The 54934-nt window shown below is 67.8% G+C and carries 62 protein-coding genes, 3 tRNA genes and 6 pseudogenes (2 of these 71 cut by a window edge); 60 read left to right on the top strand and 11 right to left on the bottom strand.

The annotated features are described in order from the left end of the window. Nucleotides 1-963: the 5' portion of an agmatinase gene (gene speB, locus ACZZ98_RS03880; RefSeq protein ID WP_463515011.1), read on the bottom strand. It extends 63 nt beyond the left edge of the window; only the first 963 of its 1026 coding nucleotides appear in the window; it begins with the start codon at nt 961-963; the stop codon falls past the left edge of the window. Between the two features lie 78 nt (nt 964-1041). Next, nucleotides 1042-1263: a hypothetical protein gene (locus ACZZ98_RS03875; RefSeq protein WP_463515010.1), complete on the bottom strand. Its 222-nt coding sequence runs from the start codon at nt 1261-1263 to the stop codon at nt 1042-1044. A gap of 119 nt (nt 1264-1382) precedes the next feature. On the opposite strand from ACZZ98_RS03875, the gene ACZZ98_RS03870 reads away from it, so the two are divergent. The 6 genes and pseudogenes from ACZZ98_RS03870 (at nt 1383) to ACZZ98_RS03845 (ending at nt 5810) form a co-directional block, all read left to right on the top strand. Further along, entirely contained in the window at nt 1383-2144 is a 762-nt protein-coding gene (locus ACZZ98_RS03870; RefSeq protein ID WP_463515009.1) for an SDR family NAD(P)-dependent oxidoreductase, read from the top strand. After that, nucleotides 2116-2952, top strand: a complete 837-nt coding sequence (locus ACZZ98_RS03865) for a serine hydrolase (RefSeq protein WP_463515008.1) — start codon at nt 2116-2118, stop codon at nt 2950-2952. The genes ACZZ98_RS03870 and ACZZ98_RS03865 overlap by 29 nt, the downstream gene beginning before the upstream one ends. A gap of 30 nt (nt 2953-2982) precedes the next feature. Next, on the top strand, nt 2983-3666 hold the full coding sequence (locus ACZZ98_RS03860; protein WP_463515007.1) for a class I SAM-dependent methyltransferase: 684 nt from the start codon (nt 2983-2985) through the stop codon (nt 3664-3666). Between the two features lie 9 nt (nt 3667-3675). Then, nucleotides 3676-4431, top strand: coding sequence for a helical backbone metal receptor (locus ACZZ98_RS03855; RefSeq protein WP_463515006.1), 756 nt, complete (start codon nt 3676-3678; stop codon nt 4429-4431). 398 nt (nt 4432-4829) lie between these two features. Next, nucleotides 4830-4925: pseudogene (locus tag ACZZ98_RS03850) on the top strand (DUF2510 domain-containing protein); the annotation flags it as partial. A 399-nt stretch (nt 4926-5324) separates the two neighbouring features. Continuing rightward, nucleotides 5325-5810, top strand: coding sequence for a hypothetical protein (locus tag ACZZ98_RS03845; RefSeq protein ID WP_463517821.1), 486 nt, complete (start codon nt 5325-5327; stop codon nt 5808-5810). A gap of 43 nt (nt 5811-5853) precedes the next feature. Here the strand turns inward: ACZZ98_RS03845 and ACZZ98_RS03840 are convergent, their stop codons facing one another. After that, nucleotides 5854-6432, bottom strand: a complete 579-nt coding sequence (locus ACZZ98_RS03840) for an ASCH domain-containing protein (RefSeq protein ID WP_463515005.1) — start codon at nt 6430-6432, stop codon at nt 5854-5856. 110 nt (nt 6433-6542) lie between these two features. Here ACZZ98_RS03840 and ACZZ98_RS03835 point away from each other — a divergent pair, with 110 nt between their 5' ends. The 8 genes and pseudogenes from ACZZ98_RS03835 (at nt 6543) to ACZZ98_RS03800 (ending at nt 10654) form a co-directional block, all read left to right on the top strand. Then, nucleotides 6543-7586 carry a zinc-dependent alcohol dehydrogenase family protein gene (locus ACZZ98_RS03835; RefSeq protein WP_463515004.1) on the top strand — a complete coding sequence of 348 codons (1044 nt, stop codon included), beginning with the start codon at nt 6543-6545 and terminating at the stop codon, nt 7584-7586. 120 nt (nt 7587-7706) lie between these two features. After that, nucleotides 7707-7779 (top strand) — tRNA-Thr (locus ACZZ98_RS03830). Between the two features lie 44 nt (nt 7780-7823). Beyond that, a tRNA-Met gene (locus tag ACZZ98_RS03825) sits at nt 7824-7897 on the top strand. A gap of 136 nt (nt 7898-8033) precedes the next feature. After that, complete coding sequence (gene rpmG, locus ACZZ98_RS03820) at nt 8034-8201, top strand: 50S ribosomal protein L33 (RefSeq protein WP_009776014.1); 168 nt, start codon at nt 8034-8036, stop codon at nt 8199-8201. An 82-nt stretch (nt 8202-8283) separates the two neighbouring features. Beyond that, a complete protein-coding gene (locus ACZZ98_RS03815) occupies nt 8284-8745 on the top strand; it encodes an FAS1-like dehydratase domain-containing protein (RefSeq protein WP_463515003.1) in 462 nt (153 codons plus the stop codon). Further along, on the top strand, nt 8742-9164 hold the full coding sequence (locus tag ACZZ98_RS03810) for a MaoC/PaaZ C-terminal domain-containing protein (RefSeq protein WP_463515002.1): 423 nt from the start codon (nt 8742-8744) through the stop codon (nt 9162-9164). Before ACZZ98_RS03815 ends, ACZZ98_RS03810 begins: the two co-directional genes overlap by 4 nt. Then, a pseudogene (locus ACZZ98_RS03805) lies at nt 9164-10234 on the top strand (UDP-N-acetylmuramate dehydrogenase); the annotation flags it as partial. The gene ACZZ98_RS03810 and the pseudogene ACZZ98_RS03805, both read left to right, overlap by 1 nt. A 15-nt stretch (nt 10235-10249) precedes the next feature. Beyond that, nucleotides 10250-10654, top strand: coding sequence for a secondary thiamine-phosphate synthase enzyme YjbQ (locus ACZZ98_RS03800; protein WP_463517714.1), 405 nt, complete (start codon nt 10250-10252; stop codon nt 10652-10654). On the opposite strand, the gene ACZZ98_RS03795 is transcribed toward ACZZ98_RS03800, so the two are convergent. Continuing rightward, nucleotides 10602-11315, bottom strand: coding sequence for an FMN-dependent NADH-azoreductase (locus ACZZ98_RS03795; protein ID WP_463515001.1), 714 nt, complete (start codon nt 11313-11315; stop codon nt 10602-10604). The two genes, ACZZ98_RS03800 and ACZZ98_RS03795, sit on opposite strands and share 53 nt — an antisense overlap. Nucleotides 11316-11449: 134 nt before the next feature. Here ACZZ98_RS03795 and ACZZ98_RS03790 point away from each other — a divergent pair, with 134 nt between their 5' ends. Then, a complete protein-coding gene (locus ACZZ98_RS03790; protein WP_463515000.1) occupies nt 11450-11947 on the top strand; it encodes a MarR family winged helix-turn-helix transcriptional regulator in 498 nt (165 codons plus the stop codon). 21 nt (nt 11948-11968) lie between these two features. On the opposite strand, the gene ACZZ98_RS03785 is transcribed toward ACZZ98_RS03790, so the two are convergent. Genes ACZZ98_RS03785 through ACZZ98_RS03760 form a run of 6 tightly spaced genes read right to left on the bottom strand, consistent with a single transcriptional unit; the run spans nt 11969 to nt 16437 of the window. Then, nucleotides 11969-12472, bottom strand: coding sequence for a metallophosphoesterase family protein (locus tag ACZZ98_RS03785; RefSeq protein ID WP_463517713.1), 504 nt, complete (start codon nt 12470-12472; stop codon nt 11969-11971). Between the two features lie 31 nt (nt 12473-12503). Further along, nucleotides 12504-12752, bottom strand: coding sequence for a biopolymer transporter Tol (locus tag ACZZ98_RS03780; RefSeq protein WP_463514999.1), 249 nt, complete (start codon nt 12750-12752; stop codon nt 12504-12506). Nucleotides 12753-12809: 57 nt separating this feature from the next. After that, nucleotides 12810-13520: a hypothetical protein gene (locus ACZZ98_RS03775; RefSeq protein ID WP_463514998.1), complete on the bottom strand. Its 711-nt coding sequence runs from the start codon at nt 13518-13520 to the stop codon at nt 12810-12812. Between the two features lie 49 nt (nt 13521-13569). Next, entirely contained in the window at nt 13570-14610 is a 1041-nt protein-coding gene (locus tag ACZZ98_RS03770) for an adenosine deaminase (RefSeq protein WP_463514997.1), read from the bottom strand. Then, nucleotides 14607-15137, bottom strand: a complete 531-nt coding sequence (locus tag ACZZ98_RS03765; protein ID WP_463514996.1) for a DUF5709 domain-containing protein — start codon at nt 15135-15137, stop codon at nt 14607-14609. Before ACZZ98_RS03765 ends, ACZZ98_RS03770 begins: the two co-directional genes overlap by 4 nt. A gap of 4 nt (nt 15138-15141) precedes the next feature. Beyond that, on the bottom strand, nt 15142-16437 hold the full coding sequence (locus ACZZ98_RS03760; RefSeq protein WP_463514995.1) for an aspartate aminotransferase type Ic: 1296 nt from the start codon (nt 16435-16437) through the stop codon (nt 15142-15144). 122 nt (nt 16438-16559) lie between these two features. On the opposite strand from ACZZ98_RS03760, the gene ACZZ98_RS03755 reads away from it, so the two are divergent. From ACZZ98_RS03755 to ACZZ98_RS03545, 43 genes and pseudogenes are all read left to right on the top strand, one after another. Further along, the gene (locus ACZZ98_RS03755) at nt 16560-17450 is read left to right on the top strand and encodes a hypothetical protein (RefSeq protein WP_463514994.1); all 891 of its coding nucleotides are present in this window, start codon (nt 16560-16562) and stop codon (nt 17448-17450) included. A 151-nt stretch (nt 17451-17601) separates the two neighbouring features. Next, nucleotides 17602-17674 (top strand) — tRNA-Trp (locus ACZZ98_RS03750). 31 nt (nt 17675-17705) lie between these two features. Further along, complete coding sequence (gene secE / locus ACZZ98_RS03745) at nt 17706-17978, top strand: preprotein translocase subunit SecE (RefSeq protein WP_463514993.1); 273 nt, start codon at nt 17706-17708, stop codon at nt 17976-17978. Nucleotides 17979-18050: 72 nt separating this feature from the next. Next, complete coding sequence (gene nusG / locus ACZZ98_RS03740; protein WP_463514992.1) at nt 18051-19004, top strand: transcription termination/antitermination protein NusG; 954 nt, start codon at nt 18051-18053, stop codon at nt 19002-19004. A gap of 71 nt (nt 19005-19075) precedes the next feature. Then, nucleotides 19076-19510, top strand: coding sequence for a 50S ribosomal protein L11 (gene rplK, locus ACZZ98_RS03735; RefSeq protein WP_463514991.1), 435 nt, complete (start codon nt 19076-19078; stop codon nt 19508-19510). A 142-nt stretch (nt 19511-19652) separates the two neighbouring features. After that, nucleotides 19653-20375, top strand: coding sequence for a 50S ribosomal protein L1 (gene rplA / locus ACZZ98_RS03730; RefSeq protein ID WP_463514990.1), 723 nt, complete (start codon nt 19653-19655; stop codon nt 20373-20375). Nucleotides 20376-20488: 113 nt separating this feature from the next. Continuing rightward, on the top strand, nt 20489-21304 hold the full coding sequence (locus ACZZ98_RS03725) for an SCO4651 family lipoprotein (RefSeq protein WP_463514989.1): 816 nt from the start codon (nt 20489-20491) through the stop codon (nt 21302-21304). A 194-nt stretch (nt 21305-21498) separates the two neighbouring features. After that, on the top strand, nt 21499-22293 hold the full coding sequence (locus ACZZ98_RS03720) for a hypothetical protein (protein WP_463514988.1): 795 nt from the start codon (nt 21499-21501) through the stop codon (nt 22291-22293). Nucleotides 22294-22668: 375 nt separating this feature from the next. After that, nucleotides 22669-23310, top strand: coding sequence for a 50S ribosomal protein L10 (gene rplJ / locus ACZZ98_RS03715; protein ID WP_463514987.1), 642 nt, complete (start codon nt 22669-22671; stop codon nt 23308-23310). A gap of 77 nt (nt 23311-23387) precedes the next feature. Next, nucleotides 23388-23775: pseudogene (gene rplL, locus ACZZ98_RS03710) on the top strand (50S ribosomal protein L7/L12). A 434-nt stretch (nt 23776-24209) separates the two neighbouring features. Further along, nucleotides 24210-27698, top strand: a complete 3489-nt coding sequence (gene rpoB / locus ACZZ98_RS03705; protein ID WP_463514986.1) for a DNA-directed RNA polymerase subunit beta — start codon at nt 24210-24212, stop codon at nt 27696-27698. Nucleotides 27699-27810: 112 nt separating this feature from the next. After that, nucleotides 27811-31701, top strand: a complete 3891-nt coding sequence (locus ACZZ98_RS03700; RefSeq protein WP_463514985.1) for a DNA-directed RNA polymerase subunit beta' — start codon at nt 27811-27813, stop codon at nt 31699-31701. 138 nt (nt 31702-31839) lie between these two features. Next, on the top strand, nt 31840-32373 hold the full coding sequence (locus ACZZ98_RS03695) for a GNAT family N-acetyltransferase (protein WP_463514984.1): 534 nt from the start codon (nt 31840-31842) through the stop codon (nt 32371-32373). A gap of 196 nt (nt 32374-32569) precedes the next feature. After that, entirely contained in the window at nt 32570-34132 is a 1563-nt protein-coding gene (locus ACZZ98_RS03690; RefSeq protein ID WP_463514983.1) for a choice-of-anchor P family protein, read from the top strand. 131 nt (nt 34133-34263) lie between these two features. Beyond that, on the top strand, nt 34264-34638 hold the full coding sequence (gene rpsL, locus ACZZ98_RS03685; RefSeq protein WP_009775972.1) for a 30S ribosomal protein S12: 375 nt from the start codon (nt 34264-34266) through the stop codon (nt 34636-34638). Further along, entirely contained in the window at nt 34638-35108 is a 471-nt protein-coding gene (gene rpsG / locus ACZZ98_RS03680; RefSeq protein WP_353952854.1) for a 30S ribosomal protein S7, read from the top strand. The genes rpsL and rpsG overlap by 1 nt, the downstream gene beginning before the upstream one ends. A 131-nt stretch (nt 35109-35239) precedes the next feature. Further along, on the top strand, nt 35240-37357 hold the full coding sequence (fusA, locus tag ACZZ98_RS03675; protein WP_463514982.1) for an elongation factor G: 2118 nt from the start codon (nt 35240-35242) through the stop codon (nt 37355-37357). Nucleotides 37358-37518: 161 nt separating this feature from the next. Continuing rightward, nucleotides 37519-38715, top strand: a complete 1197-nt coding sequence (tuf, locus tag ACZZ98_RS03670) for an elongation factor Tu (protein ID WP_380085635.1) — start codon at nt 37519-37521, stop codon at nt 38713-38715. Nucleotides 38716-38855: 140 nt separating this feature from the next. After that, complete coding sequence (locus ACZZ98_RS03665; RefSeq protein WP_463514981.1) at nt 38856-39518, top strand: hypothetical protein; 663 nt, start codon at nt 38856-38858, stop codon at nt 39516-39518. A gap of 93 nt (nt 39519-39611) precedes the next feature. Next, nucleotides 39612-40184, top strand: coding sequence for a hypothetical protein (locus ACZZ98_RS03660; RefSeq protein WP_463514980.1), 573 nt, complete (start codon nt 39612-39614; stop codon nt 40182-40184). A gap of 438 nt (nt 40185-40622) precedes the next feature. Beyond that, nucleotides 40623-40946 carry a 30S ribosomal protein S10 gene (gene rpsJ, locus ACZZ98_RS03655; protein WP_463514979.1) on the top strand — a complete coding sequence of 108 codons (324 nt, stop codon included), beginning with the start codon at nt 40623-40625 and terminating at the stop codon, nt 40944-40946. Beyond that, a complete protein-coding gene (gene rplC / locus ACZZ98_RS03650) occupies nt 40943-41599 on the top strand; it encodes a 50S ribosomal protein L3 (RefSeq protein WP_380085632.1) in 657 nt (218 codons plus the stop codon). Before rpsJ ends, rplC begins: the two co-directional genes overlap by 4 nt. Nucleotides 41600-41604: 5 nt before the next feature. Continuing rightward, nucleotides 41605-42204: pseudogene (gene rplD, locus ACZZ98_RS03645) on the top strand (50S ribosomal protein L4); the annotation flags it as partial. Between the two features lie 272 nt (nt 42205-42476). After that, on the top strand, nt 42477-42785 hold the full coding sequence (gene rplW / locus ACZZ98_RS03640) for a 50S ribosomal protein L23 (RefSeq protein ID WP_380085631.1): 309 nt from the start codon (nt 42477-42479) through the stop codon (nt 42783-42785). Nucleotides 42786-42816: 31 nt separating this feature from the next. Further along, the gene (gene rplB, locus ACZZ98_RS03635; RefSeq protein WP_380085630.1) at nt 42817-43653 is read left to right on the top strand and encodes a 50S ribosomal protein L2; all 837 of its coding nucleotides are present in this window, start codon (nt 42817-42819) and stop codon (nt 43651-43653) included. Nucleotides 43654-43670: 17 nt separating this feature from the next. After that, nucleotides 43671-43952 carry a 30S ribosomal protein S19 gene (gene rpsS, locus ACZZ98_RS03630; protein ID WP_009775961.1) on the top strand — a complete coding sequence of 94 codons (282 nt, stop codon included), beginning with the start codon at nt 43671-43673 and terminating at the stop codon, nt 43950-43952. Further along, nucleotides 43952-44383: a 50S ribosomal protein L22 gene (gene rplV / locus ACZZ98_RS03625; RefSeq protein WP_463514978.1), complete on the top strand. Its 432-nt coding sequence runs from the start codon at nt 43952-43954 to the stop codon at nt 44381-44383. The genes rpsS and rplV overlap by 1 nt, the downstream gene beginning before the upstream one ends. Before the next feature lie 2 nt (nt 44384-44385). Then, entirely contained in the window at nt 44386-45204 is an 819-nt protein-coding gene (rpsC, locus tag ACZZ98_RS03620) for a 30S ribosomal protein S3 (RefSeq protein WP_463514977.1), read from the top strand. Beyond that, nucleotides 45204-45623, top strand: a complete 420-nt coding sequence (gene rplP / locus ACZZ98_RS03615) for a 50S ribosomal protein L16 (RefSeq protein ID WP_009775958.1) — start codon at nt 45204-45206, stop codon at nt 45621-45623. Before rpsC ends, rplP begins: the two co-directional genes overlap by 1 nt. Next, complete coding sequence (gene rpmC / locus ACZZ98_RS03610; RefSeq protein WP_380085627.1) at nt 45623-45871, top strand: 50S ribosomal protein L29; 249 nt, start codon at nt 45623-45625, stop codon at nt 45869-45871. The genes rplP and rpmC overlap by 1 nt, the downstream gene beginning before the upstream one ends. Continuing rightward, the gene (rpsQ, locus tag ACZZ98_RS03605; protein ID WP_463514976.1) at nt 45868-46161 is read left to right on the top strand and encodes a 30S ribosomal protein S17; all 294 of its coding nucleotides are present in this window, start codon (nt 45868-45870) and stop codon (nt 46159-46161) included. Before rpmC ends, rpsQ begins: the two co-directional genes overlap by 4 nt. 91 nt (nt 46162-46252) lie before the next feature. Further along, nucleotides 46253-46621, top strand: coding sequence for a 50S ribosomal protein L14 (rplN, locus tag ACZZ98_RS03600; protein ID WP_056140755.1), 369 nt, complete (start codon nt 46253-46255; stop codon nt 46619-46621). A gap of 2 nt (nt 46622-46623) precedes the next feature. Continuing rightward, on the top strand, nt 46624-46971 hold the full coding sequence (gene rplX, locus ACZZ98_RS03595; protein ID WP_380085625.1) for a 50S ribosomal protein L24: 348 nt from the start codon (nt 46624-46626) through the stop codon (nt 46969-46971). Between the two features lie 8 nt (nt 46972-46979). After that, nucleotides 46980-47552 carry a 50S ribosomal protein L5 gene (rplE, locus tag ACZZ98_RS03590; protein ID WP_463514975.1) on the top strand — a complete coding sequence of 191 codons (573 nt, stop codon included), beginning with the start codon at nt 46980-46982 and terminating at the stop codon, nt 47550-47552. Between the two features lies 1 nt (nt 47553). After that, the gene (locus tag ACZZ98_RS03585) at nt 47554-47739 is read left to right on the top strand and encodes a type Z 30S ribosomal protein S14 (RefSeq protein WP_009775952.1); all 186 of its coding nucleotides are present in this window, start codon (nt 47554-47556) and stop codon (nt 47737-47739) included. Nucleotides 47740-47881: 142 nt separating this feature from the next. Further along, entirely contained in the window at nt 47882-48280 is a 399-nt protein-coding gene (gene rpsH, locus ACZZ98_RS03580; RefSeq protein ID WP_009775951.1) for a 30S ribosomal protein S8, read from the top strand. Between the two features lie 11 nt (nt 48281-48291). Continuing rightward, nucleotides 48292-48828, top strand: coding sequence for a 50S ribosomal protein L6 (rplF, locus tag ACZZ98_RS03575; RefSeq protein WP_463514974.1), 537 nt, complete (start codon nt 48292-48294; stop codon nt 48826-48828). Nucleotides 48829-48831: 3 nt separating this feature from the next. After that, the gene (rplR, locus tag ACZZ98_RS03570) at nt 48832-49206 is read left to right on the top strand and encodes a 50S ribosomal protein L18 (protein WP_463514973.1); all 375 of its coding nucleotides are present in this window, start codon (nt 48832-48834) and stop codon (nt 49204-49206) included. 43 nt (nt 49207-49249) lie between these two features. Further along, nucleotides 49250-49919, top strand: a pseudogene (gene rpsE, locus ACZZ98_RS03565) (30S ribosomal protein S5). Continuing rightward, nucleotides 49919-50101: a 50S ribosomal protein L30 gene (gene rpmD / locus ACZZ98_RS03560; RefSeq protein WP_009775947.1), complete on the top strand. Its 183-nt coding sequence runs from the start codon at nt 49919-49921 to the stop codon at nt 50099-50101. The pseudogene rpsE and the gene rpmD overlap by 1 nt, the downstream one beginning before the upstream one ends. Nucleotides 50102-50103: 2 nt before the next feature. Then, nucleotides 50104-50602: pseudogene (rplO, locus tag ACZZ98_RS03555) on the top strand (50S ribosomal protein L15). A 180-nt stretch (nt 50603-50782) separates the two neighbouring features. Further along, nucleotides 50783-52099: a preprotein translocase subunit SecY gene (gene secY, locus ACZZ98_RS03550; RefSeq protein ID WP_463514972.1), complete on the top strand. Its 1317-nt coding sequence runs from the start codon at nt 50783-50785 to the stop codon at nt 52097-52099. Beyond that, nucleotides 52100-52660 (top strand): adenylate kinase, encoded by a 561-nt coding sequence (locus ACZZ98_RS03545; RefSeq protein ID WP_463514971.1) that lies wholly within the window; start codon nt 52100-52102, stop codon nt 52658-52660. 115 nt (nt 52661-52775) lie between these two features. Here the strand turns inward: ACZZ98_RS03545 and ACZZ98_RS03540 are convergent, their stop codons facing one another. Further along, nucleotides 52776-53261 (bottom strand): DinB family protein, encoded by a 486-nt coding sequence (locus ACZZ98_RS03540; protein WP_463514970.1) that lies wholly within the window; start codon nt 53259-53261, stop codon nt 52776-52778. A 96-nt stretch (nt 53262-53357) separates the two neighbouring features. On the opposite strand from ACZZ98_RS03540, the gene map reads away from it, so the two are divergent. Then, nucleotides 53358-54836, top strand: a complete 1479-nt coding sequence (gene map, locus ACZZ98_RS03535) for a type I methionyl aminopeptidase (RefSeq protein ID WP_463514969.1) — start codon at nt 53358-53360, stop codon at nt 54834-54836. A gap of 54 nt (nt 54837-54890) precedes the next feature. After that, nucleotides 54891-54934: the 5' portion of an LLM class flavin-dependent oxidoreductase gene (locus ACZZ98_RS03530; RefSeq protein WP_463514968.1), read on the top strand. It continues 979 nt past the right edge of the window; 44 of the gene's 1023 nt are visible here — the first part of the coding sequence; the start codon lies at nt 54891-54893; its stop codon lies off the right edge, out of view.

Genomic DNA, 54934 nt, shown 5'->3' with positions numbered 1-54934 from the left:
CTCGTTGCGACGCTTGCGCGCGATTGCCGACAGCGCCTCGAGCACGACCCTGTTGGCCAAGGCAGCGGTGATGTCGGAGTGGTCGTAGGGCGGGCTGACCTCCACCACGTCGATTCCGACAACTGGGAGCTCGATGCAGATCCGACGCACCGAGTCGAGCAGCTCTCGGGCGGTGAGACCACCGGGCTCCGGCGTGCCGGTCCCCGGTGCGTGGCCCGGATCGCAGACGTCGATGTCGACCGACAAAAAGACGCCGTCGCACTCGTCCATGGCGATCGTGAACGCCTCTGTGAGCACGTCGGTCAGTCCACGATGGACGATCTCGGTCATCTCAAAGGACCGCATCCCTCGCTCCGCCATCCAGTCGAGCGTCTCTGGACCTGGCCAGTAGCCGCGCAGGCCCACCTGCAGGAACCTGTCACCTCGCAGAGCGCCAGACTCGATCAGCCGACGCATCGGTTGACCGTGTCCCCAGAGTGAGCCGAACTCGATGTCACCGGTGTCCGCGTGGGCGTCGAAGTGGATCATCGAGACCCGCCCGTGCCCCAGCACGTTGGCCACCCCCTTGGCGTCAGGAAACGCGATCGAGTGGTCCCCGCCCAGGACGACGGGGATCGCGCCGGCGCGGGTCACCTTCTCGACAGCCGCCTCCAGCACCCCCAGTGCCTTCTCTATGTCCCCCGGTGGCATCTCGACGTCGCCAGCGTCAACGACCCTCAGGTCCTGGAGCCCGTCGGTCCGCAACGCCAGTGACGGTCGAGACCCGTCATGAGGGAGATAGTCGGTCATCCTGATCGCCTGAGGGCCGAAGCGCGTGCCGGGCCTGTGCGAGGTGCCGCCGTCGAACGGTGCGCCCACGATCACCACGTCTGCGTCGGAGTACGTCGACTCGTCGTCCAGGTCACAAGGAGGGACGCCGAGGAAGGTGATGTCAGGGCCGTACTGCGCGCCGTATCGGGTCATGGCGCTCATGATGCTCGCCCAATCATGCACTTGACCAGCAACACACCTCAGGGCCGAGGCGCGGCCCTGGTTCGAGGCCTAGAGCTTGGTCATCTTGCGGAACGGCGTCTCGATCCGCAGGGTGCTGCCACCGAAGTCGACCGTGGCTCCGCCCGCATCGATGTTCAACACACGACCCAGACCGTGCGCGTCGTGGCAGACGCGGTCGCCTGCTGCGAACTCTTCGATCGCCACCTCGGCCTGAGGCCGGAAGGGGCTGTTGGCGTGTCGAGGGCGGCTGTACTCGGATCCAGGTGTCATTGCCCCCAGTGTGCTCTCTTTCGGCCCACATCGCGAACTTTTCGCGGGGTGGCGACGTTGCCCAGCCCTGATCGAGCGCCCGTGCGGCAACCCCTGAGCACAGTGACAGGATGACGGCCATGCAGATTCAGCACACCTCCGCCATCGTCACCGGCGGCGCCTCCGGCCTCGGGGCTGCCACAGCAGCTGCCCTCGCCGCGAGCGGCGCCCACGTCTACGCCCTCGACCTCGCCCAGGGCGTCGAGCAGGCGCCCGAGATCGACGGCATCACCTATGTCGCGACCGACGTCACCGACGAGGAGCAGGTCCGCGCCGCCGTGACCCAAGCAAGCGCCGACGCCAGCGCACCCCTACGCGTCGTCGTCAACTGCGCGGGCATCGGCCCGAGCGCGCGCATCCTCGGCAGGAAGGGTGTCCACGACCTCTCGCTCTATCGCAAGGTCATCGAGATCAACCTCATCGGCTCGTTCACCGTCCTCGCGGTCGCCGCCGAGGCCATCGCCCAGACCGAGGCCGACGAGCACGGCCAGCGGGGCGTCGTCATCAACACCGCGAGCATCGCGGCCTACGACGGCCAGGTGGGCCAGGCGGCATACAGCTCGTCCAAGGGCGGCATCGTCGGCCTGACCCTCCCGGCAGCGCGCGACCTCGCGCAGTACGGCATCCGCGTCTGCACGATCGCCCCCGGCATCGTCGAGACGCCGATGCTCGCGACGGTGTCCGAGGAGTTCCGCGCCGGTCTCGCGGCAGGAGTGCCGTTTCCCCAGCGCCTCGCGGCGCCGACCGAGTACGCCAAGCTTGCCCTCGCCATCGTCGACAACGACTACCTCAACGGCGAGACGATCCGCCTCGATGGCGCCCTGCGGATGGCGCCGCGCTGACGTGTCCCTGAGCCTCGAGCTGCTGCCAGGGGTCGACTGGTCCGTTGCGATCGTCGACCTCGGCAGCGGTGAGGTGCTCGCCTCGCACGACCCCGACCGGCTCCTATCGACGGCGAGCGTGGGCAAGGTCTTCGTCCTCATGGAACTGGCGGAGCGCCTGCGCGAAGGCCGCCTCAGCCTGGACCAGCCCCTCGATCGCCGTGCCGTCCCCCCGGTCGCGGACTCCGGCCTGTGGCAGCACCTGGCGACCGACCTGCTCCCACTGCGGGACGTGGCCCAGCTCGTCGGGTCAGTGAGCGACAACCTCGCCACCAACGTCCTCATCGACCTGCTCGGCCTCGACGCCATCCGCGCACGGGCAGAGGAGTGGGCACCCCGAGGCTCGGACCTCGTCGACGTGGTGCGCGGGCTCCGTGGCCCCGGCGATCCGCCCCACCTCAGTCTCGGGTGCGCCGCCGACCACGTCGAGATCCTCGCCCGGTTGTGGGCCGAGCGCGACACCCCGGGCTCCACGGGCGAGCGCGTCCTCGGCTGGCTCGCTCCCGGCATGGATCTCTCGATGGTCGCCGCCGCGTGGCACCAGGACCCGCTCTCGCACGCCGAGGAGCCCAGCGGGCCGCGCATCGTCAACAAGACCGGCACCAACCTCGGGGTGCGCGCCGACGTGGGCATCGTCGACAGCGGCGGGCGAGCCACGGCATACGCCGTCCTGGCCAACTGGACCGAGGACCCTCCCGGCACCGGTCGCGACGACGTCATGCGCGCCCTGCGCGGGATCGGCGACGCGCTGCGGGCGGCTCTGGACTGACGCCCCAACCGGCGTGGCAGGGTGGCAGGCATGAGCCGCAGCGACCACGACCATGCCGACTCCCACGCCGTCCCGACCGGCCACGGCCACTTCGACGCCGCGGCCAGCACCTGGGACGCCGACCCCGCCAAGATCGAACGCGCCCACGCCACCGCGGCCCTGCTCCGCGACACCCTGGCCCTCGACGGCACCGAACGCGTCCTCGAGATCGGCGGCGGCACCGGCCAGCTGAGCCTCGCCCTCGCCGACGCCGTCGCAACGGTGCTCGTCACCGACGCCTCACCGGGCATGGTGGACGTGGCCCGCGCCAACATCGAGCAGGCCGGCCTCTCCGACCGCCTCACCACCCAGCGGCTCGACCTCGTCACCGACCCGCCGCCGCAGGGCGGCTTCGACGGGGTGTGGAGTGCCCTTGCGCTGCACCACGTCCGTGAGGTCGACCTCCTGCTCGAACGCGTCAAGGCACTCCTCGCCCCCGGCGGCTGGGTCGCCATCGTGGAGCTCGACGACGACCGGACCGGCGCCTTCCACGCGCACCACGACGACTTCACCGGCCATGACGGCTTCGACCGCGAGGGCTTCGCGGACCGCCTGCGCGCCAGCGGTTTCCACGACGTCACCGTGAGCGACGCCGGTTCGGTCGAGAAGGAGCTCGGCGGTGACGACCAGGGTCGCGGCACCTTCACGACGTTCCTCGCCGTCGGCCGCGCCTGAGAGCTGACGATGAGCCGGACGCTGCGCGACGACCTCGGCCACGCCGTCGACCTGCCGGACGGTCCCGTATGCCGTGTGGTCTCGCTCGTCCCGTCCCTCACCGAGGCGGTGGCCGCCACGGCGCCCGACACGCTCGTTGGAGCAACGGACTGGTGCACCCACCCGGGCGACCTCGACGTGACGCGGGTGCGAGGGACCAAGAACCCCGACCGTGCCGCCATCGCCGACCTGCGGCCAGACCTCGTCATCGCCAACAAGGAGGAGAACCGGGAGCTCGACGTGACGCGCCTGCGCGAGTCGGGAATCGCGGTGTGGGTCACCGACATCGAGACCGTCCCGCAGGCGCTCGCGTCCATGCGACGACTACTCGTCGAGGCCTGCGCGTGGCCGGAGCCGACCTGGCTCGCCGCGGCCGACAGCCTCTGGTCAGGCGACGTCCCCACGCCGCACGCCCGGGTCATCGTGCCCATCTGGCGGGACCCGTGGATGGTCGTCGGACACCCGACGTTCACGGCCGACCTGCTCGCCCGACTGGGGCTGGAGGTCGTCACGGCCGGCGTCGAGGGCCGCTACCCCCACGTCGACCTCGAGCAGCTCGACGCAGCGGGTGCCGACCTCGTCCTGTTGCCCGACGAGCCCTACGTCTTCACCGAGACTGACGGGCCAAGAGCCTTCTCGCGCACGGCAACTCGCCTAGTCAACGGTCGCCTCATCACGTGGTACGGCCCGTCCCTCATCGAGGCCCGCGGACTGGTCGAGGCCTGACCCAGCGGGTCAGCCAGCGTCCTCGAGGATAGTGACCACCTTGGTCTGCCCCGGTCCGCGCGTGTTGCAGGGCGGTGACGCCCCCCCGGTTGGCGAGCCGGGCCACGCTGCCACGCCCGTGGGTTGGTCACGGGCCGACAGCGGGAGGCGGGATGGACGCCGCACCGGACTGGCCGGCATACGACGTCGTGCCGAAGGTCTTGGTGGTGGAGCGATCGTCGAGAGCGCGCTGGGAGAAGGACCGAACGTGTCGGTCGCACCGCCCACGGGCGGCGGATCATTCGCACCTGACGGCGGAGCTTTGGGGACCGAACTGGCAGAGCGGGCGAAAGTCAATTCTTCAGGCGGACACCTCCGGATAGCACTACTCTCAGGTCACCGAACGAGGGGGGACAACGATGTCCGAAACGCCTGCAGGTTGGTATCCGACGCCCGATGGGCGTCAGAGGTACTGGGACGGCATTCAGTGGACCGAGCACACAGCTGATCGGCAGGGGGTGCAGCCAGTCACTCAAAGTCCACCAGCGGCGGAAACTTTGAGCACGGAAGGCTTGGCTGCAGGGCCGTCGACCAAACCGTCAGACCGTCCGGTGTACCGCAAGAAGCGATTCCTCATCCCAGTGGCGCTTGTGGGCGTGGCAGTCGTCGGTTCAGCCTTGTCTGGCGGAGAGGACGCACCAAGGACTGCTGGTGCGACTCCTTCCACTTCCACCTCGACACGTATGTCGGCGACCGGGCCGGCTTCTCCAACTGCAGCGCCGCCTGCACCGACCACCGCGCCACCGACGCCGACTCCTACCACGGCGGCACCGGAGCCGGCCCCTCCGAACGCATACGACGAAACGTTCGGGTCCTTCAAACCCATCAGTAAGCGCGGACGCGGGGACGCAGTCGTGGCCCTACCAGCCAACGTCGCGGCGGCCGCTGTGGTGATGACCCACAAGGGCTCGTCCAACTTCTCTGTGTCGGCCCTTGATGCCGCCAACCAGTCAACAGGGGATCTGCTGGCAAATGAGATCGGCTCGTACGCTGGGACCGCGGCCTACGGGCTGTCCAGTTTTGGAGACGAACCGGCGAAGCTCAAGGTCAGTGCCGATGGTTCGTGGACCATCTTGATCAAGCCGATCTCGGCTCTCAAGGAGCTCTCCCCGACCATGAGCGGCAAGGGGCCAGCGGTCTTTCTCTACAACGGAGACCCCGGCGACTGGGCCATCACGCATAAGGGCGACAGCAATTTCTCGGTCAATCAGGTAGGCGGGGACTTCCCCAACCTCGCGGTGAACGAGATCGGGACCTATACCGGCACCGTCCCATTGGACGGTGGTCCCTCAGTGGTCTCAATCGGCGCCGACGGCACTTGGAGCTTCAAGCGCAGGTGATTCTGCGGGACCTTGCCTGTCGTGTCCGACACCGAGGCCATCTTCAGTCGGAGTAGAGGACGCGGAAGCGCTCGCACACCACCGGCATGTTCTTGGCGAAGGCCTGGCCGTGGCTGGCGTGGTCGGTGAAGAAGCGCTCGTGCACGGTGCGCCAGTGGGCGAGGGACAGGTCTCCCTCACCCTCGAGGCGGGCATGCTCCTCATCGACCTCATCGAAGGGCACGACGGTGACCTCGCTGGTCTCGATGAGCGCGCGGGGTCGGCCCGAGCCGTCGAGGACGATGCTGAGGGCGCCCTGCTCGGGCAACGGCTCGTCCTCGGCCTCGTAGTCCCACACCGCACTGGCGGTCGCCGTCTTCACGCCGTCGAGCACGAGGCCGAGCAGCTCGTCGGCCTGCTCAGCCGTGGCGCCGAAGGACCACGTCGGTGGCGGGACCGAGTCCAGGGGAGTCGGCCCAAAGTAGGTCGGCACCTCGTTGAGGTGGGCGTGCAGCCGGGCGAGGTCCCAGAAGGTGCGCACCTGCTCCTCGGCAGCCTCCTCGGCCGCGTCGGGCACCACGCCGGGCACCACCTCGGCCAGGTCGGTCGACTCGTCTGGGCGCGGCGGCTGCTCGTCGGTCATGGCCTCAGCGTGCCACGCCCGAGCAGGTTCGTCCGAGGCGGGCGCCGCCGGGTCGCGGTCGTCATCGAGACTGGGGTGATGCACGAGAGAAGCGCACAGAGGACCGCACCGTGAGGGCCGTGGTCTACGACGCCTACGGGCAGGCGCCCACCCTGGCCGAGGTGCCCGAGCCCACCTGCCCGAGTGACGGCGTCGTCATCGCGGTGCGGGCGACCGGGGTGTGCCGCTCGGACTGGCACGCATGGAGGGGCCACGACCCCGTCGCGCTGCCCCACACACCCGGCCACGAGCTGGCCGGCACGGTCGCCGAGGTCGGTGCCGAGGTCAGGCACTGGCAGGTCGGCCACCGCGTCACCGTGCCGTTCGTCTGCGGCTGCGGCGTGTGCGAGCTCTGCCGGACGGGTGACGCGCAGGTCTGCCCCGACCAGACGCAGCCGGGCTTCACCGGACCCGGGTCCTTCGCCGACCGGGTCGCGATCAACGCTGCCGACCTCAACCTCGTCGCCCTGCCGGACTCCATCGACTTCGTCACCGCAGCCTCGCTCGGCTGCCGCTTCGCCACCGCGTTCCGGGCGATCACGGCGCACGGTCGCCTCCGCGCGGGCGACTGGCTGGCGGTCCACGGCTGCGGTGGCGTGGGGCTGTCGGCCGTGATGATCGGGGCGGCCCTCGGTGCCCGCGTCGTCGCGGTCGACATCTCCGCAGCCGCTCTCGACCGGGCCAGTGAGCTCGGTGCCCAGCACGTCGTCGACGCGAGCCGGGGCGCTGACACCGCCGCCATGGTTCGCGAGATCACCCACGGAGGGGCCCACGTCTCGATCGACGCCCTCGGCACACCGGCGACCGCCGCCGCCTCGGTGAGCTGCCTGCGCCGACGGGCCCGGCACGTGCAGGTCGGCCTGCTGCTCGGCCCGGCCTCCACGCCGCCCCTGCCCATGGACCGCGTCATCGCCCACGAGCTCGAGATCTACGGGTCGCACGGCATGGCGGCGCACGAGTACCCCGCGATGCTGGCCCTCGTCGAGGACGGCACGCTCCGCCCGGACCGCCTCGTCGGCGACGTCATCTCGCTGGACGAGGCCGGAGCGGCCCTGATGGCGATGGACCACCCGGCGACATCGCCCGGCATGACCGTCATCAGCCTCCCCGGCTGAGCCGAACCCAGCCCGAACCCAGCCCGGATCAGGGGTCCGGGGGCCGGATTTCACCCGTGCGCAGGTGTCCGTGTAGCATTCCCGACGCACTCAGCCCGGGTCTGACTCGGTGCCTGAAAGGCCCCCTTAGCTCAGTCGGTAGAGCGTTTCCATGGTAAGGAAAAGGTCGTCGGTTCGATTCCGACAGGGGGCTCTGGTCAGGGCCGTCACCATCACGTGACGGCCTCCGACCCCCAAGGCGGGGTAGCGCAGCTGGTTAGAGCGCACGACTCATAATCGTGAGGTCGCGGGATCGAGCCCCGCTCCCGCTACTCAGCGCGATTTCTGGGAATACCTGAACTCGCGTAGTCTGTTGTGCTGGTCGTCGCGCGAAAACCCCTCGTGAACGAGCGCGACACAGAGTTTGCATCACACCACGATCAACTTTTTCGAGAGCAGGTTGCCCCGATGGCCAAGGCCACTGACGTCCGCCCCAAGATCACGCTGGCGTGCACGGAGTGCAAGGAGCGCAACTACATCACCAAGAAGAACCGTCGGAACGACCCCGACCGGCTCGAGCTGGCGAAGTTCTGCCCCCGCTGCAAGAAGCACACCGAGCACCGCGAGACGCGCTGACCCCAGCGCCTCGTCCGACGAAGCCGCCCCACCTCACGGTGCCGGGCGGCTTCGTCGTTCCTCAGTCTCTAGAGTGGGGCGCATGAGCGAGAGTCCGACCGTCAATGTCGCCTTCGAGGGGCGCACCTATCCTCCGAGCGGCCCGTATGCCGTGAGCGCAGACCAGATTGCTGCCTTCGCCGATGCGGTGGGCTCGGACGACCCCATGCACCGTGACGCCGAGGTGGCCCGCGCGGCCGGCTACGCCGACGTCATCGCCTCCCCGACGTTGGCGGTGGCCATCGCGCAGCACTGCGACCGCGTCTACATCGTCGACCCGGAGGCCGGCATCGACTACAACCGCGTGGTCCACGGTGAGCAGCGTCTGGTCCACCACCGCCCGATCACGGCCGGCGACGAGCTTCTCGGTGAGACCACCGTGGACTCCATCCGGATGGCTGGTGGCCACGCCATGATCACGACCCGCACCGAGCTCAGCGCAGCGGGCGAGCCCGTGTGCACGTCGACGTCGACGATCGTCGTCCGAGGAGGCGAGGACACGTGAGCGTCCGCACCGCAGCAGAGACCGAGCCCGGCGACGTCTTCGGCCCCGTGACCGTGCCCGTCGGGCGCGACACCCTGGTCGCCTACGCCCGCGCCTCGGGTGACGGCAACCCCATCCACCAGGACGAGGACTTCGCGAAGTCCGTCGGGCTGCCCGACGTCATCGCCCACGGCATGTGGACGCTCGGCGCGGCCGGCTCGGTCGTGTCCGCGTGGGCCGGGGGAGCGGGGCGGGTCGTCGAGTTCGGGTCGCGCTTCATCAAGCCGGTCGTCGTGCCGGCCGCCGGGACCGAGGTCCTCATCGACGGCACGGTCAAGGCCGTCGACCCCGACACTCGTCGCGCGACCATCGACGTGACCGTCACCTCCGGTGGTGCCAAGGTCCTCGGTCGGTGCACGGCCGTCGTCCAGCTCGACTGATGCAGGAGTCCCACGACGCCCCGCTGTCCGAGCACACGACGATGCGTGTGGGTGGCCCGGCCCAGCGGCTCGTCGTCGCGGAGACGATCGACGAGGTCGTCGACGCCGTCCGCGAGGTCGACGACGCGCAGGAGCCCCTGCTCGTCCTCGGTGGTGGCTCCAACCTCGTCGTCTCCGACTCCGGGTTCGCCGGCACGGTCGTCAAGGTGGCGACGTCCGGGATCGAGGTGGAGTCCGACGACTCCTGTGGTGGCGCGATGGTCCGCGTCGCCGCCGGCGAGGTCTGGGACGACGTCGTCACGCAAGCGGTCGCGCAGGGGTGGTCCGGGATCGAGGCGCTGAGCGGCATACCCGGTTCCTCCGGTGCCACGCCGGTGCAGAACGTGGGCGCCTACGGCCAGGAGGTCTCGCAGACGATCGCGCGGGTGCGGGTCTGGGACCGCGGCACCCAGGAGGTGCGGACCATGAGCGCCTCCCAGTGCCACTTCACCTACCGGCACTCCCTCTTCAAGTCGAGCTCAAACTTCGTCGTGCTCGACGTGACCTTCCAGCTCAGGGTGGCCGACCTGTCGCAGCCGATCGCCTATGCCGACCTCGCCGCCGGGCTCGGTGTCGACGTCGGCACGCGCGTGCCGCTCGCCGACGCGCGGGAGGCGGTGCTCGAGCAGCGGCGCCGACGCGGCATGGTCCTCGACGCGGCCGACCACGACACCTGGAGCTGCGGCTCGTTCTTCACCAACCCGATCCTGTCTCCGGACCGCTTCGAGGCCCTCGAGTCCCGGGTGCGACGCGAGCTCGGTGCCGACGGCCCGACGCCACCGCGGTTCCCGGACGACAGTGGCGCCGTGAAGACGAGCGCCGCCTGGCTGATCGACAAGGCAGGCTTCGGCAAGGGCTTCGGTATGCCGGGTCCCGCCGCACTGTCGACGAAGCACACCCTTGCAGTCACCAACCGCGGGTCCGCGACGGCCGCCGACGTCGCAGCGCTGGCCCGGCAGGTCCGCGACGGCGTGCACGACCGGTTCGGTGTCACCTTGGTCAACGAGCCGGTGCTCGTCGGCCACGAGCTTCTGAGAGAGGCACGGATGAAGACGTCGACCCTGCAGGTGCGCACCGGAGGCGAGGACGTGGTCCTCGACCTCACCCAGCGGTGTGCGGACTTCGTGCGCGAGTGCGGTGACGGCCTGCTGCACGTCTTCGTGCCGCATGCCACCGCCGGCATCGCGATCATCGAGACCGGGGCAGGTTCGGACGACGACCTGCTCGCAGCGCTCGCCGACCTGCTGCCGGCCGACGACCGGTGGCGTCATCGGCACGGCAGCCCGGGCCACGGGCGGTCACACGTCATGCCGGGCCTGGTCCCGCCCTACGCGAGCGTCCCCGTCGAGGCCGGACGCCTCGCCCTGGGCACGTGGCAGAGCATCTGCCTGGTCGACCTCAACGTCGACAACCACGACCGCAGTGTCCGACTCGACTTCCTCGCCGGCTAGCTACGCGGCGCTGCGGAAGCTTGAGGGTGACCGAGCGGCCGCCGGCACGGGCCGCGTCGTGCGACTCGGCCAGCTGCTGGCGCGCCAGGTCTCGCAGCTCGGCCATCTGCGGCGTGACCTCTGCGAGGGTCAGCTCGGTCTCGATGACGTCGAGGTCGAGGCCCCAGACGTCCTCGAGGATGCGCCGGAGGTATGCCGTGGCGTGGTCCCAGCCCTCGCGCGGGGTTCCCTCGCCGTAGCCGCCGCCTCGGGCGACGACGAGGAAGGCCGGCTTGCCCTTGACGCTCTCGCTGCCCGGCGCGAACCGCGGGTCGGTGATCATCGTGTCGATCCAGGTCTTGAGGTGCTGCGAGACGCCGAAGTTGTAGAGCGAGGTCGCGACGACGACGACGTCGGCGGCCACCACCTCGTCCGCGAGCTCGGTCGCGAGGGCCTGGGCGGCCACCTGCTCGGCCGTTCGGTCGGGTTCGGGGACGAAGCCCGCGAAGGCGGAGGTCGACCACGCGTCGTTGGGCAGGGGGTGGAGCCCGACGTCACGACGGACCACCGAGGTGCCCGGGTCCTCCGCCTCGGTGATCGAGGCCACGAGCGTGTCGGCGACGGCGCGGCTGACCGAGCCCTCGGTGCGGATGCTGGAGTCCAGTCGGAAGATCGTGGTCATGGTGTGCTCCTGGGTCGTGGGGGGTGAATTCGCAGGGGTCGAGCGCAGTGCTCTTCAGGAACGATAGTCTATAAAAACGATCATCGTGCAAACTGATGATCGTGAAACCTTGCCCTCCCGCTAGACTCGAACGCATGGCCACAGGCATCGATGCTCCGGAGCAGGAGCCACGCGCCGCCGCAGCGGTCGACCTGGGGCAGGCCCTGGGGGCCCTGCTGCGGCGCTATCTCGAGGGCGCGCGCAGTGCGGTCGAGGCCCTGCCCGGCGGCCCGCGAGGGTTCCAGGTCCTCTCCACTGCCGCCGAGGGAGCCTGCGGCAACCAGGCCACGATCGCCCTGAGGCTGGGACTGGACCGCACGGTGATGACCCACCTCGTCGACGACCTCGAGTCGGCGGGGATGGTCAGCCGGGTGCCGGACCCCAACGACCGCCGGGCGCGGCAGGTCATCCTCACCGCGAAGGGCAACCGGACGCTGCGCAGCTCGTCGGAGCGGATCCGGGCGGTCGAGCGCGACGTCCTGGGGGGCCTGTCCGATGACGAGGTCGAGCTGTTCCGGTCGCTGCTCGCCCGCGTCACTGCGGGCGAGCCAACGGACCACTCGGCGTGCTCCGCTCCCGTCCCCGACTGCTGACGCGCGCCGACGACGCCGAGGTCAGCTGGTCCGGGCCGGCAGGGCGTGCAGCTCGAGAGCAGTGATGGCTCCATCGGCCACCGTGCACGTGAGATAGGTGCAGTGCGGCTGGCGGCGCCGGTCGGTGGGCGACCCGGGGTTGAGCAGCCGAAGGCCATCGTGCTCGGTGTCCCACGGGATGTGGCTGTGTCCGAAGACGAGCACGTCGAGATCGGGGTATGCCGCCCGCATCCGTTCCTCGCGCCGCGCCCTGCCGCCCGTCTCGTGGACCACGCCCCACGCCATGCCGCCCAGCTCCACCCTAGCCACCTCGGGGAGACGCCGACGCAGCTCCGGTCCGTCGTTGTTGCCCCACACGCCGACGAGCCGCCGCGCTCTCGCCTCGAGAGCGTCGAGCAGGGCCGGGCTCATCCAGTCTCCGGCGTGCACGACCACGTCGGCCGCGTCCACCGCCGTCCACACCTGCGCCGGGAGGTCGCGGGCACGAGTCGGGACGTGGGTGTCGGCCAGGAGCAGCAGCTGCAGCCCGGAGCCGGCAGGTGCCGGGGCTCTCGGGTCATCCGTCGAGTCGGTCAAGGTCGGTCAACGCCTCCTCCCAGCGGCGCCGCCGCTCGTCACCATCCTGCTCCCACCAGGGGGTTCCCCGCTCGCCGAGCCCGTGCTTGGCGAGGTCCACCCGACGACGTGCCGGAGCAGGGTCCTCACCCGCTCGGGTCGCCGACCGCACGCCGGAGCGACCCCGGCCCAGGTGCGACAACAGTCGCTCCGCGATGTCCGGCGGCAGCGAGGATCCTGCCGTCGCCACCGGCGCCCGTTGACGACGAGCCACCGCTCGGGGTGCTGCTCGGCGCCGGCCTTCGTCTCAGCCACGCGGTTCCTCGGGTTCGGCACGCACGCGTTGGGACGCGGCATACGAAGGCTCGCGCAGTCGCGCCCACAGCAGGTGCGTCCACGTCCCGGCCGGGGGGTGACCGACGGGGTCGTGGCGTCGACTGCAGTCGGTGTCGGTCCAGGTGATGTCGAGTCGGCCACGCTCGTGCCACGGCCGTCCGGGCGCGGAGACGAGGAGCCGATAGGCAGCTGGAGGATCGTCCCGCACCGCCAGGGGGTCGAAGCGCAGGAGAAGCGAACCCGCCGGGGTGCTGAGCGGGAGCAGGGTGGTGAGAGGTCCGTGGTGATGTCGCCGGCGCACCATGAGCACGTGGCGGGTCAGCACGCCGGTGCCGGTCGAGGCGACGAGCACGTCCCCGGATGCGGGACCCTGCAGCCGGACGGCGAGACCCTCGAGGTCAGGCCCCTTGCGCAGCCCGGTGGCGCGCGACCAGCGAACCAGGCACGGGTGCGGCCCGGGTCCGTCGAGCATGACCACCCCACTGGGGGGACCCGGGTCCACCGTCAGAGAGCCGGTACCGCAGAAGCCGACCGGGTGCAGCGCCCGCGTGCCGCGCAGGCGTGCAGCCGCCCCGAAGGCCACTGCGAGCGCCTGACCACCGACCCGGCCGACCAGGTCCGCAAGCCCTGGGAAGGATGGGACGGCGGCAGGCAGCAGGGGGGAGGTCGGGGCTGACTGCATCACCCCAACCTAGGCGCCCATGCCACCCGGGTTGGAAGGGTCGGCCGAGTCAGCTGGACTCCGTGGCGAGCCAGGCGTCGATGTCGGCGAGGGCCACTGCCCTGACGTCCTCAGGTGCCCGCGACGCCCTCAGCGAGCCGCGGGCCAGCTCGGCCAGCTCGGCGTCCGAGAAGTCGAGCAGCCGGGCCACCTCGTACTGCGCGACCAGGCGCGACCCGAAGATCAACGGGTCGTCCGCCCCCAGCGCCACCGTGGCGCCTGCCTCGACGAGCCGGCGCAGCGGCACGTCCTCAAGCTCGTCATAGACGCCGAGCGAGAGGTTGCTGCCGGGGCACACCTCCAGAGCGACGCCCTCGGCCACCACCCGGTCCAGCGTCCGCGGGTCCTCGACCGAACGCACCCCGTGGCCGAGGCGGTCCGGCCTGAGCGACGTGAGCGTTCGGTCCACCGCGTCCGGTCCCAGCAGCTCGCCCGCGTGAGGGACCAGCGCCAGCCCGGCTCGCCGAGCAATGGCGAAGGCAGGAGCAAAGGACTCCGTGTCACCGCGTCGTTCGTCGTTGCTCAGTCCGAAGCCCACGACGGCACCCGGCCCCTCGCCGGCATACCGGGCAGCCAACCGCGCCAGGGTGCGGGACTCGAGCTCGTGGCGCATCCGCGAGGCCGCCACGACCACGCCCACCTGGGTGGCGCCCGCCTCCCGCGACACGGAGGCTGCCTCGTCGAGCACGATCTCCAGGGCAGGGGTGATGCCTCCGACGAACGGTGCGTAGGACGTCGGGTCGACCTGGATCTCGAGCCAGCGTGAGCCCTCGGCGCCGTCGTCGAGCGCAGCCTCGCGCACGATGCGTCGCATGTCGTCCTCGCCGCGCACACAGGCACGCGCGGCGTCATACAGGCTCTGGAATCGGAACCAGCCACGCTCGTCGCGGGTCTCGAACGTCACCGGCCAGTCGCCCCGGAGGGCTGAGGGCAGCCGCAACCCGTGTGCTGCCGACATCTCGCGCACCGTCTCGATGCGCATCGACCCGGTGAAGTGCAGGTGCAGGTGCGCCTTGGGCAGGGTCGCCGTGGAGCGGGCGGGCGCGGTCAATCCTCGACGATGTGCATGGCCGACTCCTCCGCCGACACGGCGTAGTCGGGTCCGGCTCCCGGGCCGCCCTCCACGCCGTCCGCACCGTCCGCGCTCTCCTCCGCCACGAGGGACGCCTCCTCGTCGGGGCCCACCCCTTCGTCGGGGGAGACCAGGGACCCGCCGTCGACCGGCTCACTCGGGTCGCCGAGGAAGTCCTGATCGGCGGGGATCGCGTCAGGGTCGTCGCCACCGACGGCGGCGGGCTCGTCGAGACCTGACTCGTTGTCCGGGGCTCCGTAGGCGGAGTCGGGGTCCGGCACCTCCTGCGCGATGCGCTGGTCGATGGTCTCCTCCTGGGCCTGCTCGGCCCCGGTGGTGCCCCACTCGGTGTTGCGCGGCTGCAGGTCCGGAGGCGACACCGGCAAGTTGTCGCCCTCGCTCGCGTCGAGCAGGTCGGGCTGTCCGCTGCCGGAGTCGACGTCGTCATCGAGGCTCATCGAGCCCAGGTCGGTGTCGAAGTTCTCGGTTCCAGGCTGGTCGCTCATGACCTCAGCCTTTCACGCCGGCAAGCTTTTCGGCGGCGGCGAGGAGGACGCAGGTGGCGACGCCGGCCATCGCCGTCTCGACCTCGGCCAGCACGGGGAATGACGGGGCGAGCCGGATGTTGCGGTCGTTCGGGTCGACGCCACGAGGGAAGGAGGCGCCGGCAGGGGTGAGCGCGATGCCCGCAGCCTTGGCCAGCTCGACGACCCGCGACGCCGTGCCGTCGAGGACGTCGAGGTTGACGAAGTAGCCACCCGAGGGCTTCGACCACGTCGCCACCCCACGGCCAGCGAGGGCCGACTCGAGCGCGGCGTCGACGGCTGCGAACTTCGGCGCGAGGATGTCGCGGTGCCTGGTCATGTGCTCGCGCACCCCGTCGGCCGAGCCGAAGAACTGGATGTGCCGCAGCTGGTTGACCTTGTCGGGCCCGATGGACGCGTACTGCTGGTGCCCGAGGTACCAGTCGATGTTGGCCTGTGAGGCGGCGAGGAACGCGACGCCCGCGCCGGCGAAGGTGATCTTCGAGGTCGAGGCAAACATCAGCGGCCGGTTCGGGTGCCCGGAGCCCGAGGCCAGCGTGATGATGTCGGCGCTCTTGGCCTCGTCCTCGGTGAGGTGGTGGAAGGCGTAGGCGTTGTCCCAGAAGATCCGGAAGTCCGGCGCCGCAGTGTCCATCGAGGCCAGCGCGCTCGCGACCTCCTGCGAGCAGGTGGAGCCCGACGGGTTGGCATAGGTCGGGACGATCCAGATGCCCTTGACCGCGGGGTCCTTGACGAGCTCGCGCACGGCCTCGACGTCGGGTCCGTCGTCGTGCATCGGCACAGTGACCATCTCGATGCCGTAGGACGCCAGCATGGTGAAGTGGCGGTCGTAGCCCGGGACAGGACAGATGAACTTCACGCTCTCCTCCTGCACCCACGGCCGCGGGGAGTCGGGTCCGCCGTGCAGCAGGAGCTGGACGAGGCAGTCGTGCATCATCGTCAGGCTCGAGTTGCCGCCCGCGACGACCTGCTCCGGCTCCACCCACAGGAGGTCGGCGAACATGGCCCGCAGCTGGGGCAGCCCGGACAGGCCGCCGTAGTTGCGCACGTCCGTCCCGCTGCCGTCCTTGTGCCCCTTGGGCAGCGCGAGGAGCTCGTTGCACAAATCGAGCTGCTCGGCCGACGGCTTGCCACGCGTCAGGTCGAGCTTCAGCCCGCGATCTCGGAGTGCGGCGTATGCCGTGCGCTGGCTCTCGAGGAAGTCCTCGAGGTCCGCGGGGGAGAGGGACGACAGGGGGGCGAGGGTGCTCTGCTCGGTCACCGACCCATCGTCCCAGAACCGGACCGCGCAGGGCAGCCCTCCCCATGGCGCGAGACGTGGGTTGTCGCGAGGGTGGAAGCACGGCGGGCCGAATGCGCCCGCCATGACTGGAGGGAACCCCCATGAGACTGCCCACCACCCGACACGGAGCCACCCTCGCGGTGGCCACGCTGGCTTTGACCGGCGCCATCGGGGTCAGCGCCACGACCAGCGCGGCACCCGCCGAGGCCGCAGAGAACTCCATCCGCGTCATCACCCACAACGTCGCCAAGAAGCCCTCGGCGCTGGGTGGTGCGATCCGCAAGGCCAACGCGACGCAGGGTCCGGAGTTCGTCCTGCTGCAGGAGGTGTGCTCGTCGATGGTGAAGCGGCTGCAGGACGACCTCGGCTACACGACCTTCCGACCCCGCCGCACCGCGGCCAAGTGCGGGACGAACGAGTCGGTCGGCGAAGCCACCGTCTGGACCGGCTCAGGTGCGGCGGCCGCTCCGCCGGTGATCCTCAACGCCGAGCCCATCGACGGGCACACCTACGGCTTGGCATGCCTGGACGTCACCCGCAACGGTCGGGACATCCGCGCCTGCTCGACCCATCTCATCGCAGCCAAGGCTTCCCAGAGTCAGCGCAACACCCTGACGGCAGCGATGAAGGCCGCGCTGAGCCCGGTCGTCAGCCAGAAGGACGTCGTCATCGTCGGTGGCGACTTCAACACCCTGCCCAAGACCTATCCGATGGACAACCTCTACGGCGTCGGCAAGGACCACAAGGGTGAGTTCCGCGAGCTGCACCAGATGGCCGGCGCCGGCACGGCCAACCGCGGCGGGAAGCCGACCATCGGTGGGGGGGACGAAGCCAGGAAGTTCGACTACATCTTCGCCTCGGTCAAGGGCTCACGTGCGAGCGGCGGAACCGAGCAGACCTGTTGGAAGGACGGGAATCCGCAGACGCAGGACTGCACCACGTCCAACCATCGGATCCTCTGGGGTCAGGTTCCGCTCAAGCCGGTCGGCTGAGAACGGACCCTTCGTCCCGGCGAGAGGGGCCCCGGTCCGATGCGTTTCGCGTCGGGCCGGGGCGTCCCGTATGCTGTTCCCTCGGTGATCGCACCATGATTCGTCATGCCTGCGGTCGCCTCGGAACCACCGTCCCAGCGGGTGCGTTCCTAGGGCAGTGGCTCAATTGGTAGAGCACCGGTCTCCAAAACCGGCGGTTGGGGGTTCGAGTCCCTCCTGCCCTGCAGGTTCAGATCATCTCGGAGAAGAGGAACTGTGACGGAAGTGGGCGAGTCCCGCGACTCACGACGTGCGAGCAAGAGCTCGGGCGACGGTCGCAACGCCGTGTCACGGCTCTTCGGGTCCCTGGGTCTGTTCATCAGCCAGATCCTCGACGAGCTGCGCAAGGTCGTCCGACCGACGCGCTCCGAGCTGTGGAGCTACACGATCGTCGTCATCGTCTTCGTGACGGTGATGATGGCGCTCGTGTCCGGCATGGACTACGGCTTCGGCAAGCTCGTCGCCCTCGTCTTCGGCGACGGCGGCTGAGCCCCTGGTCGCGTCCGAGAGGCGCGCCCGCACCACTGTGAACTCAACGCTGTACAGGAAGTAGGTCTGCACGTGTCCGACCACACGACGTCTGACGGCGACACTGCCGACGAGACGGCGACTCCCGAGACCCTCGCCGTCGACGAGACCGACAGCGCTGCCCAGCGCGAGTCGCTGACCCTCGGCGACACCGCTCCCGCGTTCCTCGACACGCCCTCCGACGGTCCCGAGGACCGCGAGGCCGGCGAGTCCGCAGAGGACGACGACGAGGCCGCCACGGACACCGAGACCGACGAGAGCGACGACAGCAGCACCGACGACAGCGGCACCGACGAGGACGGCGAGAGCACCCTCGAGGCCGCGACCACCGAGTCCGACGAGGACGGCGACGTCGTCCCGACCGACATCGACCCGGTCAAGGCCTTCAAGGAGGACCTCGCCTCCAAGTTCGGCGACTGGTACGTCATCCACTCCTACGCCGGCTACGAGAACCGCGTGAAGACCAACCTCGAGACCCGGATCCAGTCCCTCAACATGGAGGACTACATCTTCGAGATCGAGGTCCCCATGGAGGAGGTCACCGAGATCAAGAGCGGTCAGCGCAAGCTGGTCCGCCGGGTCCGGATGCCCGGATACGTCCTCGTCCGCATGGACCTCACCGACGAGTCTTGGGGCGCCGTGCGCCACACCCCCGGGGTGACCGGCTTCGTCGGCAACGCGCACCAGCCGGTGCCGCTCAGCCTCGACGAGGTCTACACGATGATCAAGCCGGCCGAGCTCGAGCTGGCTGCGGCTGCCGCCGCCGGTGGGGACGCGTCCGGCTCGGGTGCGGGCTCCGCTGCCAAGACCCCGCTCGTCGACTTCGAGGTCGGCGAGTCGGTGACCGTCATGGACGGTCCGTTCGAGACCTTGCCGGCGACGATCTCCGAGATCAACGCCGAGGGCCAGAAGCTCAAGGTCCTCGTCTCCATCTTCGGCCGGGAGACCCCGGTCGAGCTGTCGTTCAGCCAGGTCTCCAAGCTCTGACCTGAGCGACCGCACTGCAACCGGGTCATCGCCCAAGGCGTGGGCCCACAACCAACAAAAGGACACACAGCATGCCTCCCAAGAGCAAAAAGGTCTCCGGCTACATCAACCTGCAGATCCAGGCTGGTGCGGCGACCCCGGCTCCTCCCGTCGGCCCGGCCCTCGGTCAGCACGGCGTCAACATCATGGAGTTCGTCAAGGCCTACAACGCTGCGACCGAGCACCAGCGGGGCAACATCATCCCCGTCGTCATCACGGTCTTCGAAGACCGCTCGTTCACCTTCATCACCAAGACCCCGCCGGCCTCCGAGCTGATCAAGAAGGCAGCGGGCGTCCAGAAGGGCTCCGGCGAGCCGCACAAGACCAAGGTCGCCAAGCTGACCAAGGACCAGGTGCGCGAGATCGCCGAGCAGAAGATGCCCGACCTCAACGCCAACGACATCGACGCCGCGATGAAGATCATCGCCGGCACCGCGCGTCAGATGGGCATCGAGACCGCCGTCTAGGTCTCGAACACGAACGTTCGGTATGCCGCCCGCTCAGGCGAGCGGGCGGCATACCGAAGAGCTTCACTCACCTGAGTGAAGCGGTGGGAGGGCCAGCGCTGGCCCGCACCACGACTCCAACACCGAAATCTCAGGAGAGAACATGAAGCGCAGCAAGGGCTACCGCGCCACCGCGGAGAAGATCGACACCGACAAGGCCTACGCCCCCAGGGACGCCGTCCGTCTCGCCAAGGCCGGCGCCAAGGCCAAGTACGACGAGACCGTCGAGGTCGCCATGCGCCTCGGCATCGACCCGCGCAAGGCCGACCAGATGGTTCGCGGCACCGTGAACCTGCCCCACGGCACCGGCAAGACCGCCCGCGTCCTCGTCTTCGCCAACGGCGACAAGGCCGAGGCCGCTCGCGCAGCCGGCGCCGACTACGTCGGTTCCGACGACATGCTCGAGAAGGTCGCCGGCGGCTGGCTCGACTTCGACGCGATCGTCGCCACCCCTGACCTCATGGGCAAGGTCGGTCGTCTCGGCAAGGTCCTGGGTCCGCGTGGCCTCATGCCCAACCCGAAGACCGGCACCGTCACGATGGACACGGCCAAGGCCGTGACCGACATCAAGGGCGGCAAGATCGAGTTCCGTGCCGACAAGCACAGCAACCTCCACTTCATCATCGGCAAGGTGTCCTTCGACGAGAGCAAGCTCGTCGAGAACTACGCCGCCGCGCTCGAGGAGATCCTGCGCCTCAAGCCCGCTTCGTCGAAGGGCCGCTACATCAGCAAGGCCACCCTGTCGACGACGATGGGCCCCGGCATCCCGCTGGACTTCACCAAGACCCGCAACCTGCTCGACGAGGATGCTCAGGCCGACGCCTGACCTGCTCGCACCCGAAGCGGCCCTCGTTCTCCGGAACGGGGGCCGCTTCGTCCGTGGGCTGGTTAGTCTGGGTATCGCCGCAAGGCGCGGCCACTTTTGTCGCAGGGGATCCCATGACCGTCACCCGCTCGTTCGGCGCTGCCTTCGCAGCCCTCGCCCTGACCGCGGCCCTCGGCGCCTGCGGATCGGCCACGTCAGGGAGCCCGACCGGCTCCTCGGCGAGCGACCAACCCGTGGCCGAGACGCCGCAGGTCAAGGTGGGGGACACGGTCGACCTCACGGAACCCTTCGCGGCCTCCGTGACCGCCATGAAGGCCAAGAAGACCTTCACCCTCACGGGCGAGGCGGGTGGAGGATCGATGTCCGGTCAGATGCGCCTCGACGGGGCCGACACTGCGATGAAGATCCAGACCAGCATGGACGGTCGCAGCGTGGACATCATCCTCGTCGGCGGCGTGATGTACATGGGCGGCTTCCCCAACCTGCCTGCGGGCAAGACGTTCGTGAAGATCGACCCCGAGGGTGACGACCCCATGAGCAAGATGATGGGCCCGGCGTTGCGGCAGGTCGCCGAGTCGGCCGACCCGACGTCCTCCCTCGCGGGCATCGAGGGACTCAAGGCGAAGGTCATCGAGGTCAAGGACGGCACGACGACCTACGAGGTGACCATGTCCGCCGACCAGCAGCTGTCCATGGCCAGGAAGCGACTCGAGGAGATGGGGATGGGCGACACTCCGATGCCCACGCCTTCCGTGATGAAGCCCCTCACCCTCCGCCAGACCATCGGGGCAGACGACCTGCCGACGAGGATCGAGCTCACCGGCGCCGCCGAGATGACCGTGGACATGACGTACTCGGGGTGGGGCGAGCCGGTGGACGTCGTGGCGCCGCCGGCCGACAAGGTGGCGACCTTCGCAGACGTCATGTGACCGGTCGGCAGAGTAGCGACCCGCGTGGCCGACGCCTGGCCACCGTCGATCTCGGACAACCTGGCTTCACCTCACCGCAGCGCCACGGTGACCCAGACCATGGTCCCGGCTGCCCTCAGAGCTGACTGACCGGCCGCATTCGTCGCTCCCAGACCTCGCGGATAGTCTCGAGGGACTCAACCGGGAGGGAACCCATGAAGATCTCGATGCGCCGCTCCGGCGGTCCTGCCCTCGCGCTCGCGGGCCTGCTCGCGCTCGGCGCGTGCGGCTCGTCCGAGGGCGCCGCCGACACGCCCACCGCCCAGGGCGACAAGGCCCAGGGCGACAAGGCCGACCCGGGCAAGGCAGGCGACACGATCGACGCCGGCGAGCTCGCGGGTCGCATGGTCGCCGCCATGGAGAAGGCCGGCAGCGGCACCATGTCGATGGACACCGGCGGCGAGAAGGCCTCCGGCGACTTCAAGTACGTCGACGGCCAGCTCCAACAGCACACGACCGTCCCGGTCGAGGGCTCCAAGATGGAGATCATCGCCGTGGGGGACTTCGTCTACCTCAAGGGGCTCCCGGACCAGGCCAAGCCCTGGGTCAAGATCGACCCCAAGGCGAGCGACCCGATCAGCCAGATGTTCAAGGGCATCGCCGAGGGTGGCATCAGCGACCCGACCAAGATGGCCGAGAACCTCAAGGGCACCAAGGCCACGCTCAAGTCGAGCGAGGGTGGCAACTCCACCTACGAGTTCAGCGTCGACGCAGCCAAGGCCCTGGGCACCACCGCCCCCACGCCGAGTCCGTCGGCCAGCGCCTCGACCCCACCTCTGACGATGACCTATGTCCTCGACAAGGACGACCGTCCCGTCACCATCTCGACCACGGTGTCGAACCAGTCGATCAAGGTCACCTACGGCGACTGGGGCAAGAAGGTCGAGATCACCGAGCCTCCCGCCGACCAGGTGGGTCCGATCAGCTTCCCGTCCGCTCCCGCGGGCTGACCCACCGCTCCACCCGAGTTCGTCCCGCTCCACCCGAGTTGCCAGCTCGGGTGGAGCGCCCCTTTATCGGGTCACCCGATAATGCGCAGGCGATGGGGATGGTGGGGGCAGGTGTCGGCGTGAGGGCGGGGGAGGGGTGGATTTGGTCGCCGGGCTCTCGCCCGTCTACTGTGTCCCTTGACCAAAGACCGCCGGTTGTCGGGTGCATCCGCACCAGACCGAAGGTTCCGCGAGAGCGGGCAACCAGCGCAGGCGTAAGTTTCAACCACAGGCGACCTCAACCGTCGCGTCTGCTTGAGCCCCGCGTCCTGCGCCGGGGCTCATTTCTCTTTCGTGGACCTTCACCGCTGGTCGTACCGACGGAAGGAGGCCCGAATGTCTCGTGCAGACAAGACCGCGGCGATCGCCGAGCTCGCGGAGAAGTTCCGTAGCTCCAACGCCACTGTCCTCACGGAGTACCGCGGGCTCTCGGTGAAGCAGATCACCGACCTTCGTGGCGCCCTTCGTGGCAACGCGACCTACGCCGTGGTCAAGAACACGCTGACCGAGCTCGCCGCCAAGGAGGCCGGAGTCACGGCCTTCGACGGGCAGCTCGTCGGACCCTCCGCCATCGCCTTCGTCGATGGCGACCCGGTCGAGGCCGCCAAGGGCCTGCGTGACTTCGCCAAGGCAAACCCCCTCCTCGTGATCAAGAGCGGCCTGCTTGACGGCAAGGCGCTCTCGGCCGCGGAGATCACCAAGCTCGCGGACCTCGAGTCCCGCGAGGTGCTCCTCTCCAAGCTGGCCGGCGCCCTCCAGGCATCGCTCAGCCAGGCTGTCTACCTCTTCGCCGCGCCGCTGTCGCAGACCGCTCGGGTCGTCGACGCGCTGCGTGCCAAGGTCGAGACCGAGGGTCCGGCCGTGGCCGCTCCCGAGGCCGAGGCCGAGCCCGAGGTCGCTTCCGAGGAGACCCCCGCCGACGCCGCACCTGCGGCCGAGGCAACCCCAGACGTCGCCACGGGTGGCGACGACGCCTGAGACCCGGCACACGCTGAGGTCCCAGGAAAAACACCACCGCCACTCACGGCATACACCGAAGTAGAAAGGACGCCATCATGGCCAAGCTCAGCACCGACGAGCTCCTTGAGGCTTTCAAGGAAATGACCCTCATCGAGCTTCTCTGAGTTCGTCAAGCAGTTCGAGGACACCTTCAACGTCACCGCCGCCGCGCCCGTCGCGGTTGCCGCAGCCCCCGCCGGTGGTGGCGGCGACGCCGCCGCCGCGGAGGAGCAGGACGAGTTCGACGTCATCCTGACCGCCGCCGGCGACAAGAAGATCGCCGTCATCAAGGAGGTCCGTTCGCTGACCTCCCTCGGTCTCAAGGAGGCCAAGGACCTCGTCGATGGCGCCCCCAAGGCCGTCGTCGAGAAGGTCGACAAGGCCACGGCCGACAAGGCCAAGGAGCAGCTCGAGGCCGCAGGCGCGACCGTCGAAGTCAAGTGACCTGAGCCTCCACCGAGGCTGAAGCACTCCGCGAACGGGCGGGACGGATCCACTGGATCCGTCCCGCCCGTTCCGCATGTCCGGGCCCTTCATTCTCGGGTCATGCGTCAGGTATGCCGCGTGAGGGCTTGACGTGCGCCGCTGCGCCAGTCATCCTTTCCGGGTCACACCGTGTGCTTCTCGCGCACGACGGCTGGCCGGACCCGCGTCCCGCGCTCCTTGCGGGATTGGACAGGGTTGGACTGTTGCGCCCTTTAGGTCTATGCTGTTGCTTTGCCCTGCCCATGACCTCTCTCCGCTCTCGTCGAGCGACCTCCGCCGTGCCCCTGCCGCATCCCGGCTACTGCACGGGGAGTTCGGTTTCCTGATGTGAGCGGACTGGTCCTGGGTCGTGCGACCACCGTAAAAACACATGGCCAGTGGAAGGACCATCCTTGGCTGCCTCGCGCACCGCGTCCAAGATCGTGACCACCGCAATGACGGCTACGGGCCGTCTCTCGTTCGGCAAGATCCGTGAGCCCATGGAGGTCCCCGACCTCCTCGCACTGCAGACCGAGAGCTTCGACTGGCTCCTCGGCAACGAGCGGTGGCAGGAGCGTGTCGCAACGGCGCGCGCTGCCGGCCGCGACGACGTCCCGGAGCGTTCGGGTCTCGAGGACATCTTCGAAGAGATCTCCCCGATCGAGGACTTCAGCGGCTCCATGTCGCTCTCGTTCCGCGACCACCGCTTCGAGGAGCTCAAGTACTCCATCGAGGACTGCAAGGAGCGCGACCAGACCTACTCCGCGCCCCTGTTCGTCACCGCGGAGTTCATGAACAACACCACGGGTGAGATCAAGAGCCAGACCGTCTTCATGGGCGACTTCCCGCTCATGACCGAGCGCGGCACGTTCATCATCAACGGCACCGAGCGGGTCGTCGTCTCGCAGCTCGTCCGCAGCCCGGGCGTCTACTTCGAGCGCACTCCCGACAAGACGTCCGACAAGGACATCTACACCGCCAAGATCATCCCGAGCCGGGGTGCCTGGCTCGAGTTCGAGATCGACAAGCGCGACATGGTCGGCGTCCGCGTCGACCGCAAGCGCAAGCAGTCGGTCACCGTCCTCCTCAAGGCGCTCGGCATGACCGAGGCGCAGATCCGCGAGGAGTTCGCCGGCTACGAGTCGATCGAGCTCACCCTCGACAAGGACAACACCGAGGGCCAGGACGACGCGCTGCTCGACATCTACCGCAAGCTCCGTCCGGGCGAACCGCCCACCCGCGAGGCCGCGCAGAACCTGCTCGACAACCTCTACTTCAACGGCAAGCGCTACGACCTGGCCAAGGTTGGTCGCTACAAGATCAACAAGAAGCTGGGCATCGAGGGCGAGCTCACCGACTCCACCCTGAACGTCAACGACATCGTCGCGACGATCAAGTACATCGTGGCCCTGCACAACGGCGACGAGACCCTGCCGGGCCGTCGCAAGGGCGAGGACGTCGCGATCCGCGTCGAGACCGACGACATCGACCACTTCGGCAACCGTCGTCTGCGCAACGTCGGCGAGCTCATCCAGAACCAGGTCCGCACGGGCCTGTCGCGGATGGAGCGCGTCGTCCGCGAGCGGATGACGACCCAGGACGTCGAGGCGATCACGCCGCAGACCCTGATCAACATCCGCCCCGTGGTGGCCTCGATCAAGGAGTTCTTCGGGACCTCGCAGCTGTCGCAGTTCATGGACCAGAACAACCCGCTCTCCGGGCTGACGCACAAGCGTCGTCTGTCCGCGCTGGGCCCGGGTGGTCTCTCCCGTGACCGCGCCGGCATGGAGGTCCGTGACGTCCACCCGTCGCACTACGGCCGCATGTGCCCGATCGAGACCCCTGAGGGTCCCAACATCGGTCTGATCGGCTCGCTCGCGTCCTATGGCCGCATCAACGCCTTCGGCTTCATCGAGACCCCCTACCGCAAGGTGACCAAGGGTCGCATCACCGACGAGATCCACTACCTGTCGGCTGACGAGGAGGACGAGCACGTCATCGCCCAGGCGAACGCCGCGCTCGACACCACCGGCGAGCGGTTCTCCAGCGAGCGTGTCCTCGTGCGCATCAAGGGTGGCGAGGTCGAGTACATCCCGGCCGACGACGTCGACTACATCGACGTCTCCGCCCGACAGATGGTCTCGGCCGCGACCGCGCTCATCCCGTTCCTCGAGCACGACGACGCCAACCGTGCGCTCATGGGTTCCAACATGCAGCGTCAGGCGGTGCCGCTGGTCAAGGCCGAGGCGCCGCTCGTCGGCACGGGCATGGAGCTGCGCGCCGCGGTCGACTCCGGTGACGTCGTCGTCGCCGAGAAGGCGGGCGTGGTCACTGAAGTTTCTGCGGACCTCGTCACCGTCGCTGCCGATGACGGCACGTCGCGCACCTACCGGATCGACAAGTTCACCCGGTCCAACCAGGGCAACAGCTACAACCAGCGCGTCATCGTCTCCGAGGGTGACCGCGTCGAGCAGGGTGCCCTCATCGCCGACGGTCCTGCGACCGACGGTGGCGAGATGGCTCTGGGCCGCAACCTGCTCGTGGCGTTCATGCCGTGGGAGGGCCACAACTACGAGGACGCGATCATCCTCAGCCAGCGTCTGGTGCAGGACGACGTCCTCTCCTCGATCCACATCGAGGAGCACGAGGTCGACGCCCGCGACACCAAGCTCGGCCCCGAGGAGATCACCCGCGACATCCCCAACGTCTCCGAAGAGGTCCTCGCCGACCTCGACGAGCGCGGGATCATCCGCATCGGTGCCGAGGTCCGCGACGGCGACCTCCTCGTCGGCAAGGTCACGCCCAAGGGTGAGACCGAGCTGACGCCGGAGGAGCGACTGCTCCGTGCGATCTTCGGTGAGAAGGCGCGCGAGGTCCGCGACACGTCCCTCAAGGTGCCTCACGGCGAGACCGGCACGGTCATCGGCGTCAAGGTGTTCGACAAGGACGAGGGCGACGAGCTGCCCCCGGGCGTCAACCAGCTGGTGCGCGTCCACGTTGCCAACAAGCGCAAGATCACCGACGGCGACAAGCTCGCCGGTCGTCACGGCAACAAGGGCGTCATCTCCAAGATCCTCCCCGTCGAGGACATGCCGTTCCTCGAGGACGGCACGCCGGTCGACGTCGTGCTCAACCCGCTCGGTGTCCCCGGTCGCATGAACATCGGCCAGATCCTCGAGCTGCACCTGGGTTGGGCCGCGAGCCGCGGCTGGGAGATCGTGGGCAACCCCGAGTGGGCCAACCTCATCCCGGACGACGCCCGCAGCGCCGAGCCCGGCACCCGTGTCGCCTCGCCCGTCTTCGACGGCGTCCGCGAGAACGAGATCGTCGGTCTGCTCGACAGCACCCGCGAGACCCGTGACGGCGTCCGTCTCATCGACGGCTCCGGCAAGACGCCGCTCTTCGACGGCCGCTCCGGCGAGCCGTACCCGGAGCCGGTGTCGGTGGGCTACATGTACATCCTCAAGCTGCACCACCTCGTGGACGACAAGATCCACGCACGCAGCACGGGTCCGTACTCGATGATCACCCAGCAGCCGCTCGGCGGTAAGGCCCAGTTCGGTGGCCAGCGCTTCGGTGAGATGGAGGTGTGGGCGCTCGAGGCCTACGGCGCGGCCTACGCGCTGCAGGAGCTGCTCACCATCAAGTCGGACGACGTCAACGGTCGCGTGAAGGTCTACGAGGCCATCGTCAAGGGCGACAACATCCCCGAGCCCGGCATCCCCGAGTCCTTCAAGGTGCTCATCAAGGAGATGCAGAGCCTCTGCCTCAACGTCGAGGTCCTGTCCAGCGATGGCCAGGCGATCGAGATGCACGACGCCGAGGAAGACGTCTTCCGTGCGGCCGAGGAGCTCGGGATCGACCTGTCGCGCCGCGAGCCCAGTTCGGTCGAAGAGGTCTGACCGGTATGCCGTGTGCTCCCGTCCGCGTTGAGCGGCCGGTGCGCACACGGCATACCCAGCCTCTCCTGACCAACCCCCAGACTTAAGCAAGAGCAACGAGAGAAGGAACCACGTGCTCGACGTCAACTTCTTCGACGAACTGCGCATTGGCCTCGCCACCGCCGACTCCATCCGTGAGTGGAGCCATGGTGAGGTGAAGAAGCCCGAAACCATCAACTACCGCACCCTCAAGCCCGAGAAGGACGGACTCTTCTGCGAGAAGATCTTCGGCCCGACCCGGGACTGGGAGTGCGCGTGCGGCAAGTACAAGCGGGTCCGCTTCAAGGGCATCATCTGTGAGCGCTGCGGCGTCGAGGTGACCCGTGCGGCCGTCCGTCGTGAGCGGATGGGCCACATCGAGCTCGCCGCCCCCGTCACCCACATCTGGTACTTCAAGGGCGTCCCGTCACGCCTGGGCTACCTCCTCGACCTGGCGCCGAAGGACCTTGAGAAGGTCATCTACTTCGCCGCCTACATGATCACGAGCGTCGACGTGGACCAGCGCCACGCCGACCTGCCCTCGCTCGAGGCGCAGATCGAGGTCGAGAAGAAGGAGCTCGAGAACCGTCGCGACGCCGACGTCGACACGCGCGCCAAGAAGCTCGAGGGCGACATCGCCGCGCTCGAGGCCGAGGGTGCCAAGTCCGACGCCAAGCGCAAGGTCCGCGACTCCGCCGAGCGCGAGATGAACCAGATCCGCAAGCGTGCGGACGCTCAGGTCGAGCGTCTCGCGCAGGTGTGGGACCGGTTCAAGAACCTCAAGGTCCAGGACCTCGAGGGCGACGAGATCCTCTACCGCGAGATGCGTGACCGCTTCGGTCTGTACTTCGAGGGTGGGATGGGCGCCGCGGCGATCCAGAAGCGTCTGGAGTCCTTCGACCTCGAGGCCGAGGCCGAGCTCCTGCGCGAGATCATCGCCACGGGCAAGGGCCAGAAGAAGACCCGCTCGCTCAAGCGCCTCAAGGTCGTCTCGGCCTTCATGACGACGACCAACAAGCCGGCCGGCATGGTCCTCGACGCCGTCCCGGTCATCCCGCCGGACCTGCGCCCGATGGTGCAGCTCGACGGTGGCCGCTTCGCGACGTCGGACCTCAACGACCTCTACCGTCGCGTCATCAACCGCAACAACCGCCTCAAGCGACTGCTCGACCTCGGCGCGCCCGAGATCATCGTCAACAACGAGAAGCGGATGCTCCAGGAGGCCGTCGACAGCCTCTTCGACAACGGTCGTCGTGGCCGCCCGGTCACGGGTCCCGGCAACCGTCCGCTCAAGTCGCTGTCCGACATGCTCAAGGGCAAGCAGGGGCGGTTCCGTCAGAACCTCCTCGGCAAGCGCGTCGACTACTCCGGCCGTTCGGTCATCGTCGTCGGCCCGCAGCTGAAGCTGCACCAGTGTGGTCTGCCCAAGCAGATGGCCCTCGAGCTCTTCAAGCCGTTCGTGATGAAGCGCCTGGTCGACCTCGACCACGCGCAGAACATCAAGTCGGCCAAGCGCATGGTCGAGCGTCACCGTTCCGTCGTGTGGGACGTCCTCGAAGAGGTCATCACCGAGCACCCGGTCCTGCTCAACCGTGCACCCACGCTGCACCGCCTCGGCATCCAGGCCTTCGAGCCCCAGCTGGTCGAGGGCAAGGCCATCCAGATCCACCCGCTCGTCTGCACCGCCTTCAACGCGGACTTCGACGGTGACCAGATGGCCGTGCACGTGCCGCTCTCCGCGGAGGCGCAGGCCGAGGCCCGCATCCTCATGCTGTCGAGCAACAACATCCTCAAGCCGGCCGACGGTCGCCCCGTCACCATGCCGACCCAGGACATGATCATCGGCCTGTTCCACCTGACCTCGCCCATCGAGGGCAGCCAGGGTGAGGGTCGGGTCTTCTCCACCGTCTACGAGGCCCGCATGGCCTTCGACGCCGGTGAGATCCTGCTGGGCACGCCGGTCAAGATCCGTCTGCACCACGTCGTCCCGACGCCGGGCACGGTCCTCCCCGAGGGTGTCGTCCCCGACGACGAGGGCTTCGTGCCCGAGTGGCTGGCGGACACGAGCCTGGGCAACGCGCTCTTCAACGAGACGCTGCCGATGGACTACCCCTACGTCAACGACAAGGTCGACAAGAAGCGTCTCTCGACGATCGTCAACGACCTCGCCGAGCGCTACAGCAAGGTGCAGGTCGCGGCCTCGCTCGACGCGCTCAAGGAGTACGGCTTCCACTGGGCCACCCGGTCCGGCATCACGGTCGCCATCTCCGACGTCGTCACGCCGCCGAAGAAGCTCGAGATCCTCGAGGGCTACGAGGTCAAGGCCACCAAGGTCCAGGTCCAGTACGAGCGCGGTCTCATCACCGACGACGAGCGTCGTCAGGAGCTCATCGAGATCTGGACGCAGGCCACCAACGAGGTCGCCAAGGAGATGGAGGCCAACATCCCGGCCACCAACACCATCTTCCGCATGGTGTCCTCGGGTGCTCGCGGTAACTGGATGCAGCTGCGCCAGATCGCGGGTATGCGTGGGCTGGTGTCCAACCCGAAGGGCGAGATCATCCCTCGTCCGATCCGCGCGAACTTCCGCGAGGGTCTGTCCGTGCTCGAGTTCTTCATCTCCACGCACGGATCGCGCAAGGGTCTGGCCGACACGGCGCTCCGTACGGCCGACTCCGGGTACCTCACGCGACGTCTGGTCGACGTGTCGCAGGACGTCATCATCCGCGAGGACGACTGTGGCACCGACCGTGGCCTGGCCATGCCGATCGCCGCGACCGACGAGCGCACGGGCAACCGCACGGTGCACGACGACGTCGAGACCTCGGTCTACGCCCGCACGCTCGCCGAGGACGTCGTCAAGGACGGCGAGACGCTCGCAGAGGCAGGTATCGACCTCGGTGACCTCGTCATCGGTGCGCTCTTCGCTGCTGGTGTCGACAGTGTCAAGGTCCGCTCGGTCCTGACCTGTGACAGCAAGGTCGGCACGTGTGCGCTCTGCTACGGCCGTTCGCTCGCGACCGGCAAGCTCGTCGACATCGGCGAGGCCGTCGGCATCATCGCGGCCCAGTCGATCGGTGAGCCCGGCACGCAGCTGACGATGCGTACCTTCCACACCGGTGGTGTGGCCGGTGACGACATCACCCAGGGTCTGCCGCGTGTGGTCGAGCTCTTCGAGGCGCGCACCCCCAAGGGTGTCTCGCCGATCGCCGAGGCCAGTGGCCGCGTCACGATCGACGAGACCGACAAGGCCCGTCGGATCCTGCTCACGCCGGACGACGGCTCGGAGGAGCACGCCTACCCGGTGAGCAAGCGCGCGCGCCTGCTCGTCACCGACGGTCAGAGCGTCGAGGTCGGAACCCAGTTCACCGTGGGTTCGATCGACCCGAAGCAGGTGCTGCGCATCCTCGGTCCGCGCAAGGTGCAGATGCACCTCGTCGACGAGGTCCAGCACGTCTACCGCCAGCAGGGCGTGTCGATTCACGACAAGCACATCGAGGTCATCGTCCGGCAGATGCTGCGCCGGATCACGATCATCGAGGCCGGCGACGCGGACCTGCTTCCGGGCATGCTCGCCGAGCGTGGTCGCTTCGAGGACGAGAACCGTCGCGTCGTCGCCGAGGGTGGCACCCCTGCCTCGGGTCGTCCCGAGCTCATGGGTATCACCAAGGCCTCGCTGGCCACCGAGTCGTGGCTGTCCGCGGCCTCGTTCCAGGAGACCACCCGCGTCCTCACCGAGGCCGCCATGGAGGGCAAGTCCGACACCCTCCTCGGCCTCAAGGAGAACGTCATCCTCGGGAAGCTCATCCCGGCCGGGACGGGTCTGCTCCGCTACCGCAACATCAACGTGGAGCCGACCGAAGAGGCGAAGGCCGCGATGTACTCGATGCCGAACTACGACGAGTTCGCCTACCCGGCCTTCGGTCCGGGTTCGGGCGAGGCCGTCCGGCTCGACGACAGCGAGCTCGGTCTCGACCGGCTCTGACAGCAGTCAAACGCAAGGGCGGGTATGCCGTGTGGTCACCACACGGCATACCCGCCCTTCGTCGTTCCCCGAGTCCGCAGGATGCCGCGGGGAGGACGGCCACATCCGCAGACGTGGCGAGGTGAGAGGGTTGAGCCCATGCGCGACGACATGACCATCCGGCGCGAACGCGTCGAGGACCACGCGGGCATCGCCGCGCTCCATGACGACGCGTTCCCGCGGGTCGAGGGAGCCGCTCGCTCCGTGGAGTCGGCACTGATCGACGAGCTCCGAGGTGACGGTGACGCCATCGAGGAGCTGACCTTCGTCGCGGAGCTCGACGGTGAGGTCGTCGGCCATGTCATGTGCTCGGCCGCAACGCTGGGGGAGGGGTCCGCCATCGGTCTCGGCCCCATCGCGGTTGCCCCGGCCCTGCAGCGGCAGGGCATCGGTGCCGCTCTCATGGCCTCGGTGATCGCCTCGGCCGAGCAGCGCGGGGACGCCGCGATCGTGCTGCTCGGGGACCCCGGGTACTACGCACACTTCGGCTTCGTGGCGGCATCCCGACATGGAGTGGACGCCCCCAGACCGTGGGAGGACGGGCACTTCCAGATCAAGACGCTGCGGGCCTGGCGTGCTGAGCAGGCTGGCCCCTTTCGCTTCGCCCCGGCCTTCGAGCGCCTCGACGCCTGACGGGGGCGCCGCGGCACCGCCTTCGTCGCATAGTCACTATGCCTCACGCCCCGCTGGGGCTCAAAAGTGCATTTCTGCAGGTGAGGGGCCCATTTGGGTCTGGTAATGACTAGTCCGCCAGGGCTAGCGTCCAACTGCAGAACGGTGCGTCCCTACGGGGTACCTACCCCGTCGTACCGTCCAGGGGAGTGTGGACATGCGCGTCACTCGAGTTCTCGTTCCAGTCGTGGCGGCACTTGCCGCCGTCGCAGTCGCCGGCCCGCCGGCATCCGCGGTCACATCCGCATCCGCACCCACAGCCGCAGCAGCCGTGGCCAAGACCGGCTACCAGTCAGGTGCGTGGGGCACCTACGTCACGGCAATCGACAAGACCATCCAGTCAGGTCCGACCAGCTCGGCCTCCATCGCCTGCACCTCGACCAACGGACTGACGCGCACCAACACCCTGCCGTCGGTCAACCTGCCCGTCGTCGGTCAGGTCGGTGCCATCACGACCAAGGTCACGACGTCCGCGCCGACGTCGACGTCCGCCAACTCCAAGACGGCAGGCGTCAACCTCCTGGGTGGGGCGGTGGTCGCAGACGCGGTGGATGTCACTGCCACTGCGACGAAGACTTCCGGCCCGCCGACAGGCACCGGCTCGACCACGTTCGTGGGGCTCAAGATCCTGGGCAACTCGATCTCGGCCACGGTTGCGCCCAACACGAAGGTCTCCCTTGACGTCGGGGGTACGCGTGTCGGCACGGTCATCCTCAACTTCCAGTCGAAGACGACCGCGAACGGCGTGTTCACGCAGGCGACCCGAGGCATCGTCATCACCTTGCTCGCGAACAACCCGTACGGACTTCCTGCCTCCACCGCCGTGTACATCGGTGGTGCGAACGCCGGACTGACGACGACCTTCCGGGCAGCGACGAACGGCGGAAGCGGTTGGGGCCTGTCAGCGAACGCGCTGAACGGTACGGCCGTCATCGGCCGGCAGCCGCACATCGGCGTCCTCTGCTACGGCGGAACCCACAGCGGCAGCCTCGCGACGATCACCCGTGACCCCCTGGTCTCCACGGGCACGACCCTCGTGACCACGACGGCGACGAACGGTGCCACGACCACCACGAGCAAGGTGGTCACCTCGGTCGCCGCGCCGAAGATCCTGGGCGGTGTCATCTCCGCCGACGCGATCGTCGCCGAGGCACATGCCGCGTTGCGAGCGGACGGCACGGTCGGTGTCGCCGACAAGTCCCGCTTCGTCAACCTCAAGGTCCTCGGTCTGCCCCTGATCACCTCCAACGTCGCACCCAACACCACGGTCAACGTGGTGGGACTCGGGGCGGTGACCTTCCACAAGGTCACGCGCACCACCAGAGGGATCGAGATCGTCATGCTCGAGATCAAGCTTCTCCGCCAACATCGCCGGTCTGCCCACCGGGACGATCGTTCAGGTGGCGGGAGCCGACGCGAGAGTCATCGCCTGACCCCACCGAGCCACGGCCTCCCAACATCGTGCCGTGAGCAAGAGTGGGCAGTACAGAGCGGCCGCATCCCCTCGGGGGTGCGGCCGCTCGCTGCGGCGCAACGCGGTCTGTGGCCCCCCTGGGCCACCCGGCGCGATTTGGTGGGCTCACGGCATACCGGTATCGTTGGACACCGTGTCTGGCTAGGCCCAGACGTTGGTCAGGAGCAGGGCGCTGAGCGCCCGGAGCACTTGACCGCCCACCTTTCGCCGGGCACCCCACACCACGACCGGGTCACGTCACTGTGATGCGGGCTGGAACGGGGGATGCAGGGGAAAGCACCTGGTGCGACACGCCCGACCACGGGGGTCGAGCACCAGACACCACAAGGAGTTGCGGCAGCCGCCGTGACATTGACCAGACAGACAAAGGATCCAGGTTGCCTACCATCAACCAGCTGGTGCGCAAGGGCCGGCAGGACAAGGTCACGAAGACGACCACTCCTGCCCTCAAGGGCTCTCCGCAGCGCCGCGGCGTGTGCACGCGTGTGTACACCACCACTCCCAAGAAGCCGAACTCCGCGCTCCGCAAGGTCGCGCGCGTCAAGCTGACCTCCGGCATCGAGGTCACCGCCTACATCCCCGGTGAGGGTCACAACCTCCAGGAGCACTCCATCGTGCTCGTCCGTGGTGGCCGTGTGAAGGACCTCCCCGGTGTCCGCTACAAGATCATTCGCGGCTCGCTCGACACCCAGGGTGTCAAGGGCCGCAAGCAGGCTCGCAGCCGTTACGGCGCCAAGAAGGAGAAGAAGTAATGCCCCGTAAAGGCCCCGCTCCGAAGCGCCCGCTGCTCATCGACCCGGTCTACCAGAGCCCGCTCGTGACCCAGCTGGTCAACAAGATCCTCCTCGACGGCAAGAAGTCGATCGCCGAGACGATCGTCTACGGCGCCCTCGAGGGTGCCCGCGAGAAGTCCGGCACCGACCCCGTGCTGCTCCTCAAGCGCGCGCTCGACAACATCAAGCCGACCCTCGAGGTCAAGTCCCGCCGTGTCGGCGGCGCGACCTACCAGGTCCCGATCGAGGTCAAGCCCAACCGCGCCGTGACCCTGTCGCTGCGCTGGCTCGTCGGCTACTCGCGTCAGCGTCGTGAGAAGACGATGACCGAGCGCCTCATGAACGAGATCCTCGACGCCTCCAACGGCCTTGGCGCGGCAGTCAAGCGCCGCGAGGACACGCACAAGATGGCCGAGTCCAACCGGGCCTTCGCGCATTACCGCTGGTGACTTCCCGGTATGCCGTCCGCCCACCGAGGGCGGACGGCATACCGGACCCTGCAGTTCCGTTGGAACTGCCGCAGCACGACCGCACGACACAGCACGCAGAACTTCCGCAACGAGCGAGATGAGATAACCGAGTGGCACTCGACGTCCTGACGGATCTGACCCAGGTCCGCAACATCGGCATCATGGCCCACATCGACGCCGGCAAGACGACGGTGACGGAGCGCATCCTCTTCTACACCGGTGTCAACCACAAGATCGGTGAGACGCACGACGGCGCGTCCACGACCGACTGGATGGAGCAGGAGAAGGAGCGCGGCATCACGATCACGTCTGCCGCCGTGACCTCCTTCTGGGGCAAGAACCAGATCAACATCATCGACACCCCCGGCCACGTCGACTTCACCGTCGAGGTCGAGCGCTCGCTGCGCGTCCTCGACGGCGCGGTCGCGGTGTTCGACGGCAAGGAGGGCGTCGAGCCCCAGTCCGAGACCGTCTGGCGTCAGGCCGACAAGTACAACGTCCCGCGCATCTGCTTCGTCAACAAGATGGACAAGCTCGGCGCCGACTTCTACTTCACCGTCGACACCATCAAGGACCGCCTCGGTGCGGAGCCGCTCGTCATCCAGCTGCCCATCGGCGCGGAGAACGACTTCCTCGGTGTCATCGACCTCGTCGAGATGCGCGCGCTGGTGTGGCCCGGTGACTCCAAGGGTGACGTGACCATGGGCGCCAAGTACGAGGTCCAGGAGATCCCCGCGGACATGCAGGCCAAGGCGGACGAGTACCGCCACCACCTCATCGAGCGCGTCGCCGAGTCCGACGACGTCCTCATGGAGAAGTACCTCGGTGGCGAGGACCTCACGGTGGCCGAGATCAAGGCCGGCATCCGCACGCTCACCGTGCGCTCCGAGCTCTACCCCATCCTCTGCGGCTCGGCCTTCAAGAACCGTGGCGTCCAGCCGATGCTCGACGCGGTCGTCGACTACCTCCCCTCGCCGATCGACGTCCCCCCGATGGTGGGTCACAAGGCCGGCGACGAGGCCGTCGAGATGACCCGCAAGCCCAGCAGGGACGAGCCGTTCTCCGCGCTGGCCTTCAAGGTCGCCACGCACCCGTTCTTCGGCACGCTCACCTTCATCCGGGTCTACTCCGGTCGCATCGCCGCCGGCTCGCCGGTCGTCAACACGACCAAGGGCAAGAAGGAGCGCGTCGGCAAGCTCTTCCAGATGCACGCCAACAAGGAGAACCCGGTCGACGAGGCCCTCGCCGGCCACATCTACGCCGCGATCGGCCTCAAGGACACCACGACGGGTGACACCCTGAGTGACCCCGACCAGCAGATCGTGCTCGAGTCGATGAGCTTCCCCGACCCGGTCATCCAGGTCGCGATCGAGCCCAAGACCAAGAGCGACCAGGAGAAGCTGTCCACGGCCATCCAGAAGCTCTCGGCCGAGGACCCGACCTTCCAGGTCCACCTCGACGAGGACACGGGCCAGACGATCATCGCCGGCATGGGCGAGCTCCACCTCGACATCCTCGTCGACCGGATGAAGCGTGAGTTCAACGTCGAGGCCAACGTCGGCAAGCCGCAGGTCGCCTACCGCGAGACCATCAAGGGCACCGTCGAGAAGCACGACTACACCCACAAGAAGCAGACGGGTGGCTCGGGTCAGTTCGCCAAGATCCAGATCCGCCTCGAGCCCCTGGACACGACCGAGTCCGGTGAGCTCTACGAGTTCGCCAACAAGGTCACCGGCGGTCGCATCCCGCGCGAGTACATCCCCTCGGTCGACGCCGGCATCCAGGACGCCATGCAGTACGGCGTGCTCGCGGGCTACCCGCTCGTCGGGATCAAGGCCTCGCTGCTCGATGGCGCCTACCACGACGTCGACTCCTCGGAGATGGCGTTCAAGATCGCTGGGTCGATGGCGCTCAAGGAGGCCGTCCGCAAGGCCGACCCCGTGATCCTCGAGCCGATGATGGCCGTCGAGGTGCGCACGCCCGAGGAGTACATGGGCGACGTCATCGGCGACATCAACTCGCGCCGTGGCCACATCCAGGCCATGGAGGACATCAGTGGGGCCAAGGTCGTCAAGGGCCTGGTTCCCCTGTCCGAGATGTTCGGTTATGTCGGAGACCTCCGGTCGAAGACGCAGGGCCGAGCGAACTACTCGATGGAGTTCGACTCCTACGCGGAGGTTCCCAAGTCCGTGGCCGAGGAGATCATCGCCAAGACCCGGGGTGAGTGACCGCTAGACTGGTCGCTGGTCCGGATCTGGGCACGACGTCGACACGCCTGGCCGTGTCGACTTGGGTTCCAGTTCAACCACATGCACAACCCCAGAACGACGCCACGTCCTGCACGGCCGTGAAGCGTTTCACCAAAGAAGAGTCCTGAGGAGGACAAAAAGTGGCGAAGGCAAAGTTCGAGCGGACCAAGCCGCACGTCAACATCGGCACCATTGGTCACATTGACCACGGGAAGACGACGCTGACTGCTGCGATCTCCAAGGTCCTGCACGACAAGTATCCGGACCTGAACCCGCAGTTCGCGTTCGACGACATCGACAAGGCACCCGAAGAGAAGCAGCGCGGTATCACCATCTCCATCGCGCACATCGAGTACCAGACCGAGAAGCGTCACTACGCGCACGTTGACTGCCCCGGTCACGCGGACTACGTCAAGAACATGATCACCGGTGCCGCCCAGATGGACGGTGCGATTCTCGTCGTCGCCGCCACTGACGGCCCGATGCCGCAGACCAAGGAGCACATCATCCTGGCCCGCCAGGTTGGTGTCCCCTACATCGTCGTGGCGCTCAACAAGGCCGACATGGTCGACGACGAGGAGATCCTCGAGCTCGTCGAGATGGAGGTTCGTGAGCTGCTCTCCGCCTACGAGTTCCCCGGCGACGACGTCCCCGTGGTCAAGGTCTCGGCGCTCAAGGCGCTCGAGGGCGACGCCGAGTGGGGCCAGACGGTCATGGAGCTCATGGACGCGGTCGACGAGTCGATCCCGGAGCCCGAGCGCGACATCGACAAGCCGTTCCTCATGCCCGTCGAGGACGTCTTCACGATCACCGGTCGTGGCACCGTCGTCACCGGTCGTATCGAGCGTGGCGTCCTGAACGTCAACGAGGACGTCGAGATCGTCGGCATCCACGAGGGTCCCGCGACCAAGACCACGGTCACCGGCATCGAGATGTTCCGCAAGCTCCTCGACGAGGGTCGTGCGGGCGAGAACGTCGGCCTGCTCATCCGTGGCATCAAGCGCGAGGACGTCGAGCGCGGCCAGGTCATCTGCAAGCCGGGCTCGATCACGCCTCACAAGAACTTCGAGGCGAACGTCGTCATCCTGTCCAAGGATGAGGGTGGCCGTCACACGCCGTTCTACGACAACTACCGTCCGCAGTTCTACTTCCGCACCACGGACGTCACCGGCGTCGTCAAGCTGCCCGAGGGCACCGAGATGGTCATGCCCGGCGACAACACCGAGATGTCGGTCGAGCTGATCCAGCCGATCGCCATGGAAGAGGGCCTCAAGTTCGCCATCCGTGAGGGTGGCCGGACCGTCGGCGCCGGTCGCGTCACCAAGATCACCGCGTGATCTGAGCGACCGACTGCGTTCCTGACGCACTCGAGAAGGGCCCCACAGCACCCCGGTGCTGTGGGGCCCTTCCGCACACCCGGGGGCGGGCCCCCGATATTCGCTCGCGCTCGGCGCGGAGCAGGGCTTTCCTGATGCGTATGCCGCGCACCTGGTCCGATCTCGACACCCTGCCGCCCGTGGCGGGGGAGTGGCTGGCGCCTCGGCTGGGTCAGTTCGGCACGGTCGGCGGGCTGGTCGGGAAGCACTTCGCCGCGTACGCCGTGGTGCCGCACTTCCCGGCGGACCCAGCCGGCCAGACTGTCGAGATCCTTGACCCGACGGATGCCGCCGTTCTGCGGGCGTGCCTCCAAGCCGATCCGGCCGGCCATGTCGCGGCGCTCTGGGACGGCCATGGCCACTTCGGCGGCGGCACGGAGCTGAACCCGGAGACCGGGGAGGAACGACAGGTCGAGCCTCCGTTGGGTCGTGAGGTCATCGAGGCTCCTCGGCTGATGCTCCCGGGTCGGTGCTACACCCTCTTCGATGCTCACCTCGACGAGCTCGACGACCTTGACGTCGGCAACGGGTCGATCTGGACCATGTCGCCCGACCTGTTCTGGCCCCGGTCCCACGAGTGGCTCATCGGCGGGGACACCGACATCGCAGCGACGTTCGTCGCCGGCTCCATGGCCCTGGTCGGGCGGGTCCTGTCCGCCGTTCCCCGAGCTGCTCCTGTCACGCCCGAGGAGGCGTTGTCACCGTGGGCCGAGCGGGTGTGGGCTGACTGGTCGGAGCTGCTGCGGGGGTTGACAGGTTCGTGACAGGTACGGCATACGGACAGCCCAGTTCGGGCGCCGACTGTGGATGACGCAAGGTCGACCATCCCGGATCGACTGCGACGAGAGGAACCCCTCATGCCCAAGTTCACGACGTCCACCGCACTGGCCGGTGTGGCCGGCGCAGCCGCTGTGACGCTGGCCGGATTCGGAGCCAGTGCCGCGCTCGCCGAGACCGCACCGGCCCCCACGCCCAGCTCTTCCTCCTCGACGGGCGCTCAGCCTGACACCAGCGACGCACCCCAAGGTGGCGGTCGCGGCCATGGGCCCGGTGGCATGAAGGGCGCCGACGCCGGCGCCCTGGCCAAGGCTCTGGGCATCGACGAGGCCACGGTGCAGGCCGCCATCGAGAAGGTGCGCGAGGCCACCAGGCCCGCCGAACGCCCTGCTGAGGGCACGCGGCCCAGCGAGGCCGACCGTGAAGCCCGGCACGCGGCATACGTGACCGCCCTCGCGAAGGAGCTCGGAGTCGAGGAGGCCAAGGTGACCGCCGCCCTGGAGGAGCTGCGTGCCGCCCGCACGGCGGAGCACCGCACCGCCCTAGGCGAGAAGCTCGACGCAGCAGTCACCGCCGGCAAGCTCACCGAAGCCGACAAGGCCTCCGTCCTCAAGGCTCTCGACGCCGGCGTCCTCGGAGGCGGCCCCCGCTGACCTCGTCCCGCGTTCCTACCAGCGACACCGGAACCCTCGCGGCTGCCCGCCGCGGGGGTTCTCGGGTGTTTAACACGACCAGCTTTCGACGCGCCACGGGAACGGGTATGCCGTGCGGCCCGAACCCGATTTGGTAGGTCGCCCCCCGCTCTGGCACTATTGTCCAGTTGCTTGGTGTGGGACGCACCCCTCGACCACTCGTCGGGTTCCGGACCACCACTGCACGTGAGAACACCTCGAACCGGTCAAGCCGGGGCGACACACGGCAGGCAGAGCAGCTCCGGTCCACCGGAGTTCCGATTCACCTGATGGCTCGTCGCAGGAATGCGCATGCCGTCGGGCCGCGTAGCGGGCGCGACACGCCCGACCTCGGGGGTCGGACCCAGGACCGACCTGAGACAGAAGTAAGAAGACGGCGAGAGAGAGACGGAAGCCAAGATGGCGGGACAGAAGATCCGCATCCGCTTGAAGTCGTATGACCACGAGGTCATCGACAACTCGGCGCGGAAGATCGTCGACACGGTGACCCGTGCCGGCGCAACGGTGGTCGGCCCGGTGCCGCTGCCCACGGAGAAGAACGTCTTCGTGGTCATCCGTTCGCCGCACAAGTACAAGGACAGCCGCGAGCACTTCGAGATGCGTACCCACAAGCGCCTCATCGACATCATCGACCCGACGCCCAAGGCCGTCGACTCGCTGATGCGTCTCGACCTGCCGGCGGACGTCAACATCGAGATCAAGCTTCTGAGGTTGACGACATGACTGACATTGCAACCAAGATCCAGAAGGGCGTGCTGGGCAAGAAGCTCGGTATGACCCAGGTGTGGGACGCCGACAACCGGCTCATCCCCGTCACCGTCATCGAGGCCGGCCCCTGTGTTGTCACCCAGGTGCGCAAGACCGAGACCGACGGCTACGCCGGTGTCCAGATCGCCTTCGGTGCGATCGACCCGCGCAAGGTGACCAAGCCGCTCACCGGCCACTTCGAGAAGGCCGGCGTCACGCCGCGCCGCCACCTCGTCGAGCTCCGCACCGCGGACGCTGCCGAGTACTCGCTGGGCCAGGAGCTGACGGCCGGGACGTTCGAGGCCGGTCAGGCCGTCGACATCTCCGCGACCACCAAGGGCAAGGGCTTCGCCGGTGTCATGAAGCGTCACGGCTTCCACGGCGTCTCGTCCTCCCACGGTTCGCACAAGAACCACCGCAAGCCGGGCTCCATCGGTGGCTGCGCCACCCCGGGGCGTGTCTTCAAGGGCATGCGCATGGCCGGCCGCATGGGTGGCGTGCGTCAGACCACCCAGAACCTCACGATCCACGCTGTCGACGCGGACAAGGGGCTGCTGCTCGTCAAGGGCGCCGTCCCCGGTCCCCGCGGTGCGGTCGTGCTCGTCCGCAACGCCGTGAAGGGAGCGTGACCACTGTGGCCACCACCGTGAACGTTGACCTGCCCGCCGAGATCTTCGACGTGCAGACCAACATCCCCCTGATCCACCAGGTCGTCGTCGCCCAGCTCGCTGCGGCGCGCCAGGGCACGCACTCGACCAAGACCCGCGGCGAGGTCCGCGGTGGCGGTCGCAAGCCCCACCGCCAGAAGGGCACCGGCCGCGCCCGTGCGGGCTCGACCCGCGCGCCGCACTGGACCGGTGGTGGCGTCGTCCACGGACCGACGCCCCGCGACTACTCGCAGCGCACCCCCAAGAAGATGAAGGCGGCTGCCCTGCGCGGCGCGCTCTCCGACCGCGCTCGTCACGGCCGCATCCACGTCGTCACGTCGCTCGTCACGGGCAACGCGCCGTCGACCAAGGACGCCGTCGCGCTGCTCGCGGGACTGACGGAGCGCAAGAACATGCTCGTCGTCCTCGACCGCAGTGACATCGTGTCGCTGAAGTCGGTGCGCAACCTGGAGAACCTCCACGTCATCGTCGCCGACCAGCTCAACACGTACGACGTGCTCTGCGCCGACGACGTCGTCTTCACGCAGGCCGCGTTCGACGCCTTCGTCGCCGGCCCTGCCGGCAACGTCAAGCCGATGGACGTCCTCGAGGTCGTCGAGGCCCCGGCCGCGAACGAGGCTGCCCCCGTCGCCGCCAAGGCCGAGAAGCCGGCCAAGACCGACAAGCCGGCGAAGGCCGACAAGCCGGCGAAGGCCGACAAGCCGGCCAAGGCTGCGAAGGCTGACAAGCCTGACAAGCCTGCCAAGGCCGACAAGCCTGCCAAGGCTGAGAAGGCCACCAAGGCCGAGAAGCCGGCCAAGGCTGAGAAGCCGGCCGAGGATGTCAAGGAGGAGCAGAAGTGAGCTCGTCAATCGTTCGCAAGAACCCGCGCGACATCCTGCTGGCGCCGGTTGTCTCCGAGAAGTCCTACGGACTGCTCGACCAGGGCAAGTACACCTTCCTGGTGGACCCGCGCTCGAACAAGACCGAGATCAAGATTGCCGTTGAGGAGATCTTCAACGTCAAGGTCGACTCGGTCCACACGCTGAACCGCAAGGGCAAGACCCGGCGCACCCGCTTCGGACTGGGCAAGCGCAAGGACACCAAGCGCGCGATCGTGACCCTCCGCGAGGGCACCATCGACATCTTCGGCAGCGCTGGCGCCTGAGAGACGACTGAGGAACTTAAGGAAACACGACATGGGTATCCGCAAGTACAAGCCGACGACGCCTGGCCGTCGCGGCTCTAGCGTCGCCGACTTCGTCGAAGTCACGCGCACCACGCCTGAGAAGTCGCTCGTGCGCCCGCTCACCAAGAGCGGTGGCCGCAACAACAACGGCCGCATCACGACGCGTCACATCGGTGGGGGCCACAAGCGCGCCTACCGGCTCATCGACTTCCGTCGCCACGACAAGGACGGCATCCCGGCCAAGGTCGCTCACATCGAGTACGACCCCAACCGCACCGCCCGCATCGCTCTGCTGCACTTCGCAGATGGTGAGAAGCGCTACATCCTGGCCCCCAAGGGTCTGGAGCAGGGCGCCAACATCGAGAACGGTCCTGGCGCCGACATCAAGCCCGGCAACAGCCTGCCGCTGCGCAACATCCCGACCGGTACGGTCGTCCACGCCGTCGAGCTCCGCCCCGGTGGCGGCGCGAAGATCGCGCGTTCGGCCGGCGTCCGCGTCCAGCTCGTCGCCAAGGACGGTCCCTACGCCCAGCTGCGTATGCCGTCCGGCGAGATCCGCAACGTCGACGCGCGCTGCCGCGCGACGATCGGTGAGGTCGGGAACGCCGAGCAGTCCAACATCAACTGGGGCAAGGCCGGCCGCATGCGCTGGAAGGGCAAGCGCCCGACCGTCCGTGGTGTCGTCATGAACCCGGTCGACCACCCGCACGGTGGTGGCGAAGGCCGCACCTCCGGTGGTCGCCACCCGGTCAGCCCCTGGGGCAAGGCCGAAGGCCGCACCCGTCGCCCGGGCAAACCGAGCGACAAGATGATCGTCCGCCGACGCCGCACTGGCAAGAAGCGCTGACAAGGAGCCATTGACACATGCCTCGTAGCTTGAAGAAGGGCCCCTTCATCGACGACCACCTTCAGAAGAAGGTGGACGTCCAGAACGAAGCGGGCACCAAGAACGTCATCAAGACCTGGTCGCGCCGTTCGGTCATCAGCCCGGACATGCTCGGCCACACTCTCGCCGTCCACGACGGCCGCAAGCACGTCCCGGTGTTCGTCACCGAGTCGATGGTCGGCCACAAGCTCGGCGAGTTCGCACCCACGCGCACCTTCAAGGGTCACGTGAAGGACGACAAGAAGGGCCGGCGCCGCTGATGGCCACTACCACCACCACCAAGGGCAACGCCGCCGAGGCCACCTCCTCCGTGGTCCTTGAGGCTCGGGCCCAGGCCCGCTCCGTGCGAGTCACCCCGCAGAAGGCACGCCGGGTCATCGACCTCATCCGCGGCAAGAACGCCAGCGAGGCCATCGCCACGCTGCGTTTCGCCCCGCAGAGCGCGTCCGACCCGATCCTCAAGGTGCTCGAGAGCGCCATCGCCAACGCCCGGGTCAAGGCCGACAAGACCGCCGAGCGTTTCGACGAGCAGGAGCTCGTCATCACGTCCGCCTACGTTGACGAGGGCGCGACGATGAAGCGTTTCCGTCCGCGTGCGCAGGGCCGAGCCTCGCGCATCAACAAGCGCACGAGCCACATCACCGTGGTCGTCGCACCCAAGCAAGCAAAGAACTCGAAGGGAGGCCGCTGAACATGGGTCAGAAGGTCAACCCGCACGGCTTCCGTCTGGGTATCACGTCCGAGCACCGCAGCCGCTGGTTCGCTGACTCCACCAAGGAGGGCCAGCGCTACCGCGACTACGTCAAGGAAGACGTCGCCATCCGCAAGCTCATGTCCGAGGGCATGGAGCGTGCAGGCATCTCCAAGGTCGAGATCGAGCGCACCCGTGACCGCGTCCGCGTGGACATCCACACGGCACGTCCGGGCATCGTCATCGGTCGCCGTGGCGCCGAGGCAGACCGCATCCGCGGCGAGCTCGAGAAGCTCACGGGCAAGCAGGTGCAGCTGAACATCCTCGAGGTCAAGAACCCCGAGACCGATGCTCAGCTCGTCGCCCAGGGCGTCGCCGAGCAGCTTTCGGCTCGTGTCTCGTTCCGTCGGGCCATGCGCAAGAGCATGCAGTCGGCGACCCGCGCCGGTGCCAAGGGCATCCGTGTCCAGGTCTCCGGCCGTCTCGGCGGCGCCGAGATGTCCCGCACGGAGTTCTACCGCGAAGGTCGTGTGCCGCTGCACACCCTGCGCGCGCAGATCGACGTGGGCTTCTACGAGGCCAAGACGACCTTCGGCCGCATCGGTGTGAAGGTCTGGATCTACAAGGGTGACGTCACCGCACGTGAGCTCGCTGCCCAGCAGGCCAGCGCCCCCCGTCAGGGCCGTGGCCCGCGCCGCGAAGGTGCGGACCGTCCGGCTCGCGCTCGTCGCGACAGGCAGGACGCGCCGGCTCAGGCCCAGGGTGAGAGTGCTGCGGTCGAGACCGCCCCGGCAACGACCACTGAGGGAGCGTCCAGCTGATGTTGATTCCCCGTCGCGTCAAGCACCGCAAGCAGCACCACCCGGGTCGCTCGGGCGCTGCCAAGGGTGGGACGACCATCGCGTTCGGTGACTACGGCCTCCAGGCTCTCGAGCCGGCATACGTCACCAACCGCCAGATCGAGTCCGCTCGTATTGCGATGACCCGCTACATGAAGCGTGGTGGGAAGGTGTGGATCAACATCTACCCCGACCGCCCGCTGACCAAGAAGCCGGCTGAGACCCGCATGGGTTCCGGTAAGGGTTCGCCCGAGTGGTGGATCGCCAACGTCAAGCCCGGACGCATCATGTTCGAGATCTCCGGCGTGTCCGAAGAGGTCGCGCGCGAAGCCATGCGCCTGGCCATGCACAAGCTGCCGATGAAGTGCCGCTTCGTCCAGCGTGAAGGTGGTGACTTCTGATGGCTATCGGTTCCAAGGACCTGATCTCCAACGAGCTGCGTGGGTTCGACGACGATCGTCTCGTCGACGAGCTGCGCAAGGCCAAGGAAGAGCTGTTCAACCTGCGCTTCCAGTCCGCCACCGGGCAGCTCGACAACCACGGTCGGCTCCGTGCCGTCCGCAAGGACATCGCCCGGATCTACACCGAGATGCGTGAGCGCGAGCTCGGTATCGGTGCAGGCCCGACCGCGAGCGAGGACGCCAAGTGAGTGAGAACGTGAAGGACGAGACCGTGACCGAGACACCGGCCCGCAACTACCGCAAGACCCGCCAGGGTTATGTGGTCAGCGACAAGATGGACAAGACTGTCGTCATCGAGGTCGAGGACCGCGTGAAGCACGCCCTGTACGGCAAGGTGCTGCGTCGCTCCAGCAAGGTCAAGGCCCACGACGAGGATAACGCCGCCGGTATCGGTGACCGCGTCCTCATCATGGAGACCCGCCCTCTCTCGGCGACCAAGCGCTGGCGCGTGGTCGAGATCCTCGAGAAGGCCAAGTAACCCCAGCAGCCCCCCAGTTCGGCCAGGCTCTGCCGCCGCCGGCCCGTCCGAGGCAGCCAGAGAACCAGCACGACGTATAGGAGACAGATAAGTGATCCAGCAGGAGTCGCGAGTTCGCGTCGCCGACAACACCGGTGCCAAGGAGATCCTTTGCATCCGTGTTCTCGGGGGCTCGGGTCGCCGGTATGCCGGTATCGGTGACACCATCGTCGCCACCGTGAAGGACGCCATCCCCGGTGGCAACGTCAAGAAGGGCGATGTCGTCAAGGCGGTCATCGTCCGGACCAAGAAGGAGCGTCGTCGTCCAGACGGCTCCTACATCAAGTTCGACGAGAACGCAGCAGTGCTGCTCAAGACCGACGGTGACCCTCGTGGAACCCGCATCTTCGGCCCGGTGGGCCGCGAGCTGCGCGAGAAGAAGTTCATGAAGATCATCTCGTTGGCCCCGGAGGTGCTCTGACCATGGCGAAGATCCGCATCAAGAAGGGTGACACCGTCCAGGTGCTCGCCGGCAAGGACAAGGGCTCGACCGGCAAGGTCATCTCCGTCGACCGCGAGAAGAGCCGCGTCCTCGTCGAGGGTGTCAACCGTGTGACCCGCCACACCAAGGCCGGCCAGACCGCCCGTGGCAGCCAGACCGGTGGCCTCGTCGTCCAGGAGTCGCCGATCCACGTGAGCAACGTGGCCGTCGTCGACCCCGAGGACAAGAAGCCGACCCGTACCAAGACCCGCGTCGAGACCGTTGAGCGTGACGGCCGCCAGAAGGCGACCCGTACCCGCGTCAGCGTGCGCTCGGGCAAGGACCTGTGAGCCAGACCATGAGTACTCAGACTGAAACCACCGCTGGGAAGCCGCGCCTGAAGCAGCGCTACGCGGACGAGATCCGTGACGGCCTGCTCGAGAAGTTCGGCTACGCCAACGTCATGCAGGTTCCCGGCGTCGTCAAGGTTGTCGTCAACATGGGCGTCGGCGACGCGGCCAAGGACAGCAAGCTCATCGACGGCGCGGTCCGCGACCTCACGGCGATCACCGGCCAGAAGCCGGTCGTCACCAAGGCTCGCAAGTCGATCGCCCAGTTCAAGCTGCGTGAGGGCATGCCGATCGGCACGCACACCACGCTGCGCGGCGACCGCATGTGGGAGTTCCTCGACCGTCTCATCTCGGTCGCGCTTCCCCGTATCCGTGACTTCCGTGGCATGAGCCCGAAGCAGTTCGACGGTCGCGGCAACTACACGTTCGGCCTCACGGAGCAGTCGATGTTCCACGAGATCGACCAGGACAAGATCGACCGCGTCCGGGGCATGGACATCACCATCGTCACCACCGCGACGAACGACGACGAGGGACGTGCGCTGCTCAAGGCGCTCGGCTTCCCGTTCAAGGAGAACTGAGATGGCCAAGACCGCCCTTGTCAACAAGGCGAACAAGAAGCCGAAGTTCAAGGTGCGCGGCTACACGCGCTGCCAGCGCTGCGGCCGTCCCCACGCCGTGTACCGCAAGTTCGGCCTGTGCCGAATCTGCTTCCGGGAGATGGCCCACCGCGGCGAGCTCCCCGGTATCACGAAGTCCTCTTGGTGACCACGGCTGACTCAGCCATCCCGGTCGAGGCGCAGCCACGACCACGCCGCACTCGCGGCATACCCCCAAACCATCTACATCGAAGGTCAGCCGGAGCATCAGCCCCGGATGAAACCACGGTGAGAGAGGGCGGAGAAGCCCAATGACAATGACTGACCCGATTGCGGACATGTTGACCCGCGTCCGGAACGCCAACTCGGCGCACAAGGACACGGTTGCCATGCCGTTCAGCAAGCTCAAGTCGCACATCGCGGAGATCCTCGAGGCCGAGGGTTACATCGCCGGCTGGACCGTCGAGGAGGCCGAGGTCGGACAGACCTTGACCGTCAACCTCAAGTACGGCCCCAACCGCGAGCGTTCCATCGCGGGTGTCCGTCGCGTGTCCAAGCCCGGACTGCGCGTCTACGCCAAGTCCACCAACCTGCCCAAGGTGCTCGGTGGTCTCGGTGTCGCCATCATCTCGACGTCGTCCGGTCTGCTCACAGACCGGCAGGCCGCTAGCAAGGGTGTGGGTGGGGAAGTCCTCGCCTACATCTGGTAAGGGGATCTGACATGTCGCGCATCGGACGTCTTCCGGTTGCCATCCCCTCCGGTGTCGAGATCAACGTCGAGGGCCAGACCGTCAAGGTCAAGGGTCCCAAGGGCGAGCTCGCGCACACGGTGTCCCAGCCGATCCAGGTTGAGAAGAGCGATGGCGAGGTCCAGGTGTCTCGGCCGAACGACGAGCGCGAGTCGCGTTCGCTCCACGGCCTGACCCGTTCGCTCATCAACAACATGGTTCTCGGTGTGACCGAGGGCTATGTCAAGAAGCTCGAGATCCACGGCACCGGTTACCGCGTGCAGAACAAGGGCGGTTCGCTCGAGTTCGCACTCGGTTACTCCCACTCGATCACGGTCGAGCCGCCGAAGGGCATCACCTTCACCGTCGAGAACCCGACGCGGTTCCAGGTCGAGGGCATCGACAAGCAGCTCGTCGGTGAGGTTGCCGCCAACATTCGCAAGCTCCGCAAGCCTGACCCGTACAAGGGCAAGGGCGTGCGCTACGCCGGCGAGCACATCCGCCGCAAGGTCGGAAAGGCTGGTAAGTAAGCCATGGCAATGATCATCAAGCGTGCCAAGGGCAAGGTCGCCGCGCGTGGCCGTCGCCACGTTCGTCTCCGCAAGCACGTCGCGGGCACGGCAGTGCGTCCCCGTCTCGTCGTCTCGCGCAGCTCGCGTCACGTCTTCGTCCAGGTCGTCGACGACACCGCGGGCAAGACCGTCGCTTCGGCGTCGACGATGGAGGCCGATGTGCGCTCTCTCGAGGGCGACAAGACCGCCAAGGCCAAGAAGGTCGGCGAGCTCGTCGCCGAGCGGGCCAAGGCTGCTGGCGTCGAGGCTGTTGTCTTCGATCGTGGTGGCAACAAGTACCACGGTCGCGTTGCGGCCATCGCCGACGGCGCCCGCGAGGGTGGGCTGTCGCTGTGACCCACATGCTTTCCCAGACCAGTGTTGAAATGAGGAACATCTGATGCCAGGACCCCAGCGTCGAGGCACCGGTCCCGCGTCGTCCACCACCGGTGGCGAGCGCAGCGACAACCGTGGCGGCGGCGACCGTCGCGGTGGCCGCGGCGACGACCGCCGTGGTGGCGGCCGTGATGCCGAGAAGAGCGCCTACGTCGAGCGTGTCGTGACCATCAACCGTGTGTCCAAGGTCGTCAAGGGTGGTCGTCGCTTCAGCTTCACCGCCCTCGTCGTCGTCGGTGACGGAGACGGCACCGTCGGTGTCGGCTACGGCAAGGCCAAGGAAGTTCCCGCCGCGATCGCCAAGGGCGTCGAGGAGGCCAAGAAGGAGTTCTTCAAGGTCCCGCGAATCCAGGGCACGATCCCGCACCCCGTCCAGGGTGAGGCCGCGGCCGGTGTCGTCATGCTCCGTCCCGCCAGCCCCGGTACCGGCGTCATCGCCGGTGGTCCGGTGCGTGCGGTTCTCGAGTGCGCCGGCATCCACGACGTGCTCTCCAAGAGCCTTGGTTCGTCCAACGCCATCAACATCGTCCACGCCACCGTTCAGGCTCTCAAGGAAGCTCGAGCGTCCGGAGTCCGTGGCTGCGCGCCGCGGTCTCCCCGTGGACCAGGTTGCCCCCGCTGCGATGCTCCGCGCCCAGGCTGCGGGCATCGCCGAGGCCAAGGCAGGTGCGTGATGGCGCGTCTCAAGGTTGTCCAGACCCGTTCAGGGATCGGTGGCAAGCAGAACCAGCGTGACACGCTGCGCAGCCTCGGTCTCAAGCGCATTGGCGACGTCGTCGTCAAGGAGGACCGTCCCGAGATCCGCGGGATGGTCAAGACGGTGACGCACCTCGTTGCCGTCGAGGAGGTGGAGTGATCATGGCCAAGACATCCAAGTCCGAGACCAAGGTGGAGACCAACGGCGCTTCGGCGCTCAAGGTCCACCACCTGCGTCCCGCCCCTGGAGCCAAGACCGCCAAGACCCGTGTGGGTCGTGGTGAGGGCAGCAAGGGCAAGACTGCAGGTCGCGGTACCAAGGGTTCCAAGGCCCGCTACCAGGTTCCGGAGCGCTTCGAGGGTGGCTCGACCCCCCTCCACATGCGTCTTCCGAAGCTTCCGCGGCTTCAAGAACCCGTTCAAGACCCACTACCAGGTCGTGAACCTCGACAAGCTCTCCGCTCTCTACCCTGACGGTGGCGACGTGAGCGTCGAGGACCTCGTGTCCAAGGGCGCCGTTCGTGATGGTCAGCTCGTCAAGGTGCTCGGCACCGGCGAGATCACCGTTGCGGTGAACGTCACCGCCAACGCGTTCTCCTCCTCCGCCAAGGAGAAGATCGTCGCAGCAGGTGGCACGGCCACGCTGGGTGACTCAGCCTGACCGCTCACGCATTGCGTATGCCGCAGGGCGCGGTTCCCGGAGGCAATCCGGGAACTCGCCGTGCGGCATACGTCGTTTGACCCCCTGAGAAGACTGCGGTCGCCGACCGCGGATGACGCCGGGGTATCTTTGTTCGTCGATCACCACTGACGCGGCTACCGCCGCCCACCTGGAGGACCTGTGCTCACCGCCTTCGGCCGCGCGTTCAAGACGCCCGACCTGCGCAGGAAGATCCTGTTCACACTCGGGATCATTGCTCTGTACCGCCTCGGTGCCCAGATCCCGACGCCGGGCGTGAGCTACTCGCTCATCCAGGCGTGCCAGGAGGGTGCCGGCGAGGCCAACGACATCCTCGGCCTGGCGAACCTCTTCAGCGGCGGAGCCCTGCTCCAGCTGTCGATCTTCGCGCTGGGGATCATGCCCTATATCACGGCGAGCATCATCGTCCAGCTGCTCACGGTCGTGATACCCAAGTTCGAGACCCTCAAGAAGGAGGGTCAGGCCGGGCAGGCCAAGATGACGCAGTACACGCGCTATCTGACGATCGCGCTGGCGGTGCTGCAGTCGGCGACCTTCATCACCTTCGCGCAGAACCCGGCGCAGCTGTTCGCCAACCCCGCGTGCACCAACATCCTCACCGACGACTCCCTCGTGACGATCCTCATCATGGTGCTCACGATGACGGCAGGCACCGGCCTCGTCATGTGGCTCGGCGAGCTCGTCACCGACCACGGAGTCGGCAACGGCATGTCCATCCTTATCTTCACGTCCATCGCGGCGACGTTCCCGGGCGCGCTCTGGGCCATCCAGCAGCGGGAGGGCAGCTGGAGCATCTTCCTCGGCATCATCCTCATGGGCTTCGTCATCATCGCGCTTGTCGTCTTCGTCGAGCAGAGCCAGCGTCGGATCCCCGTGCAGTACGCCAAGCGGATGGTCGGGCGTCGGGTCTACGGCGGCACGTCGACCTACATCCCGCTCAAGGTCAACATGGCCGGTGTCATCCCGGTCATCTTCGCCAGCTCGCTCCTCGCGCTGCCGACCCTGCTCGCCCAGTTCAACCGCAAGGCCGACGGCAGCTCGCCGGGGTGGGTGCAGTGGATCGACGCCAACTACGCGGGCGGTGACACGTGGGTCTACGCCATCACCTACGTCGCACTCATCCTCTTCTTCACGTTCTTCTATGTGTCGATCACGTTCAACCCCACCGAGGTTGCCGACAACATGAAGAAGTATGGCGGCTTCATTCCGGGTATCCGCGCCGGGCGACCCACGGCGGAGTACCTCCAGTACGTCCTCACCCGTATCACCGTCCCGGGTGCGATCTATCTCGCGCTGGTCTCGATCATCCCGCTCATCGCACTCGTGCTCGTCGGCGCCAACCAGAACTTCCCGTTCGGTGGCACCTCGATCCTGATCATCGTCGGGGTCGGTCTCGAGACCGTCAAGCAGATCGAGTCCCAGCTGCAGCAGCGCCACTACGAAGGGTTCCTCCGCTAAATGCGACTCATCATTCTCGGACCGCCCGGTGCCGGCAAGGGCACGCAGGCCGCTCGCATCGCCGAGCACTTCGGGATCCCGGCGATCTCGACCGGCGACATCTTCCGCGCCAACATCAGGAACGGCACGGAGCTCGGCAAGCAGGTCCAGGAGATCACCGCCTCCGGTGGGTACGTCTCCGACGACATCACCAACGCGATCGTGGAGGACCGGCTGGGCCAGGACGACGCCCGTGACGGCTTCCTCCTCGATGGCTACCCCCGCACGACCGGTCAGGTGACGGCCCTGGACTGGATGCTCGGCAAGCACGACCACGGTCTCGACAAGGTGCTGGCCCTCACGGTCGACGAGGACGCCGTCGTGGCGCGCCTGCTCAAGCGGGCCGAGGTCGAGGGGCGCCCCGACGACACCGAGGACGTCATTCGGGACCGTCAGGCGATCTACCGCCGTGAGACCGCGCCACTGGTCGAGGTCTACGCCGACCGCGGGCTGCTCGTCGAGGTCAACGGCCTCGGCGAGGTCGACGAGGTCGCCGAGCGGATCATCACCGCCCTGTCCTGACTCTCCCCGCACGGGCACGTGCAGGCCGGCTCGCGAGCGGATGTGGGCTCGCAAGCCGGATCGACCCGCCTCGCGAGCGACATCCCGGCTCGCGAGCCGCTGTGCTTCGTCGGGCCTAGAGGACGATGTACTGGCGGCCGTCGAGGAGCTCGCGGACCGCGTCCAGCTGGCCGGCGTGCGTCGCCGTCTCGACGATGACGTGCTGGACCACGCTGCGCACGTCGGCGAAGCGGTCGTCCGGCCAGTCCGGCTCGCGCCGGGCCGGTCTGGCGTCCAGCGCATGACTGGCGAGGATGCGGTCGGCTGCGTCGATCGCAGCGCGATAGTGCGCGATGACCTCGACAGCGGGCTCGTCGGGGGAGACCTGCCAGTCGCCGTCGTCTCCCTCCGGCCACCAGTCGAGCGGCCCACCGGCCACGACCACCTCGAACCAGTAGCGCTCGTCCGACAGGGTGAGGTGCCGCACGAGCCCCAGAGCAGTCCATCCCGAGGGAAGGACCGGCCGCCGGAGCGCCTCCTCGTCAAGGCCGTCGAGCTGGTCGAGGACGTGCTGTCGGGCGCCGGTGAGGGCTCGTTGAAGACTCTCGTGTTCGGTGGCCACCCGACGAGCCTAGGTCTCTGCGCCGGGCCTGTGGCGGTCAGACGAGCGGGACCCGCGATCGGGAATGGGCGGACGGCATACCTAGTTGGTTGAAATGTGAATCAACTGCGCATCATCGTCTCCAGCACCCGTCCGTCCCGCATCGGCCACAAGGTCACTCAGTGGGTGAGTGAGCAGGCCGCCCCGGAGCAGTGGGAGGTCAAGATCCTCGACCTCGCCGAGATCGGCCTCCCCTTCCTCGACGAGGAGGACGCCCCGATGAAGGGCAACTACAGCCAGCCCCACACCAGGGCGTGGGCGAGCGAGATCTTCGAGTCCGACGCGATCGTCGTCGTGACCCCGCAGTACAACCGCAGCTTCCCGGCGCCGATCAAGAACGCCATCGACTACCTCTTCGCCGAGTGGGACTCCAAGCCGGTCGCGATCGTCGGCTACGGCTGGTCGGGCGCCAGCGACGCGGCCGCCGACCTCACCAAGGTCCTCACCCACGTCAAGGCCGAGGTCGTGGGTCAGGTGGGGCTGAGCTTTCCCGAGCAGCTGAGCACCGATGGGGTGGTCGCCGAGGGCGACCCGGTCGCGGCCGAGCTGCGTCGAGCTCCTCGACGGCCTCCACGGCAAGGTCCTCGACCTCGACGAGGTCCCGGCCCAGTCCTGACCGAACACGTGCGCCTCTCGCTCCGTCCCGGGATTCGGGGGAGCGGGAGGCGTCGCTGTAGGTTGCCCTGCATGGGACTGTTCGGACGTGAGCGCATCGAGGCCAAGACCCATGAGCAGGTGCTGCTCATGCGCGCAGCAGGGCTCCTCGTCGGGCAGACCCTCCAGCTGGTCAGCGAGGCGGTCCGTCCGGGCCTGACGACCAAGGAGCTCGACGCCTTGGCAGAGACCCACATCCGCGGCGGTGGCGGCGTCCCCAGCTTCCTCGGCTACCACGGCTTCACCGGCACGCTCTGCACGTCGGTCAACGAGGAGGTCGTGCACGGCATCCCGGGATCGCGGACTCTGGTCGAGGGCGACCTGCTGTCGATCGACTGCGGCGCCATCGTGCAGGGGTGGCACGGCGACGCCGCCATCTCGGTCATCGTCGGAGGGCGAGAGGCCGCTCGCCCCGAGGACCTCGAGCTGATCGACGACACCCAGGCCTCGATGTGGGCGGGCATCGCCGCCCTGGCCGTGGGCAAGAGCCTGTATGCCGTGGGTGAAGCCGTCGAGGACAGCATCACCTCCGCAGGGGAGCGACGAGGCCGCGAGTACGGCATCGTCGAGGACTACGTCGGCCACGGCATCGGCACGTCGATGCACATGGACCCCCAGGTGCCGAACTATCGCGTGAGCGGCAAGGGGCCGCTGGTCGTCGACGCGACGACCGTCGCGATCGAGCCGATGGTGACCCTGGGCGACGAGGCCAACCGGGTTCTCGAGGACGACTGGACGGTCGTCACCAACGACGGCTCGAGAGCGGCTCACTGGGAGAACACCGTCGCCGCGACAGCGCAGGGTCTCTGGGTCCTCACCGAGGTCGACGGTGGCGAGTCCAGGCTTCGGGAGCTCGGCGCGACCTACGCGCCACTGACCTGACCGAGCGGCACCGCCCCGAGGAATGCCCGACGCTGTGCGGCGTTGTATGCAGGTGTGAAGCGCATCGGATTCTTGTCGTTCGGACACTGGAACCCCCA

Source organism: Knoellia sp. AC549, assembly GCF_979258975.1.
The sequence above is the reverse complement of the archived record's forward strand: the minus strand, read 5'-3'. Positions and strand labels throughout refer to the sequence as shown.

Excerpts from the sequence above, each read along its gene's own strand:
- ACZZ98_RS03875 (WP_463515010.1), bottom strand. The coding sequence starts at position 1,263 with ATGACACCTGGATCCGAGTACAGCCGCCCTCGACACGCCAACAGCCCC.
- ACZZ98_RS03870 (WP_463515009.1), top strand. The coding sequence starts at position 1,383 with ATGCAGATTCAGCACACCTCCGCCATCGTCACCGGCGGCGCCTCCGGC.
- ACZZ98_RS03865 (WP_463515008.1), top strand. The coding sequence starts at position 2,116 with ATGGCGCCCTGCGGATGGCGCCGCGCTGACGTGTCCCTGAGCCTCGAG.
- ACZZ98_RS03860 (WP_463515007.1), top strand. The coding sequence starts at position 2,983 with ATGAGCCGCAGCGACCACGACCATGCCGACTCCCACGCCGTCCCGACC.
- ACZZ98_RS03855 (WP_463515006.1), top strand. The coding sequence starts at position 3,676 with ATGAGCCGGACGCTGCGCGACGACCTCGGCCACGCCGTCGACCTGCCG.
- ACZZ98_RS03840 (WP_463515005.1), bottom strand. The coding sequence starts at position 6,432 with ATGACCGACGAGCAGCCGCCGCGCCCAGACGAGTCGACCGACCTGGCC.
- rpmG (WP_009776014.1), top strand. The coding sequence starts at position 8,034 with ATGGCCAAGGCCACTGACGTCCGCCCCAAGATCACGCTGGCGTGCACG.
- ACZZ98_RS03815 (WP_463515003.1), top strand. The coding sequence starts at position 8,284 with ATGAGCGAGAGTCCGACCGTCAATGTCGCCTTCGAGGGGCGCACCTAT.
- ACZZ98_RS03800 (WP_463517714.1), top strand. The coding sequence starts at position 10,250 with ATGAAGACGTCGACCCTGCAGGTGCGCACCGGAGGCGAGGACGTGGTC.
- ACZZ98_RS03795 (WP_463515001.1), bottom strand. The coding sequence starts at position 11,315 with ATGACCACGATCTTCCGACTGGACTCCAGCATCCGCACCGAGGGCTCG.
- ACZZ98_RS03790 (WP_463515000.1), top strand. The coding sequence starts at position 11,450 with ATGGCCACAGGCATCGATGCTCCGGAGCAGGAGCCACGCGCCGCCGCA.
- ACZZ98_RS03775 (WP_463514998.1), bottom strand. The coding sequence starts at position 13,520 with ATGCAGTCAGCCCCGACCTCCCCCCTGCTGCCTGCCGCCGTCCCATCC.
- ACZZ98_RS03765 (WP_463514996.1), bottom strand. The coding sequence starts at position 15,137 with ATGAGCGACCAGCCTGGAACCGAGAACTTCGACACCGACCTGGGCTCG.
- ACZZ98_RS03755 (WP_463514994.1), top strand. The coding sequence starts at position 16,560 with ATGAGACTGCCCACCACCCGACACGGAGCCACCCTCGCGGTGGCCACG.
- rplK (WP_463514991.1), top strand. The coding sequence starts at position 19,076 with ATGCCTCCCAAGAGCAAAAAGGTCTCCGGCTACATCAACCTGCAGATC.
- rplA (WP_463514990.1), top strand. The coding sequence starts at position 19,653 with ATGAAGCGCAGCAAGGGCTACCGCGCCACCGCGGAGAAGATCGACACC.
- ACZZ98_RS03725 (WP_463514989.1), top strand. The coding sequence starts at position 20,489 with ATGACCGTCACCCGCTCGTTCGGCGCTGCCTTCGCAGCCCTCGCCCTG.
- ACZZ98_RS03720 (WP_463514988.1), top strand. The coding sequence starts at position 21,499 with ATGAAGATCTCGATGCGCCGCTCCGGCGGTCCTGCCCTCGCGCTCGCG.
- rplJ (WP_463514987.1), top strand. The coding sequence starts at position 22,669 with ATGTCTCGTGCAGACAAGACCGCGGCGATCGCCGAGCTCGCGGAGAAG.
- ACZZ98_RS03695 (WP_463514984.1), top strand. The coding sequence starts at position 31,840 with ATGCGCGACGACATGACCATCCGGCGCGAACGCGTCGAGGACCACGCG.
- ACZZ98_RS03690 (WP_463514983.1), top strand. The coding sequence starts at position 32,570 with ATGCGCGTCACTCGAGTTCTCGTTCCAGTCGTGGCGGCACTTGCCGCC.
- rpsG (WP_353952854.1), top strand. The coding sequence starts at position 34,638 with ATGCCCCGTAAAGGCCCCGCTCCGAAGCGCCCGCTGCTCATCGACCCG.
- ACZZ98_RS03665 (WP_463514981.1), top strand. The coding sequence starts at position 38,856 with ATGCCGCGCACCTGGTCCGATCTCGACACCCTGCCGCCCGTGGCGGGG.
- ACZZ98_RS03660 (WP_463514980.1), top strand. The coding sequence starts at position 39,612 with ATGCCCAAGTTCACGACGTCCACCGCACTGGCCGGTGTGGCCGGCGCA.
- rpsJ (WP_463514979.1), top strand. The coding sequence starts at position 40,623 with ATGGCGGGACAGAAGATCCGCATCCGCTTGAAGTCGTATGACCACGAG.
- rplC (WP_380085632.1), top strand. The coding sequence starts at position 40,943 with ATGACTGACATTGCAACCAAGATCCAGAAGGGCGTGCTGGGCAAGAAG.
- rplB (WP_380085630.1), top strand. The coding sequence starts at position 42,817 with ATGGGTATCCGCAAGTACAAGCCGACGACGCCTGGCCGTCGCGGCTCT.
- rpsS (WP_009775961.1), top strand. The coding sequence starts at position 43,671 with ATGCCTCGTAGCTTGAAGAAGGGCCCCTTCATCGACGACCACCTTCAG.
- rplV (WP_463514978.1), top strand. The coding sequence starts at position 43,952 with ATGGCCACTACCACCACCACCAAGGGCAACGCCGCCGAGGCCACCTCC.
- rpsC (WP_463514977.1), top strand. The coding sequence starts at position 44,386 with ATGGGTCAGAAGGTCAACCCGCACGGCTTCCGTCTGGGTATCACGTCC.
- rplP (WP_009775958.1), top strand. The coding sequence starts at position 45,204 with ATGTTGATTCCCCGTCGCGTCAAGCACCGCAAGCAGCACCACCCGGGT.
- rpmC (WP_380085627.1), top strand. The coding sequence starts at position 45,623 with ATGGCTATCGGTTCCAAGGACCTGATCTCCAACGAGCTGCGTGGGTTC.
- rplX (WP_380085625.1), top strand. The coding sequence starts at position 46,624 with ATGGCGAAGATCCGCATCAAGAAGGGTGACACCGTCCAGGTGCTCGCC.
- rplE (WP_463514975.1), top strand. The coding sequence starts at position 46,980 with ATGAGTACTCAGACTGAAACCACCGCTGGGAAGCCGCGCCTGAAGCAG.
- ACZZ98_RS03585 (WP_009775952.1), top strand. The coding sequence starts at position 47,554 with ATGGCCAAGACCGCCCTTGTCAACAAGGCGAACAAGAAGCCGAAGTTC.
- rpsH (WP_009775951.1), top strand. The coding sequence starts at position 47,882 with ATGACAATGACTGACCCGATTGCGGACATGTTGACCCGCGTCCGGAAC.
- rplF (WP_463514974.1), top strand. The coding sequence starts at position 48,292 with ATGTCGCGCATCGGACGTCTTCCGGTTGCCATCCCCTCCGGTGTCGAG.
- rplR (WP_463514973.1), top strand. The coding sequence starts at position 48,832 with ATGGCAATGATCATCAAGCGTGCCAAGGGCAAGGTCGCCGCGCGTGGC.
- rpmD (WP_009775947.1), top strand. The coding sequence starts at position 49,919 with ATGGCGCGTCTCAAGGTTGTCCAGACCCGTTCAGGGATCGGTGGCAAG.
- ACZZ98_RS03545 (WP_463514971.1), top strand. The coding sequence starts at position 52,100 with ATGCGACTCATCATTCTCGGACCGCCCGGTGCCGGCAAGGGCACGCAG.